Genomic DNA, 57671 nt, shown 5'->3' on the forward strand with positions numbered 1-57671 from the left:
CTTTTTTGCGCAAGCGCTGGGCAGCACCCCGCGCAAACGCGCCTTGCATCCCGCCCCGCGTTACCGCGCAAGGCGCTGGCGCATCTGCGCCGCTTGCCGACCGGTACCGATGTCGTGCTGTGCGTGCAGTACCGCCTGGGCCGGTAGCCCGTCAGGAGGCTGGCACCAAGCCTCGCCACACACGCCACGCGCCCATCTCTTGGAGAAAAGGGCGCGATCCATCTGTTGGCCCAAAAACCTGCCTGGCCAATGCCAGATGCACGGGTGCGGTAGTGGCTGAAGCCGATAACAGACATCGCCCATGACAGCCTCGCTCGGCCGACGTCCTAGTGCGCATATCCTAGCTACAAAGAACGGCCTGGAGCGGGTCGATCACGGCATCAGTGATGGGTCCCACATCCTTGGTGAGACAAGACGCAAGGCAGATGTTTCACACATCTCTGTTGAGGCCAAATGCAAGACCAGTGGCAGCACTAGGCGCGGTGAAGGTGTTCGATAAATCTCGGTGCGAAGCCAGCGATGTGTATCGCGGGGCGCCGCCCGAAGCCGTCGACTCGACAGCCCGCGAAGCGCACCGCGAAGGCGCGCCGTTGTCGCCAAGTTTGGGGGCGATGCTTTATGTCGTTGGGATACTCACTACGACTGACGGCTTGAAACGTTGCGCCCAACCAACAAAAAACCCCGCCTGAGCGGGGTTTTTTGTTGGTACTGCCGTTACATCTGGCTGCAATCGGGTCATGACGGACCGACCAGCGGGCGGACGCCGCTATCTGCTGGCCGCTATCAGTCACCCAACGTCAATAGCGAGGCGTTGCCGCCTGCCGCGGTGGTGTTGACGGTGACGACCTTCTCGGTTGCGAAGCGCAGCAAGTAATGCGGGCCGCCCGCCTTGGGACCGGTGCCGGACAGGCCCTGCCCGCCGAATGGTTGTACGCCGACCACGGCGCCGATCTGGTTGCGATTGACGTAGACGTTGCCTACCGCCACGCGCGAGGTGATGCGGTCGATCGTCTCATCGATACGCGAGTGGACACCCAACGTGAGGCCGTAACCGGTCGCGTTGATCTGCTCGATGACGGCATCGAGCTGGTCGGCTTTCCAGCGAATCACGTGCAGCACCGGCCCGAAAATCTCGCGCTGCAGCTGGGACAGCGATGTCAGCTCATAGGCGCGTGGAGCGAAAAAGCTGCCATGCGCGGTGCTGGCGTCCAGGTTGGTGCTGCCGATCAGACGCGCTTGGCGATCCATGCGTGCCGCATGATCGTCGAGAATCCTGAGTGCATCAGCATCGATGACGGGGCCAACGTCGGTCGAGAGCAGGCCCGGATCGCCGATCTTCAACTCGCCCATCGCGCCGGCCAGCATCGTCATGACCTTGTCGGCGATGTCGTCCTGGACGAACAGGACGCGCGCCGCGGAGCAGCGCTGCCCGGCCGAGATGAAGGCACTGGAAATGGCGTCTTTGACCACTGCTTCGGGCAGCGAGGACGAGTCGGCGATGAAGGCATTCTGGCCGCCGGTTTCGGCGATCAAGACGCCGATGGCAGCATCGCGTGCGGCCAGGGTGCGGTTGATGATGCGTGCGGTTTCGGTAGAGCCGGTGAAGGCTACGCCGGCAACGCGCGGGTCGTTGGTCAGCGCAGCGCCAACGGTAGCGCCATCGCCTGGCAGGAACTGCACGACCGCTTCCGGTACGCCGGCCTCATGCAGCAGCTTGACCGCTGCAAAGCCGATCAGGTTGGTCTGCTCGGCCGGCTTGGCGATGACCGTATTGCCGGCCGCCAGCGCTGCGGCGACCTGACCGAGGAAGATCGCCAACGGGAAGTTCCACGGGCTGATGCAGACAAAGACGCCGCGCCCGTGCAGCTGCAGCTCGTTGGATTCGCCGGTCGGTCCGGGCAGACGCTCCGGCGCACCGAACTGCGCACGCGCCTGGCCGGCGTAGTAGCGCAGGAAATCGACGGCCTCGCGGACTTCGGCCACTGCGTCGGGCAGCGTCTTGCCGGCTTCCTTGACGCAGATCGCCATGAAGTCGGGCATGCGCGTTTCGAGCAGATCGGCTGCATGTTCAAGGATGGTGGCGCGGCTCGCTGCAGGCGTGCGGTTCCAGGCCGGTTGCGCGGCCGCAGCGCTGACCAGCGACTTCTGGACGGTATCCGGATCGGCCGGGTGCCACTGTCCAACCGTCTCGCGACGATCTGCCGGATTCAACACCGCCTGGCCGGGCGTGCTGATCAGCGCACCGGGTACCAGGGGCGTGGCCTTCCACGGCTTGATCGCGGCGTTGAGTTGCTCGGCCAGCTGGCGCAGATCGTTGTCGTTGGCGAGATTGGCGCCCATGGAGTTTTTCCTGTTCTGGTTCTGGCTACGCAGCAAATCGGCTGGCAGCGGAATCTTGGGATGCGGGATGGAAGTAAATGACGTCACTGCCTCGACCGGGTCGCGGATGAGGTCCTCGATGGCGACATCCTCGTCGGTGATGCGATTGACGAAGCTGGAATTGGCGCCGTTTTCGAGCAGGCGACGTACCAGATACGGCAGCAGATCTTCGTGCGAGCCGACCGGTGCATAGACGCGGCACGGCAGATCGAGACGATCGGCAGGAATCACCTCGGCATACAGGTCGTCGCCCATGCCGTGCAGTTTCTGGTGCTCGTAGGTCTTGCCTGCCGCAATCGCACGTACCGCCGCAATGGTCTGCGCGTTGTGCGTGGCGAACATCGGATAGAGCGCGTCGCTGTGCGCGAACATGCGACGTGCGCATGCCAGGTACGACACGTCGGTGTTCTGCTTACGCGTAAACACCGGGTAGCCGGGATGCCCTTCGATCTGGGCGCGCTTGATCTCTGCGTCCCAGTACGCGCCTTTGACCAAGCGCACCGGAATGCGTCGCCCGACACGGCGCGCCAGATCGGCAAGAAAATCGATCGTGTACGGCGTGCGTTTTTGATAGGCCTGCACGGCCAGGCCATAGCCTTCCCAGCCATCCAATGACGGGTCGGAGAAGCTGGCCTCGATGATGTCCAGCGACAGTTCCAGCCGGTCGGCTTCTTCGGCGTCGACGGTGTAGCCGATGCCGTACGACTTGGCCAACTGCGCAAGTTCCAGCACGCCCGGCACCAGCTCTGCCATCACGCGGGCGCGCTTGGCGTGCTCGTAACGCGGGTACAGCGCCGACAACTTGATCGAGATGCTGGGCGCGGCAAATACATCGGTACCGACGAAGTTGCCGCTGCGGCCGATCGCATGAATCGCATCCCGATACGCCTGCAGATAGCGCTGCGCATCCTTCATGGTGAGCGCGCCTTCGCCCAGCATGTCGAACGAATAACGGTAGTTGGCGTTGTCGCCCTTGCGCGAACGCGACAGCGCTTCGCCGATGGTGCGGCCCATGACGAACTGATGGCCCATGATCTTCATGGCCTGGCGCACGGCCAGGCGAATCACCGGCTCGCCGACGCGGCCGATCAGGCGTTTGAAGGCGCCCGGCACATCGGCGCGGGTGAGGTCGTTGAGCTGCACCAGCTGACCGGTCAGCATCAGGCCCCAGGTGGAGGCGTTGACCAGCACCGAATCGCTGCCGCCCATATGCTTCTTCCAATCCGCATCGCCGAGCTTGTCGCGGATCAGCTTGTCGGCGGTGTCCTGGTCGGGAATGCGCAGCAGTGCCTCGGCCACGCACATCAGCAGCACGCCTTCTTCGCTGCCCAGGTCGTATTGGCGCATGAAGGCTTCGATGGCGCCCTGGTCCTGCGCGCGTGCCCGCACACGGGTAACCAGGTCGGCCGCGACCGCCTGCACCTTGGCTTGCTCAGCGGCGGGCAGGCGTGCCTGGTCGAGCAATTCGCGCACGTGTTCGGCTTCGTCCTTGAGCCAGGCCGCGGTGATGGCGGCACGCAATGCGCCAGGTGCGGCGGGCAGTTCGGGCGCCAACAGCGGGCGCGCAACTGAGGTGGAGGCAAGCGGGTCGAGCTGTGCGTTCATGCGAAAGGTGCCTTGGATTCCGTGCTCATTCTAGTGAGCCAGACGGCTTGCGCACTTGTGTGGAAGCGGCGGCTTTCCCGCCGTTTTGTGCATGCCGCCATCGCGCAGAGTGACGGCACGGCCATTGGCGAACAACGCGGAAGTGATTGATTTGTGCGCACTTTTAGCTGCACTGCAGCAAATTCTTGATCGCCGGAAATGCTTGCCGCATGCGTTGGCGCGGGTCTACCATCGGGCTATTCCCGCAGTGCGCTGCGTGCCGTTTATGATCGAAGTGCTGCCGTTGATGTCCGAAGGGGTTGGGACGCAGCTGCGGTTGCGGCCTCCGCGGGCACTGTCGGCCAGGCAATTCGTGCAGCTGTTCGCAGTGCTGGCGGGAACGATGTGGTTATTTGCAGGCCTGGGGTGGTGGACCGGCAATGCGTTCGCGCCGGTCTTTGCCCTGGTGCACAGTGGTGTGGTGGCGCTGGCGCTACGGCAGTTGTGGCGAAGTGGCGAGCGCGAAGAAGCGATCCGGGTGGGGGAAGCCGTTGTTGAGGTGTTTCCGTCCGGGCATGCGCCACCAGCGTTTCAGGCACATCCGCACTGGGTGCGGCTTTGCATAGAACGCGATGACAGGGTGTTGCTGGTCAGCAGCGGCAAGCAGATCGAGATCGGAAGTTTTCTCGGGCCGGCCGAACGTGTGGAACTGGCAACAACGCTCAAACGCTTGCTCGCGGCCGCCAATGGCCGTCACCGATGACGTAAGGGTCTAGGCAATGACGCAACGCAGCAGCTGGAAGTCGATCAACACCTGCAGACACGTGGGCCTGGCGATGGCGGCGCTGCTGAGCGCGCCGGTGGCCTGGGCGCAATCGGCCGATCCCAAGGAATGGCAGCTCAACATGGGGCGCGGGGTGACCCAGACCGCGAGGATGGCTTACGAGGCGCACATGGTGGCGCTGTGGGTGTGCGTGGTGATTGGCGCGCTGGTGTTCTCGGCGATGGGCTATGCGATGTTCAAGTTCCGCAAGTCCAAGGGCGCGGTGGCCGCACAATTCAGTCACAACACCACCGCGGAAGTGCTGTGGACGGTGATTCCGGTCCTGGTGCTGATTGCGATGGCGTGGCCGGCGACGGCAAAACTGATCGCGATGTACGACACCCGCGAATCGGAAATGACGGTCAAGGTGACCGGCTATCAGTGGATGTGGAAGTACGAATATCTGGGCCAGGGCGTGGAATTTACCAGCCGCCTGGCACGCGAATCCGATCGTATCCGCCAAAGCGGCGAGCGCCCCACCGCGGCCTCGCAGCCGCACTATCTGCTGGATGTCGATAACCGCCTGGTGCTGCCGGTCAACACCAAGATCCGCTTCGTGATTACCGCCGACGATGTGATCCACGCCTGGTGGGTGCCGGCGCTGGGATGGAAGCAAGATGCCATTCCCGGCATCGTCAACGAAGCCTGGACCAACATCGAACAACCGGGCGTGTATCGCGGGCAGTGCGCCGAGTTGTGCGGCAAGGATCATGGCTTCATGCCGATCGTGGTGGAGGCGCTGCCCAAGGCTGACTTCCAGCGCTGGCTGGCGTCGCGTCGTAGTGCGTCAGGCACTGCTCCAGCAGCGGCGCCAGCGGCCGCACCGACGCCGACCAGTGCACAGGCCGCTCCGCAAGGTGACGCCGTGCCTGCGGCGGCACCGGCCCAGGCCGCAACACCGACCGCCGCTCTTTAATCGCCCGCAACCGCTCGCTTCGCAGAGGTCGTTCCGTCATGGCGCATACCGCAGTCGATCACCACGGACACCACCAGCCCGGTTTCGTCGAGCGCTGGTTCTTTTCGACCAATCACAAGGATATCGGCACGTTGTATCTGCTGTTTTCCTTCGTGATGTTCATCATCGGCGCGGCGATGAGTGTGGTGATTCGCGCCGAATTGATGCAGCCCGGCTTGCAGTTCGTCAAACCGGAGTTCTTCAACCAGATGACCACCGTGCATGCACTGGTGATGATCTTCGGCGGCGTGATGCCGGCTTTCGTCGGCCTGGCCAACTGGATGATTCCGTTGCAGATCGGTGCGCCGGACATGGCGTTGCCGCGCATGAACAACTGGTCGTTCTGGTTGTTGCCGGTCGCCTTTACCCTGCTGCTGCTGACGCTGTTCCTGCCGGGCGGCGCGCCAGCAGGCGGCTGGACGCTGTACCCGCCGCTGTCGCTGCAGGGCGGCTACAACGTCGCCTTCAGCGTATTTGCGATCCATGTGGCCGGCGTCAGCTCGATCATGGGCGCGATCAACATCATCGCCACCGTGCTGAACATGCGCGCGCCAGGCATCGATCTGCTCAAGATGCCGATCTTCTGCTGGGCCTGGCTGATCACCGCCTTCCTGCTGATCGCGGTGATGCCGGTGCTGGCCGGCGCGGTGACCATGCTGCTGACCGACAAGTTCTTCGGTACCAGCTTCTTCAACGCGGCCGGCGGCGGCGACCCGGTGATGTACCAGCACATCTTCTGGTTCTTCGGGCACCCGGAGGTGTACATCATGATCCTGCCGGCGTTCGGCGTGGTCAGCGAGATCATCCCGACCTTCAGCCGCAAGCCGCTGTTCGGTTACCAGGCGATGGTCTACGCCATTGCCGCGATCGCCTTCCTGAGCTTTATCGTCTGGGCCCACCACATGTTCACCGTGGGCATGCCGCTGGGCGGCGAAATCTATTTCATGTTCGCCACCATGCTGATCTCCATCCCGACCGGGGTGAAGGTGTTCAACTGGGTCAGCACGATGTGGAAAGGCTCGCTGACCTTCGAATCGCCGATGTTGTGGGCGGTGGCGTTCGTGATCCTCTTCAGCATCGGTGGGTTCTCCGGCCTGATGCTGGCGATCGTGCCGGCGGACTTCCAGTACCACGACACCTACTTCGTGGTGGCGCACTTCCACTACGTGCTGGTGACCGGTGCGGTGTTCGCGCTGATCGCGGCGGTGTACTACTGGTGGCCCAAGTGGACCGGGCGGATGTACAACGAGACCTGGGCCAAGGTGCACTTCTGGTGGACGATGGTGTTCGTCAACCTGCTGTTCTTCCCGCAGCACTTCCTTGGCTTGGCCGGCATGCCGCGGCGCATTCCCGACTACAACGTGGTGTTTGCCGACTGGAATCTGGTCAGTTCGATCGGTGCGTTCGGCATGTTCGTCACGCCGTTCCTGATGGCCGCGATCCTGCTGTCCTCGCTGCGCAGTGGCGCGCGTGCACAGGCCCGCTCCTGGGAAGGTGCCAAGGGTCTGGAATGGACGGTGCCGTCACCTGCCCCGGCGCATACCTTCACCGTGCCGCCGGTGATCAAGCCTGGAGATCTTGCACATGAAGACATCGGCCACTGAGTCCGCCTCGGAGCCGGCGGTGACGCGTCTGTTATCTGCTGCGGAACGGCAGGCGCAGCAGCGCCGTGCGGTACGCCGCACCGCGATCACGGTCGGCATCATCGCGTTGCTGATCTATGCGGGCTTCATCGCCTCGGGAGTCATCGGGCGGTGAGTGCACGCGCGCCCGCACACGCACCCACAGCCGGCTTGTTCAAGCTGCTGGGCGTGGTGCTGGGCGTGTTCGTGCTGACGTTTTCCCTGGTGCCGCTCTACCGCATCGCCTGCGAGAAAGTGTTTGGCATCCGCATGGAGCGTGCGCCTGGGAGCAATCGCACAAACGCGGGCGCGCCGCCTGCCGCCGGCAAGCGCACGGTGCGCGTGGAGTTCGATGGAGGGGTCAATTCCAAACTGCCGTGGACCTTCCATCCGGAACAGATGACGATGGATGTGGTGCCGGGCGAGCTCAACGAGGCGCTGTATTTCGCGCGCAACGATGGTGCACGTGCGGTGGTGGGCAGTGCGGTGCCTTCGGTTGCACCTGCGCGTGCGTCGGGCTACTTCAATAAAACCGAGTGCTTCTGCTTTACCGCGCAGACCTTGCAGGCCGGCGAAACGCGCGACATGCCGCTGCGTTTCATCGTCGACCCGGCACTGCCGCCGGAAGTCACTACGATCACCCTGTCCTACACGTTCTATCGCAACGACGCGCTGACCTCCGAACTGCAGGGCGGAGGCGCAGCTGGCGCGCCACGCGCTGCGCCGTAACCTTCCATCCACCCGTACCACGACACGGAAGCAACGCCATGGCCGATCACAGTCCCAACGCCGATGCGTATTTCGTTCCGAGCCAGAGCAAATGGCCCTTTGTCGGGTCGATTGCGATGTTCGTGATGATGATCGGCGTGGCCAGCTGGCTCAACGACGCGGCATGGGGGCGCTGGACCTTCTTCGCCGGCGTGGCGATGCTGCTGGCGACGTTGTTCATGTGGTTTGGCGATGTCATCCGCGAATCCAATGCCGGGCATTACAACCGCCAGGTGGATGGCTCGTTCCGCATGGGGATGGTGTGGTTCATCTTCTCCGAGGTGATGTTTTTCTGCGCTTTCTTCGGTGCGCTGTTTTACACGCGTGTGCTGACGCTGCCCTGGCTGGGCGGGGAAGGCGACGGCGTGATGACCAACGAGCTGCTATGGAATGGTTATTCCGCTGCGTGGCCGACCAATGGCCCGGGCACCATCGGTGGGCAGTTCCAGACCATTCCGGCCTGGGGCCTGCCGCTGATCAACACGCTGATCCTGCTCAGTTCCGGCGTGACCTTGACCATCGCCCACCACGCGCTCAAGGGAGGGCGCCGCGGCGCGCTGCTGTTGTGGCTGGGGTTGACCGTGCTGCTGGGCTGCGTGTTCCTGTTCCTGCAGGCCGAGGAATATATCCACGCCTATACCGAGCTCAATCTCACCCTGGGCTCGGGCATCTATGGTTCGACCTTCTTCATGCTGACCGGCTTCCACGGCATGCATGTGCTGCTGGGCACCATCATGCTGGCGGTGATGTGGCTGCGCGCGGCGAAGGGGCATTTCAGCCGCGACAACCACTTCGCTTTCGAAGCGGCCGCGTGGTACTGGCACTTCGTCGACGTGGTGTGGCTGGCGCTGTTTTTGTTCGTGTATGTCCTTTGAGGCGGGGATTCGGGATTGGTGATTTGGGATTCGTAAAAGCGGAAGGCTTTAGTTTTCACGAATCCCCAATGCCGAATCCCCAATCCCGGCTCCTCAGCGGCCAAGCCCATGTGGCTTGATCCAGCCGGTGTAGATGCCGAGGATCACGATGGCGATCAACGCCACCGATAGACCGATGCGCCAGGTCAGGGCGTTGACGGTGCGCTTGGTCTGGCCACGGTCGGTCAGTAGGTAGTAGAGGCCGGCGCCCAGGTTCCATAGGATCACGATCAGGAAGGCGACAATCAGCAGCGTCTTGAGCGAATCGTTCACAACAGCCCCGGGTGCAGTCGGCGTGGTGATGGCATTGCACGCTTTTTTGCGCCGCTTGTCATGACGCGCAAGCACACGGCGGTCATCGGTTGGTGTCTGGCGCTGCTGGTGAGCGCGGGTTTCGCGGCGCTTGGGCATTGGCAGTTGCAGCGCATGCAGAGCAAGCAAGCCTTGCTGGACCGTGCCGCACATGTGCGCGACACCACGCTGCCCTTGGCACCGGCGCTGGCGACGAAGAATGAGTTGGCATGGGTACGCGGGCAAGTGCGTTTTTTGCCGCAGCTGGTCTTGCTGGACAATCAGCTGCATGACGGGCGTGCCGGTGTGCGCGTGTATCAACTGGCAGCGCCGGAAGGTGGATCGACAGACGTGCTGGTGGATCTGGGCTGGCTGCCATTACCGGCCGATCGGCAGTTGCCCGGCATCGTTGCGCTGAAAGGCGTGCAGACCGTGCAGGGGCTCTTGAGCGCTCCGCCGTCGGCGGGGCTGGCGATCGGACCGGCGCTGGCGCCGGGGGCTGCGGCGCAGACCTGGCTGGCCACGCGACTGGATCTGCAGGCCTTACGCAGCACGCTGGGCAGGCGCGACATTTCGTCGCAGGTCCTGCGCCTGGACCCCGCACTGCCGGTTGGCTACGCACGCGATCTGGACATGCTGCCAAACACGCTACCACCCGCGCGGCACTTGGGTTACGCGGTGCAATGGTTCGGGTTGGCCGTCGCGGTCCTGGCGACCGCAATGCTGCTGACATGGGGTGCGCGCCGCCGCGACCGCGGGCACTGACGCCTGCGGCATGAGAAAATCGCCGGCATGACCTCCTCCACATCGGCCACGCCGCATTCGGTCAAACGCGGCCGCAGGATGCTGATTGCCCTGGCGGTGCTGTTCTTCGGCTCGATGTTGCTGGCCGGCGTGCTGCGCTTCTCCGGATGGCAGCCGGCGTCGATGCGCAATCACGGCGAGCTGCTGAAGCCGCCCGCGGATCTGCGGGCGCTGGTGCCGGTCCGTGCGAACGGGCAACCGTATGCATGGGCCCCGAGCGAGCGCATCTGGCGCATTGCAGTGGCGCCGCCGGCCGATTGCACGCAGCAGTGCGTGGCGTTGGCCGCAGAGCTGGACAAGGTGTGGCAACTGCTCGGGCATCGTGCCGACAAGGTGGAGGTGCTGTGGATCGGTACGCCGCCGGCCGGGCTGCGGCCGATGCCCGCATTGCGCGTGCTACGCGACGATGCCCGCCTGCGCCAGGCATTGCCGCGCGGCACCGATGCGGCCGGCGTGCCGGTATATGTGATCGACCCTAATGGCTTTGTGATCCTGCGTTACGCCCCCGGTTTCGACCCGGCCGGCCTGCGGTCGGATCTGGTCAAGCTGCTGAAACTGATGTGAGCCCGTTTCGATGAACCTGTTTGCGCCACCGGCGTTGTTCCGTCACTTCCATCGCATGGCCTGGCTGGCCGCGTTGTTCACTGCGAGCACGATCCTGTTCGGGTCGTTCGTCCGTTTGTCCGATGCCGGCATGAGCTGCCCGGACTGGCCGACCTGCTACGGCCGCGTGACCTGGCCGCAGACCAGCGACGAAGCCAACACGCACGTGGCCAGCAAGATCCGCCCGCTGGAATCGCACAAGGCCTGGCGCGAACAGGTCCACCGCTTCCTGGCCGGTGCGTTGGGCGTGGAAGTGCTGGTGCTGTCGTTACTGGCGGTGCGTCGCCGTCGCATGGGCATTGCCCAGGTAGTGTCGGCCGCAGTGCTGGTGGCGTTGTCGATCCCGCTCTATATGTCCGGCTGGCACGCCATGGCCTTCGGCGTGGCGATCGCCGGCGAGGCCATCCTGCTGCTGGCGGCATTGCGCTGGAGCAACATCGATCTGGCGCGTGCAGCGGTGCTGACGCTGGCGGTGGTGATTTTCCAGGCGTTGCTGGGCATGTGGACGGTGACGTTGCTGCTCAAGCCGATCGTGGTGATGGGGCACCTGCTGGGCGGCATGCTGATGTTCTCGCTGCTGGTGTGGATGGCCTGGCGCGCGACGCATTTGCCGATCACCCTGGCCGATGCATCGCGCTTGAAGTGGCTGCTGCGCCTGGGCGTGGCGGTGCTGGGCCTGCAGATCGCGCTTGGTGGCTGGGTCAGCGCCAACTACGCCGCGCTGGCGTGTGGCGGCGGCAGCTGGTCGGCCGACAACTTCCCGCGCTGTGTCAGCCAGTGGTGGCCGCCGCACGATTTCCGTGAAGGTTTCACGCTGTGGCGCGGCATCGCAGTGGATTACGAAGGTGGCGTGCTGGACGGTGCGGCGCGTATCGCGATCCAGATGGCGCATCGGCTATGGGCAATTGCGACCGCGCTGTACTTGTGGTGGCTGGCCTGGCGCTTGTCGCGCTCGCCGGGCATGCGGGTGTGGGCCGGCGCATTGGCGCTGCTGGTGGCCGTGCAGGTGACCCTGGGCATGCTCAACGTGAAGCTGGCGCTGCCGCTGGAGGTCTCGGTCATGCATAACGGCGGGGCGGTGGCGTTGCTGTTCGTGCTGGTCTCGCTGCTGGCGCGGCTGCGCGCGCCGGAGTGAGCATGGCTGTCAGCGCACGCGATTATTGGGATCTGACCAAACCCAAGGTGGTGGCACTGATCGTGTTCACCGCGTTGGTGGGCATGTTCCTGGCCATTCCCGACATGCCGACCTGGCTGCAGGTACGCACCGGCGCGCTGGGCTTCCTGGGTATCTGGCTGGCGGCTTCAGCGGCGGCAGCGATCAACCAACTGCTCGACGCCAAGATCGACGCACAGATGGCGCGCACCTCATGGCGCCCGCTGGTGGTGGGCAAGGTGCGGCCCTGGCAGGTGCTGGTGTTCGCCGGCGCGCTGATCGTGATCTCCATGACCATTCTGGTGGTGTGGGTGAATGTCATCACCGCGGTGCTGACCTTCGCCTCGCTGATCGGGTACGCGGTGATTTACACCGTGTACCTGAAGCGTGCGACCTCGCAGAACATCGTGATTGGCGGCCTGGCCGGCGCCACCCCGCCGATGCTGGGCTGGGCCGCGGTGACCGGGCTGCCGACCAGCGCCGACTGGATCAATGCCTCGCTGCTGGTGCTGATCATCTTCATCTGGACGCCGCCGCATTTCTGGGCGCTGGCGATCTTCCGCCGTGCCGATTACGCCAAGGCCGCGATCCCGATGTTGCCGGTGACCCATGGCGTGCCGCATACGCGCAAGCAGATCCTGGTGTACACCGTATTGCTGGCGATCGTGACCTTGGCGCCGGTGGCGGTGGGCATGAGCGGGGTGTTCTATCTGGGCGGTGCGATCGTGCTCAATGCGGTGTTCCTCTGGTACGCGTGGCGCATGCTGAACCCGCCGGACGAACTGTTTTCGATGAAGATGTTCGGGTACTCCATCGTGTACCTGATGGCGTTGTTCGCCTTCCTGATGGTCGACCATCTGCTGCTGCCGTGGGTGCGCTAGTCGCCGAAGCGAGACGAGCGGCAATGCGGTAGCTCTGCCCCGATGACTTGCGTGGCAATCAGGCGGATGGATGGATCACGCCTGTAGCTTGCCTGCAGCGCCTGCAACGTGCGGCGAAAGGTGCCGGATGCGTGCCGCGTGCGCCGCGTCGAGGTCACCAGCGGCGTCCATGTCAGCAGACGCCGCGGTTTGCGGCTTGCCACGCTCTGATCATCATGCGTTGCCGGCACACGGCACTGTATCAACTCAACTCAGCCAACTGGCGCACTCGCTGGTAGCTTTGCTGTCGCAGCTGGACTGCATTTTCTGTTGCAGACGCGCCAGCACTGCGCTGCCTTCGCGGCGATGCTGCTTGCTCCAGGTCTTCAATGCGGTGCCGAGGGTGGCGAAGCGCTGACGGGTCCGTTGCCGGTAACCATCCGGTTGACCGGCCAACTCGCCGATCACCTGGGTGGCGGCGCCCTCGATGCCGGCGCTGTCGTCGGGGCTGAGCCGGATGAGCCCATCCACGTACATCACGCCCCACTGCACGCGTGTGGCGGGACCTTGCGCGCTGTCGTAGGCCCGTTTGAGCCACAACAGGGCGGTCTTCTTGTCGCCGCGTTGTTCGGCCAGATCCGCCAATTCTGGCATGTAGTAGTACGGCGTCTTGCTGCGCGACAACTCGGCCAGCAGCAATTGCTCTGCCGCGCTGCGATCGCCCGCCTCGCTCAGCAACGCGGCGGCCATGCTGATGGTGGATTGGCGCTCCTCGTCGGTCTTGGCGGTGTCGGTGGCCCACTGCACGCGCTGGTGCACCACCTCCACCACGTCTTTCGGCAACGGTGGTTGCGGGCCTTCGGCTTCGGTTTCGGTGGGCTGGCCTTGTGCCAGGCGTGCCAGCTGGATGCGCGCGTATGCGGTGCCAAGCCGGTCGGAGATCGGCAATGAAGGATCGGCGTAGACCTTGTCCAAGGCCTGATTCAGTGCGTCGGAGAGCGTGCTGCGCACGTCGGCCTCGTTGCTGGCGGCGGTGACCAGGCGTGCCGGCACATAGTTCAGCGTGCCGAGATTGGCGCGCACTTCTGCCGGGTCGGCCAACACCGCTTCCAACAGCGTGCGGTTGGCGCTGCTGGCAGCCGGTGGGTGTCTGGCGGCACTGATGGCGGCCAGGGCGAAGCTGCGTTGCAGTGCCGGCTGTGGCGCCGAGGTGGAGAGCCGGGTGAGCACGTCGGCGGCGGCATCGGGTTTGACCAGCGTATCGTCGGTGCCCCAGGCGTAGTTGCCGAGCACGGCCCAATCGTCCGCGCTGAGCTGTTGTGGTGTGTGCAGCGCCTTGTCGAGCAATTGCTGGGCGGTACTGGTGCTCTTGGCCGCAACCCGCAACACCTCGGCCAGGCGCGCGTTATCGGCATTGCCGGCCAGTCGGGTGATTTCGCTGCGGTCCGGGCGCAGCACGATGATGGTGGGATACGCCTTGACCCCGAAGCGCTCGCCCCAGGCCTGCGCGCCCTCCGAATCGCCGTCCAGGTGCACGGCGACGAACTGCTGGGTGCGCGCGATGAAGGCCGGATCCTTGAACAGCGTGGCCTTGAGGCGATTGCAGGGCGGGCACCAGGCTGCGCCCCAATACAACAGGATCGGCTTGCCGCTGTCCTTGGCTTCGGCAAAGGCATCTTCCACGTCGCCCTCGCGCCAGGCGATGCCGGCAACGGGTGCCGGCGTGGACGCCGTCTTGGGTGGTGCGGGCGCCGCAGGCGGTGCTGGCTTGTCGCAGGCAGTCAGCGCAGCCAGCACGGCCAGCAGCGCGATCAAGGAAGGGGAAGGGCGTGGCAGCGACAGCGTCATGGCAAATCACCGTGGGGCGGCAGAAGGTCGATCGCGCACTCTAGCGGCCGCTGGCGGACCTGGGCGGGCGTGCGTCATCACCGTTGTACATCTGCTTACAACCTGGATGTGCGGCGATGCGAACTGCTGTTACGCGATACGCAGCGGGCAGGTGCTGGCGTGGCGCAGCGTCAATGACGCTCGGCTGCGCCTTGCGGCTGGCCGGATGCACTGCGCGCATACCGTGCGGCCACAACGGCGCAGACGATCAGCTGCAACTGGTGATACAGCATGATCGGCAACACGATCGCGCCCAGCCCGCCGCCGGCAAACATCACCTTGGCCATCGGCACGCCGGTGGCCAAGCTCTTTTTCGAGCCGCAGAAGACGATGGCGATTTCATCGGCGCGGCTGAAGTGCAGGCGCCGGGCGATGAAGGTGATCGAAAGCATCGCCATGGCCAGCAACAATGCTGCAGCGCCGAGTACCGCCAGCAGTGCAGGCAGCGGCGTCTTCTGCCACAGCCCTTCGTTCACCGATGCACTGAAGGCGGTATAGACCACCAGCAGAATGGTGCCTTGATCGGTGTAACGCAGCACGGCGCGGTGACGTTCGACCCAGCCGCCGATCCACGGACGCATGAAATGGCCGGCCAGAAACGGCACCAGCAACTGCAGCAGGATCTTGCCGATCGCTTCGGCCGGATGCGCCATGGCGCCCTGACTGCCGACCAGTGCGCCCATCAGCAACGGGGTGAAAAACACGCCCAGCAGGCTGGAAAGCGAAGCGGCGCAGACTGCGGCCGGCACATTGCCGCGCGCCATCGAGGTGAAAGCGATCGAGGACTGCACCGTGGACGGCAACGCGCACAGGAACAGCACGCCGACATACAGCTCCGGCGTCAGTGCCAGATGCGCCAGTGGTTTGAACAACAGCCCCAATAGCGGGAACAGCACGAAGGTGCAGCCCAGAATCACCAGATGCAGGCGCCAGTGCAACGCGCCGGCCTTCACCGCTTCGCGCGACAGCCGCGCGCCGTGCAGGAAGAACAGCGCCGCGATCGCCACGTCGGTGACATCGTCCATGACCGCCGCAGCCGTGCCCGTGACCGGGAGAAACGAGGCCAGTGCAACTGTGCACAGCAGCGCGAGGGTGAAGGGGTCAATGCGCAACCGCGCCAGCAGCTTCTTCATCGAGGTCCAACGGTAGCGCGCGATCTTGCGCCTGGTATGGGCCATTCTACGATGCGTGCAGGCCTTGGCTGTGGCATCGACGTCACCGGTCAGGCCTGAAACGGCACGGCAGTGCGCGATGGCCTGCGCGGCCTTCGGCCAGGCAGCACTGCATCACAACGCTGCGAGCGCCTTGAGCAGTTCGCGCATTTCGTATTTGTCGGTGTCGTCCAGCCCTTGCGCGCGCTGTTTGGCCTGCAGCTCCTCCACGCGTTGACGCAGCAACTGCTTGTCGAGTTGCGCGACGACGTCATGCAGTTCAAGCGTCCAACTGTGCTCGTCGCCGGGAAGCTCCTGCGCCGCCAGCTTCTGCAAGGCAGCAAGCTCCTGGCGCTCGGCGAAGTGCTCCAGCAGCGCGCCGGTGCTGATTTCCGGGCGTTGCCGCACCAGGTCCAGTAACTCCATCAACAAGTCGATCCCGGGCAGGCGCAGCCCGGAAAAATCATGCACGCCCTCCAGGCTCATCGCCAAGGACGGCCGTTGCAGCAGGATGGCGATGGACGCACGCACCAGGCTGCGTTTCTGCGTGGGCGCACCCATGCGCGCGGGCGGCCGTGGCCTGGGTGCGGACTGCTGCGCAGACGCAGTGGCACCGACCCCGGTCAGGCGCGCCAGTTCCTGTTTCATCAGATCGCCGAACGCACCTTCGGGGATCTGCGCCAACAGCGGGCGCGCACGTTCGGCCAGGCGCGCCTTGCCGTCGAGCGTGTGCAGGTTGATCTCACGCGACATCTCGTCGAAGAAGAACTGCGACAGCGGCGTGGCCTGCTTCAGGCGCTGATCGAAGGCCTGCGCGCCTTCCTTGCGCACGATGGTGTCCGGGTCCTCGCCATCGGGCAGGAACAGGAAAAACGCCTGGCGGCCATCCTTCATGCGCGGCAGCACCGATTCGAGTGCGCGCCAGCCGGCCTTGCGCCCGGCGTTATCGCCATCGAAACAAAAATACACATCCGGCGCGTTGCGAAACAGCAGCTCGGCATGTTCGGGCGTGGTGGCGGTGCCCAGCGTGGCTACCGCCTGGGTCACGCCGAACTGGAACAGCGAGACCACATCCATGTAGCCCTCCACCACGATCAGCCGCTCGATCTTCTGATTGGCCTGGCGCACCTGCCACAGGCCATACAGCTCGCGGCCCTTGTGGAACAGCGCGGTTTCCGGCGAATTGAGGTACTTCGGACCCGGGTCGCGGCCATCGGCCGGCGCGCCCATGATGCGCCCGCCGAAGGCGATCACGCGGCCGCGGCGGTCGAAGATCGGGAACATCACCCGGTCGCGGAACTTGTCGTACACATGGCCGCGATCGTTCTTGGAAAACAGCCCGGCGCGTTCGAGCACGCTCATGCGGCGCGCATCGGTGCCCAGGGTGTCCTTCAGTGCGCTGTAGCCATCGGGCGCGTAACCGATCTGGAAGCGCGCGCGGTTGTCGGCATCCACGCCGCGACCGTCCAGATAGTCGCGGGCGCGTTCGCTGCCCTCGAGCTGGCGCTGGAAGAACTTGGTCGCCGCGTCCAGTGCCGAATACAGCTCGCGGCTGTCGTCCTGCTGTTGCGGGGTGCGTTGCTGGGTCTCGCGCGGGATGTCCATGCCGGCGCGCTTGGCCAGCTCGTCGACCGCATCGAGAAATTCGAGGCGGTCGTAATTCATCAGGAAACTGATGGCGGTACCGTGCGCACCGCAGCCGAAGCAGTGATAGAACTGCTTGGTCGGCGAGACCGTGAACGAGGCCGAGCGCTCGTCATGGAACGGGCAGCGCGCCGAATATTCCTTGCCCTGACGCTTGAGCGGCACACGACCGCCCACCACCTCGACGATGTCGGTGCGTGCTAGCAGTTCGTCGATGAATGCGTCGGGGATGCGGGCCATCCCGATAGGATATCCCAGCGGCCTGCCAGCACTTCGTCGCCCCCGCTGACGAGGCCGGCGAGGCAGGCTTTGCAGCAGTCCTCAGCCGCGTGGCAGCGCGTGCGAGTCAGACGTTGAAGATGCAGGCGCCGCATCGGCAGGCGGCACGATCACCGGCGGATGCTCCGGGTCCACGCCCGCCTCGCGCAGCTTGCGATGCGAGCGCACCCGCTCGTCGATCACCGCGGTGATCAAGGCGCCGACGAAGAACACCACCGAGGCGTAGTACATCCACACCAGCAAAATGACCAATGTCCCCATCGAACCATAGGCGCTACCCGGCGCTGCGGTGGCGATGTACACGCCGATGGCGTAGCGCCCCAGCGCGAACAACACCGCGGTGATGACGCCGCCCAAAAATGCCTGGCGCCAGTCGACGGTGCGATCGGGCAGGTAGCGATACAGGAACGCGAACGCCAGCGAGTACAGGGCCAGCGTGGTCACGTAGCCGACCGCCGGCAGGACCGAGGGCAGGCGCGCAAAGACCACCTGCAACGCGGTGGTGGCGATCATCGACACGATCAGCAAGAAGCCCAGCGCCAGGATCACCCCGAACGAGAACACCCGCTTCTGCAGCCAGGCCATCAAGCCGTCCAGGCGTTGCTTGTCGGTGCGGAAGATCAGGTTCAAGGCGTTCTGCAACTGCGCAAACACCGCCGTGGCGCCGATGAACAGCAGCAGCGTGCTCCACACGCCGGCCAGCGAGCCAACGCCAGGTTGATCGGTGGCATTGCGAATGATGGTCTGGGCGACTTCGGCCGCGCTGCCGCCGGCCAATTGCCCGATTTGCTGCACCAACGCTTCTTGCGCTGGCGGATAGAGCGAGGCGGTCAGCCACAACAGCAGCACCAGCAACGGGGCCAGCGACAGCAGCGCATAGAACGACAACGACGCTGCCTGCGTCATCACGTCGATCTCGATGAAGCGGTTCAGCAGCGCCATCGGCACGCTGCGCTGCAGACGGCTCAGATGCTTGTGCAGATAGGCGGATGAAAGCGTCGTCACCGGCGGGAGAATCCTTGGCGCATACCGTTGGCGCGCAGGCGACGTCAGGGCAAGGTCGGTATGCGGAAGGACCTTGCCCATGCCTGCGCTGGCGCACCCGTTCTAGCAGGGCCGGATCGAAGGACGGGTGAAAGCGCGCACGCGCTATGGGTAAAGCAGGAGGCGGCGCATCTGGTACGCGCAGTCTGTTGCTCGTCGGGAGCAAGGTGCGCGGTGTGTCTGTCAGCGCATTCAATGTGCGCCAGATGCCGATCTACCTGTATCAGACCGCGCCTGGCACTGCCGGCTGTCCACGCGATGACAAGAGCGCAGACTGTGCAGAGCGCTTGGTCCGCATGCTGGGCTAGACGCGTCTGAAGACGGCATTGCGCCTTGCCTGATGCGTTGCGCGTGGCAGATGTGCAACGGCCGTGGCGCTCCAGCGGCGTCTTGCACCATCACTGTTCGTTGGAAGGTCCGTCTTCCACTGAAAAAGCCGCTCGGTGATGCGGCAGGCAGTGCCGCAGCGCGCGCTGCGCACCGGTCGCAGCGCCCTGGCCGTGGCACAGGGCGCTGCGGCGATCCATCAGCCTGCCAGCTGCTGCTTGACCAGGGTCGAGACCAGGCCCATGTCGGCCTGACCGGCCAGCTTGGGCTTGAGTGCGCCCATCAGCTTGCCGATATCGGCCGGGCTGCTTGCCCCGGTCTCGGAGATCGCGGCCCGGATGGCGGCCACGATCTCGGCTTCGCCCATCTTGGCCGGCAGATAGCGCTCGATCACCACGATCTCCTCGCGCTCGATCTGCGCCAGGTCGTCGCGCGCGGCGGCTTGGAACTGGGTGACCGAGTCCTTGCGCTGCTTGACCATCTTGTCCAGCACGGCGATCACGGCGGCATCGTCCATCTCGATGCGCTCGTCCACTTCCTTCTGCTTGATGGCGGCGTTGATCAGCCGGATCACGCCCAGGCTGTGCTTGTCGCCGGACTTCATCGCGGCCTTCATGTCATCGGTGAGTTGCTGCTTCAGGGACATGCGGTAACTCCTGAGTGTAGGGATCGAGTGGTGGCCAAGGCGCCCAAGCGGGCTGGGTACCTCGGCCGAACGGAGGCAGGGCGTGCGTGGAGAGATGTCTTGCAGCGCCTCGCGCGCGGCGCAGACTGCCTGATGTCTCCAGCGCAATGCCTTGTGGCAGGCCAATACAAAAAGCCGGCGACGCTTGCGCGTGCCGGCTCTTGGGTTCGCTCCCGCCAGGTCGCGCCTTCAGCGCAGACCTACCGGCAAGGAACCGCGTTCGATCAGTACAAGCGCTGGCGCTTGGTGACGTCGCGCGAGGAACGACGCAGCTGACGCTTCACGGCAGCGGCAGCCTTACGCTTACGCTCCTGGGTCGGCTTTTCATAGAACTCGCGCTTGCGGGTTTCGGCCAGCACGCCGGCCTTTTCGCAGGTGCGCTTGAAACGACGGAGCGCAAATTCGAAGGGCTCGTTCTCGCGGACTTTAACGCTGGGCATGTGTTCTCCAGAAATGGGATTTCCGTCCGGGAGCCCCGGGCGGGTGCGAGCGGACTCGCGTGACGGAATTTCCGGGTTGCCCCGGCGAGCCGCGCATTATAACGACTTGCCGACGACCTGCAAGCCCCCGGCAGAATTTCCCGCCGCGACACTGATAAAGCGTGCGCCCGGGCCATATGCGGCCGGCACGGCAGGGCCGAGCAGCATCTGGGAATCGGCCGATCTGCGCAGTGCAAAAGCTGCGAAAATAGTGGCATCTCCCTGCATGCCGAGCTGCCGTGAAAGTCCTTGGGATCGAATCATCGTGCGATGAGACCGGTGTGGCGGTCTACGACACCGCATTGTCGGGCGTGCCGGCGCTGCGCGCCCACGCGGTGTACAGCCAGATTGCGCTGCATGCCGAATACGGCGGCGTAGTGCCCGAGCTGGCCAGCCGCGACCATGTGCGCAAACTGCTGCCGCTGATCCGCCAGACCCTGGGCGAAGCCGGGTTGAGGATCGACGAACTCGATGGCGTGGCCTACACCGCCGGTCCGGGCCTGGTCGGGGCCTTGCTGGTCGGTGCCGGGGTGGCGCGTTCGCTGGCCTGGGCACTGGATGTGCCGGCGATCGGCGTGCATCACATGGAAGGCCACCTGCTGGCGCCGTTGATGGAGGACGACCCACCGCAGGCGCCGTTCGTGGCCTTGCTGGTCTCCGGCGGGCATACCCAATTGGTGTCGGTGAAGGCGCTGGGCAGCTACGAAGTGCTGGGCGAGACGCTGGACGACGCGGCCGGGGAAGCCTTCGACAAGACCGCCAAGATGATGGGCCTGCCGTACCCGGGCGGCCCGCAGCTGGCGGCCTTGGCCGAAACCGGTACGCCGGGGCGCTATAAGTTCGCGCGTCCGATGACCGACCGGCCCGGCCTGGATTTCAGTTTCAGCGGGCTCAAGACCCAGGTGCTGCTGGCCTGGCGGTCCAGCGACCAGTCCGACACCACCCGCGCGGACATCGCGCGCGGCTTCGAAGACGCGGTGGTGGAAACCCTGGCCATCAAGTGCCTGCGCGCGCTGGACGCGGCCGGCTGCAACACCTTGGTGGTGGCCGGCGGCGTGGGCGCAAACAAGCGCTTGCGCGCGCGCCTGCAAGAGGCCGCCCAGCGCCGCGGCGGCCGGGTCTGCTTCCCGCGCCCGGCCTTGTGCACCGACAACGGCGCGATGATCGCTTTCGCCGGCGCGCTGCGGCTGCAGGCCGGCGAGCATGCGGATGCGGCGGTGCATGTGACGCCGCGGTGGGATATGGCGGGCTTGCCGCCGCTGGCGGCGGCGCGGGAACCGGGAGTGGGGAATCGGGAATAGTGAAGAGCTTTACGCCGATCCTGTCCGTACGTGCGCTGTTGCCTTTGCTCCTCCCCATTGCCTATTCCCGACTCCCGATTCCCCATGGATAAAGTGTTTATTGAAGGTCTCGACATCGATGCGCTGATCGGCATCTACGATTGGGAACGGCGCATCCGGCAGACCTTGCGGTTCGATCTGGAAATGGGGTTCGACAACCGCATTCCGGCGGCCAGCGACGACATCGCCGATACGCTGAACTACAAGGCGGTGAGCAAGCGCTTGATCGAGTTCGTGCAAACCTCGGACTTCGGGCTGGTGGAGACGCTGGCCGAGCGCTGCGCGGCGCTCGTGCTGGACGAATTCGGCGTGCACTGGCTGCGTTTGAAGCTGAGCAAGCCGGGGGCGGTGCGCGGCGCGCAGGCGGTGGGCGTGATCATCGAACGGGAACGAGCGGTCTGATCGCCGCCTGCGCACCCGCCTGCCGGCCATTCACTCCATGGCGGAAGCCGGGAGGGCTGGAGGCGCCTGGCGGAGAGGGCTGCGCCGCTGCGGCATTCTGGCGCGCACTGTGCGTTGCAACCGGCCTCTACAAATCACCAAATCCCACTCCCGGCCCTCGAAACTTGCCTGCGCGCAGGTGCGTCAGGCTAGAATTGACGGCCATGTAAACGTTTTCTCAAGGATCTCATGGCTGCTGATCGCATCGAAACCCTGATTGCCCGGATGACCGTCGAAGAGAAGGTCGGACAGTTGGGTGTGTTCGCCGACATGGTGCGGCCGTTCGCGCCGGACGTGAATCCCGAGGCCAACGTGCTCAATGCCGACGAGGTGCTGCAGCAGGTGCGCCTGGGTCGGGTCGGCTCGCTGTTCAACGGGGTGGGCGCCGCGCTGGGCGTGCAGATCCAGAAAGTCGCGGTGGAAGAGAGTCGCCTGGGGATCCCGGTGATCCTGGCCGCCGACGTGATCCACGGCATGCGCACGGTGTTCCCGATCCCGCTGGGCGAGGCGGCCAGTTTCGAGCCGGCGTTGGCCGAGCGCACCGCGCGCGCCACCGCGATCGAGGCCACCGCTGCCGGCCTGCACTGGACCTACGCGCCGGCCGTGGACATCGCCCGCGACCAGCGCTGGGGCCGTGGTGCCGAGGGTGCCGGCGAAGACGTGATGCTGGGCGCCGCCTTTGCCGCTGCCCGTGTGCGCGGGTTCCAGGGCAGCGACCTGACCGCCCACGATTGCCTGTTGGCCACGCCCAAGCATTTCGCCGCCTATGGCGCAGTGGCGGCGGGCATGGAATACAACACCGTCGACATCGCGCCGCAGACGCTGCGCGATGTGCACTTGCCGCCGTTCAAGGCCGCTTTCGAGGCCGGCGCGTTGACCGTGATGTCGTCCTTCAACGACATCAACGGCGTGCCGGCCAGCGCCAACCATGAGTTGCTGACCGAGATCCTGCGCGGGGAATGGCAATTCCCAGGCGTGGTGATTTCCGATTACACCGCCGACATGGAATTGATCGCCCATGGCTATGCCGCCGATGAGCGCGACGCGACCAAGAAAGCCTTCCTGGCCGGGTTGGACCTGAGCATGCAGAGCGGCTTTTATGCCGCGCATCTGCCTGCGCTGGTGGAAAGCGGCGAGGTGCCGATGGCCACGTTGGATGCCAGCGTGCGGCGCATCCTGCAGCTGAAGGACGCGATCGGGCTGTTCGACAATCCGTATCGCTCGCTGGACCCGGCGCGCGAAGCCGACACCACGCACCTGCCAGCGCACGATGCGCTGTCGCGCGATGCGGCGCGGCGTTCGATCGTGCTGTTGAAAAACGAAGGCGGCGTGTTGCCGCTGAAGAAGAGCGGCCAGCGCATCGCGTTGATCGGCCCGTTCGTGCAGGACCGCGAGAACATCGAGGGCTGCTGGACCTTGTTCGGCGACAAGGAACGCTACGTGACCCTGGAGCAGGGCGTGCGTGCGGTGGTCGGCACTGAAGATCTGAGCGTGGTGGCCGGTTGCGGACTGGAAGAGGCGCTGCCGGGTGGCATTTCCGCTGCGATCGATGCAGCGCAGGCGGCCGATGTGGTGGTGCTGGCGTTGGGCGAGCCGCAGCGTTTCAGTGGCGAGGCACAATCGCGCACCGAAATCACCTTGCCGCCGGCGCAACAGGCACTGGCCGAAGCGATTGCAGCGACCGGTACCCCGATGGTGGTGTTGTTGCGCAATGGCCGCGCGCTGGCCTTGAGTGGTGCGGTGCGCGATGCCGATGCGATTGCCGTGACCTGGTATCTGGGCACGCAAACCGGGACCGGCGTGGCCGATGTGCTGTTCGGCGACTACAACCCGTCGGCGCGTCTGCCGATCAGCTTCCCGCAGGTGACCGGGCAACAGCCGTATTTCTATAACCATCTGCGCACCGGGCGCCCGGAATTGCCGGCCCTGTCCGAGTACAAGGCGCGTTGGCGCGAGATGCCAAACGAACCGTTGTATCCGTTCGGACATGGATTGAGTTACACCACCTTTGCGTATGCGCAGCCGCAGTTGAGCGCGGCGCAACTGCGCTGGGATGAGACACTGACCATTACCACGCGCGTCACCAACACCGGCAAGGTCGCCGGCGAGGAAGTGGTGCAGTTGTATGTGCACGATCGCGTGGCCAGCCGCGTGCGCCCGGTGCGCGAACTCAAGGGATTTCGCAAGGTGTTGCTGCAGCCCGGCGAGAGCCAGGAGGTGGTGTTCACACTGGAGCGCGACGCGCTGGCATTCACCAACCACAAGGGCATCTTCGGTGCGGAGCCGGGTCTGTTCGATCTATGGGTGTGCGCGTCGGCCAAGAGCGGCGAGGCCGTCAGCTTCGAGCTGCTGGAACGCTGATAGCGGCGCGCTTGGCACCGACAGCCAGCGGCTATCGTGCGAACGGATGACCACGGCTACAACACGAAGCCCCCGCTGATGCGGTGCTCAGACGCGATGACGACTGTTCATGTCGTCATCGCGTCTGCCGGTGCGCTGCGTCAGCTACACCGGCTCATGCTGCGGAATCGATCAGGCGTCGTTCTCGACCGCGGCCTTGCTCTTGGGCGTCAGCTTCAGCAGACGTCCGGTGCTGCCACTGGCTTCGTCTTCCAGTAGCCAGAGCGCGCCGTCCGGACCTTGTTCCACTTCGCGGATGCGTGCGCCCATTTCGTAACGGGCCACTTCGCGCGGCTGGTCGCCCAGCGACACCTGCACCAGCGCCATCGACGACAGCCCACCGATGAAGCCATTGCCGCGCCACGCCGGGAACTGCTTGCCGCTGTAGATCACAAAGCCTGCCGGCGAAATCACCGGTGTCCAGCTGATCTTGGGCGCGGCGAACTCCGGGCGCGTGTAGTGGTCGGGGATCGGCGTGCCGTCATAGTTGTCGCCGTTGGAGACGATCGGGTAGCCATAGTTGGCGCCACGCTGGATCAGGTTCAACTCATCGCCGCCGAGCGGGCCCATTTCGTGTTCCCACAGGCGGCCCCTGCTGTCGAAGGCCAGGCCAAGAATATTGCGGTGACCCAACGACCACACCTGCGCAGCAACGCCGCCTTGCGCAACGAACGGGTTGTCGGTCGGTACGCTGCCGTCGTCGTTGAGCCGGATCAGCTTGCCGAGGTTGGCTTTCATGTCCTGGGCAGGAGTGAATTTCTGCCGTTCGCTGGAGCTGATCCACAGCTTGCCATCGGGCCCGAACGCGAGCCGATGCCCGAAGTGGCCATTGCCGGTGACCTTGGGATCCTGGCGCCAGATCACCTTCAGGTCCGACAGCGTGCCGCCTCCGGTTGCATCCAGCGTGAGCTTGGCGCGCGCCACTGCGGCGCCCCGCGTGTCGCCCTCGCCGGGCTCGGCATAACTCACGTAGACCAGCCCGTTCTTGGCGAAGCGCGGATGCGCCAGCACATCGCCGAAACCGCCCTGGCCGCCATAAGCAACGGCCGGAACACCGGTAATGGCGCTCTTGCGCTTGGTCTTGAGGTTCAGTCGCATCAAGGCGCCGCGCTTTTCGCTGACCAGCAAGCTGCCATCGGGCAGAAAGGTCATTGCCCACGGTTCGTCGAAATCGGCGACCGTGGTGGCCTGAAATGGCCACTGTGCCTTGGGAATGGAGGCCGCGGGGGCGGCTGCGGGCGCAGCAACTGCAGTGCCGGCAGTAAACAGGGTGGCCGAGCAGGCCAGGGCAAGCAGACGACGGACAGACATGGGGTCCTCCTGGGGATGGGCGCGGTACGTTGCAGCCCTCCCGCAACGTGTCCCGCGTCGGGTTTTCAAGTACCTTACACGACGTCGCCGGGGGCACCCTTGTTGCAGATCACTGTCTGCACGACGCCCGCGTCTCACATCGTTGTATGTCGTGCATCGTTTCACCATGGAAAGACGTTTCCATAGCCACGCAAAAAACCTCGCCTGCTTTTATCACTGCATCCTGGACCGCCTTGTTGCTAGGCAGTGCGGCATATCTGATCGAGTTGTGGAATGCCGAGAGGTTGCTCAACGAAAAGGGTTACTACTTCACGCTGCTACTGTTCGGTTTATTCGCATCGGTATCATTGCAGAAGAGCGTGCGTGACCGTGCCGATGGGATTCCGGTCACTGGCTTGTACTACGCCATTTGCTGGTTTTCGCTGATCGTCGCATTGGTGCTGCTGACCATCGGCCTGATCAATGCCACGCTGTTGCTGAGCGAAAAAAGCTTTTATGCCATGGCGTATGCGTTGAGCCTGTTCGGTGCGGTTGCGGTGCAGAACAATACCTGCGATGCGATGGAGATCACCGACGCGCCGCGCAGTGCGCGTAGCGTGCCGCCAGTACTCGACTGATCCATTGCAGATCGTAAGACGCAACAACGCCACCTTGACGGTGGCGTTGTCGTCTCAGCGCTTATGCGTATCGTCCCCGGTGACGAAATCGGCTGCGTTTTCCCAGGCGCGCTTGACGGCATGCCGCGCCTTGCTCCAACTCAGCGACGAGGTGCCGCGCTTGGCTTCCCAATCGCGATGCAATTCGGCTTCGACCTGGTCGTAGGCACGTGCGTTGTCGCGGATGCGCGCTTCATGCCCTGCAAGATAAGCGCCCTCATAATCTTCGTAGCGATCACCTTCGGTGTAATACGGCTCTTCGGTGAAGCGTTCGCGCCAATACGTCGATATGTTCTGACTGCGGTCTTCGTCCGGTGCCCGGCCCGGAATCTGATACGGCACGTTCATGCCTGTCTCCGTGGTGGATGTGCGAATTACCCTAGGCCGATTGCCGTTAATTTCATTGCCAGGGCAGGTGAGGAGTACATCAATGCAGCAGGCTCGAAGGGCGGCGTCGGCCACGCTTTTCAACGCGCGATCGCTGCAGCGTTGCGCGGCATGGCAGGCGCCTGGTCGATCGCTTCACGTGGTCGCTGAGGCCGCTTCATACGGCAATGGGGTGGCACCTGCCGCCACCAGGGCGGCCTCGGCGTCCTGGATCGCCGGCTGCTCTGCGTCGATGATCACCAGCACGCGCCCGGCCTGGATTTGATCTTCGAACTGACGACGCACCGGATCGGGCACCGTGGCGCCGATCAACGCCGACGACCAGCTGCCGACCAGCGCACCAGCCAGTGCCATGACGCCCGCGCCGGCCAAGGTCAGCCCGATCGGCGGTACTGCGATGGCGACCAGGCCAGCCACCAGGCCGGCGGCACCGCCGGTGGCGGCGCCGCGTGCGGCAGCGGGAAGGAAGTCGGTCTTGACGTCCTTACGTTCGTCCGGCACCTCCTGCAGCTCGATATCGGAGCGGGCAATCAACGAGAGCGCATCATTGTCGATGCCGGTACTGCGCGCGGCCTGCAGCACGCGCTGGGCGCTGTCGAGATCGGCGGTGCTGTAGACATGGCGCAGTTTCATCGCAAGCTCCCATGCAGGTAGAAGCGCAGCGTTGGTGCGCGCGGTTAGGTGTGCGTGAGCGCTGCGCGAGCATGCCGCGAAATCGCAGGTCATCGCCGGGCGCGCGGCTCACTGCCCGATGGACGGGAACGTGCAGCAAACATGCGTTCGTGCGCGCATGCCGCCTCGAAGGCTGCTCAACCGCAGTTCGTCGTGCCCTCAGCCGCTTTCGACCTGCTTGCGCGGAAACAGATAAAACACCCAGCCGACCAGAAGTGCGACGCCTGCTGCGGCCAGATTCTGCCAACTGGCGCTGGCCAGCAGGCCCAGCGACAGCACCAAGGCGGCAATGGGGATGGCCGGGCCGCCGGGCAGGCGCAACGTGTCGGTGCGCTGCCGGTACCTGCGCGCCAGCACGATCACTGCTGCGGCGGTGCCGATGTAGGCGAACAGGCGGGTGACCATCGACAGCAATGCCAGCTGCGTAAACGATCCCGACAACGCCAATGCAAGCGACAAAGCACCCTGCGTCAGCACCGCCGCGGCGGGCGTGTGGAAGCGCGGATGCACGCGTGCGAGAAACGCAGGGCCATAGCCATCGCGCGCAAGCGCAAACAGAAAGCGCGGGCCGAGCATCACGGTGTTGCTGGTGGTGCCGAGGATGGAAATGGTGGCACCCACGGTGAGGATCAGTGCCAACGCTTCGCCACCGAATCGGCTTGCGGCATCTGCCAGAGGCGTCGGCGAGGCCGCAAGGTTGGGCAGGGTGCCTTGCGCCACCACCTGCACGGCGGCGTAGATCAGGGTGACGGTGACGATCATGGTGATCAACGCAAATGGCACATCGCGCCGCGGGTTGCGGTATTCGCCAGCGGCCGCCGGAATGTTTTCGAAACCCGCGTAGGCGAACAGCAGCAGCAAGGCCGCTTCACCGAGATTGCCCAGGTCGCGCAGATCGGGAGCGGTGCCGGCAAAGGCCCACGACCAATCGACATAGAACAGGCCGATCGCCACGAACAGCAACAACGGCACCAGCTTGCCGATGACCAGCGCGATGCCGGTGCGCGCGGCCGACTTCACGCCGATCACGTTGATGGCGGTGAGCAGTCCCAGCGAGCCGACGACCACCAGCAAGCGCGCCCAGGGATCGGTGGAGGCGGTGGGCCAGAACCGCGCCACTGCGTCGGCCAGGCCATTGCTCAAGGCGGCGGCCGAGCTGATGCGGGTAAGCCAGATCATCCAGCCAATCTGAAAACCGACGAACGGGCCGAATGCTTCGCGCGTATAGAGATAGCTGCCGCCCGGCGTATCGAAGTAGCTGCCCGCCTGCGCGTAGCACAGCACCAGCAAGGCGACCGCGAGGCCGGCCAGCATCACGGCCCACAAGCTCATCGGCCCGAGCAGCGCCGCGGTCGCGGCAGGCAGCAGGTAGATGCCGCTGCCGATGACATCGTTGATCGACAGGCCGACGATCTGCCATCGGCTGACGACACGGACCAACCCCGTCGCGTCCGGCGCAGGTTGCGGCGTGCTCATGGCGCGTCCTCGGTCAGTGCAGGCAATTGCCATGCAGTGTGCAGGCGTGCGTATTCGGTGCGTGGCAGCAGCACGAACAACGGGCGATCTTCCGGCTTCAGCCAGGCGAGCAGGCGTTGCATGTCGGCCGCCGCCATCGCAGTGCAGCCGGCGGTGAACTGGCCCGGCGTGCGCCACAAGTGCGCGAAGATGCAGCTGCCGCGCCCGGGAATGGCCTTGGGGTTGTGCGCGATCACGAAACCCTCGCTGTAGCGCGCATCGCCTGGGTGGCGCAGATCCAGGCGCATCGGCTCGGTCGAGCCGGCGACGGCGGCCTCGCCCACTTGCGCGGCATCGACGATGCGGTTGTACAGCGGCGAGCTGGGCACATCCATGCAGTAATGGGTGGCGCTCATCGCCTGGTACGGCATCGCGGTGTCGATCTTCGAGGCATAGCCGAACGCCGGGCCGATGGCGAAGACGCCGGCAGGGCTGCGGCCATCGCCTTCGCGCTTCTGCGGGCCTTGCGTCTGCGCCGGATGCAGGCCCTCGCCCCAGGCACTGCCATGCCGCCCGAGCGCGACGGTAAAGCTCCGGGCAGCCGGTTGCCATTTGCCATCCACACGGGTGAAGGTGTGCAGACGCGCCTGGGTGCTGTTCCAGTCCGCGGTGGTCACCACGATCAATGTGCGTGCCTGATTCAACGCATCGACAGGGCTGGCCGCGATGGAGAGACTGCTACAGCTTGTCAGCGCCAACAGCACAAAGGATCGAAACACGGTGGCAAGGCGCATGCAGGCTCCGGGTGTTGGGTCGAGCGGGATGAATCTAGGGGCGACACACGTTGCTGAAGACGGGGGCCACGCTGGTGTCGCGTGATCGCACCGCCTTGTCGTTACTGTACTCAGCAATGCCGCCCGGTGGTGCATATGCGTGTCGCGCAGCAGGCAGGCGCGTCCGTTGCCCGGAATCGGCGAGTAACGCTGGTCATACCAACGTTTCAGCGCGGTCTGCTCCACTTGGGAGCCGTGCGCTGCACCGCGTCGGCCGCTTTCACGCCGGCAACAGCTCCAGCCCACGAATGCGGCGGATGCCCAGTCCCGGCGAATCGTCGATGTGGATCTGCGCCTCGTCGAAATGCGCGCCGCCCTCGGTGGGGTCGAACTGCCCGAGCGCAGGTGCATCCAGATCGGCCAGGGTGATGCTGTCGGCCTTGGCCACCGCCAGATGCACCGCGGCGGCCACACTGATGCTGGATTCGATCATGCAACCGATCATGCATGGCAACCCGTACACCCCGGCGATGTCGGCGATGCGGATGGCATTGGACAGCCCGCCGGTCTTCATCAGTTTGATGTTGATGATGTCGGCGGCGCGACGCTGAATCAGCTCGATCACCTGCGTGGGCGAGAAGACGCTCTCGTCGGCCATCACCGGCGTGTCGATGCGTGCGGTGACGAAGGCGAGCCCGTCGAGGTCGGCGGCCTTGACCGGCTGCTCCAGCAGCTCCAGCGCGATGCCGCCATCTTCCAGCGTGCGCATGGTGCGCACCGCTTGTTTGGGCGTCCAGCCTTGATTGGCATCCAGCCGCAGCGATGCGCGCCCGGCCACTGCCGCATGAATTGCCGTGACGCGTTCGACATCCGACTCGATGTCCTTGCCGACCTTGATCTTCAGTGCGCGATAGCCGCGTGCGAGCGCGGCCTGCGCCTGCGCCACCATGGTGTCGATCGCATCGGCACTGATGGTGATGTCGGTGGTGATACGCGGCGTGCCGCCACCGAGCAACTGGTACAGCGGCGCACCAAACGCCTGCGCCCACAGGTCGTACAGTGCGATTTCCACGGCGGCCTTGGCGCTGGTATTGCGTTCGATCGCGTGTTGAACGCGCCCGCATAGCCGGTTGAGATCGGCCACGTCCTGGTCGATCAGCTTGGGGCCGATGCAGTGTTCGATCGCGGCAATGATGCTGCCATGGGTGTCGCCGGTAATGGGCGCGGTGGCGGGCGCGGCGCCATACCCGATATGGCCGCTGTCGGTCTGCAACAGCACCACCACGTCCTCGATTGCCTGCACCGTGCGCACGGCGGTCTTGAATGGTGTTTTCAAGGGCACGCGCAGCATGCCAAGCCGAAAGCCGGTGATCTTCATAAGGTGGCCGTTGGAAAAACGCGTTGAATGCGGGTGATGTGGTCGATGAATGCAGTGCCATCGCTGGCAAGCAACGGCAGCAACGGGGTGACCGACACACCATTCAAACGCGCGCGCTGCACGCTGCCATCGACGACGCGGTAACTGGCCCCGGCCACATCATGGATCACCCATGGCGTGCCATCTGCATGCCCGATGACCAGCATCACATGGCCTGGAATGTAGATCAGATCGCCAACCTGCAGCTGTGCGAGCCGTTGCAGGCGTTGCGCCAACGGCGCGCCAGCGTCGAACGCAACACCGTGCAACACCGCGCTGCGCGCCTGGTCGCCGGTATTGCGAGGCAGCGCGAGACCGAGGCTGCGATAGACATCCAGCACGAAGCCGCTGCAATCGCGCGCATCGTAGTCGTTGCCCCAGCCATAGCGTTCGCCAAGGAATTTGAAGGCCTGCTGGAGCAGTGCGGCGTCGGTGGCGGGCAAGGCGCCGATGCGCACATCGGCACCGCGCGGCATCAATGCGGGCACCAGCTGCAGACGCCCATCGGCACTGCGCACCGGCAATTGCACCACGTGGGCCGCTAGCGGCAACTGTCCGTTGACTGGCTGCTGCGGCGGCCAGTCGCCGAGCAAGGGCAGGCTGGTGCCCATGTCCAGGGTCAGTGCAGAAATTGCCGGACGTTTGGGTGTGTAGACGGTCTGCGCGCGGGCTGCGGTGACGATCAGGCGCGGGCTGCGCTGTGCGTAATTCAGCACCTCGGTGCGGCTGCCTTCGGCAAGCTGCGTGCTTGCGATCCAGGCAGCGTAGTTGGCGGCGATCACGAACTTCCACGCGCCATCGGCACTGCTGTGCAGGACCGCCACCGGCGTGCCGGGGTATAGCGCCGATTCCTGGAAGCGGTCGATATCGCGGTCGTCGGTACTGGTGAACACACGCTGCGCAGTGGGGAAGGTGCGCAATGCGCCACGTGTGACGACCAGCGCAAAGCGCAGTGGCACCTGTGCGGGTATCGCATCCAATGCCAAGGCCGTGCGCAATGTCGCCAAGCGTGCGGTATCCAGACGCCGCCCGTCTGCGTCGTAGAGCGGACGCGTCGGTATTGCCGATAACGCGTCGATACGCGCTCTCACATCGGCTGCGGGCAGCGTCTGGGGAAGTTGCGCGATGTCATGCATCGATGCATCGTCGCGCAGCAGGCGTGTATTGACGTCGGCGATCTGCGCGGGGTCGATCCGCGGCATCTGCGCGTTGCGGCTGCGCCGGATCCAATACTCTGCGGTGAGCTGTGCATCGCTGACGACAAAGGGCGGTGCTTGCGCGGCCGGCGTGGCAGCAGGCGCTGGTGCGGCGCCGCTGGAACGGGCAAGCGCGATCAGCAGCAACATCAGCAGGTGGCGCGACAATGGCATGCAGGGCTCGGGAGGAAGGCAGCCGCTGGCGCGCTGCGAGGCAAGGCCGATAGTGGCATGCGGCGCAGAGCGTATCCACATGTCCTAACTGCGTGGCGACTCTTGCCGGCAGGGGACGTTTGGGGGCGCGTTGGTGCAGAGCGTGCGGGAAGCCCATGACCCTCCTTGCCGCAGCCGTAGATACGCGAGTGGCCGCTACTGCCGTCTCCGCAACGGCGATGCTTGCCAAGCTGGGAGACACCACCTGCGACTCACCGATGGCAGCGCGTAAGGCACCGCGCTGCCGACGGTCCCATCGGCAGACGGCCGCGCAAGCACGACTCGGCCGATAATGGTGCTGCGCAGGTCGTCCGGCCTTCCCAGGAGTAATCCGTGCTGCCCAGCTTTTCTCTCTCGTCATCGGCCTGGCTGCGTGCAGCTGTTTGCCTGGCCGCTCTGTCGCTGGGCGCCTGTGCCCACGCACCGCAGCGCAATCCGCTGGCGCAGTGGGTGCCATCGCCCAACTACGACACGCGGCGACCGATCCTGATCGTGTTGCATTTCACCGACCAGCAGTCAGTCCGGCAAAGCCTGAGTACCCTGCGCGGCCGCAACAGTGGCGGGCGCGTCAGTGCGCACTACCTGATCGGTGAAGACGGCCAGCGCTACCAATTGGTCAGCGATGGGCAGCGCGCCTGGCACGGCGGGGCCGGTCGCTGGGGCACCATCACCGACATCAATTCGGCCTCGATCGGCATCGAACTGGACAACGACGGTAGCGAGCCGTTCGCGCCGGCGCAGATCGACAGCCTGCTGGTGTTGCTGGACGATCTGTGTCAGCGCCTGCGTATCCCGCGCACGCAGATCGTCGGCCATGAAGACGTGGCCCCGACGCGCAAGAACGACCCCGGACCGTTGTTCCCCTGGAAGCGCCTGGCCGACGCCGGTTTCGGCCGCTGGCCCGCTGCCGACGCGCCCGCTGCCCCGGAAGGTTTCGATCCGTGGCAGGCGCTGGCCCTGATCGGCTACAGCATCGACGATCCGGCCGCCACCCTGCAGGCGTTTCACCACCACTATCGCGGCAACAGCGCCACCACCCTGGATGCCGAAGACCTGCGCATCTTGTCTGCGTTGACCCACCACGCGAGACCTTCCAGCCCGCGACCGGCGCTTGAGCCAACTGAAGGCGACGACCACTAGGCCCACAGGGATCGCGCCACGCTGTAGCCGGTGGCGAAAGACGCGCGGCTTGATCTACCGCGCAAACGCGGCCTCTTGCAAGGGAACCGAAATGACCGACAACCTGCTGTTCCGGAATGGGCGCTGCTGGCGTCAGTGCTTTGTTCAAGGCGCTTTGCTGATGAGCGCCGTGGCGCCATTTGCGCTGGTCGCCGGCCAGGTGCATATGTCCTCGGCAAGGACCGCGGCAGAGGCCGGCCTTGTGGACGTGCACGCCCTCGCGCCGGATATCGCATTGGACATGCGGTATGCGAGCAGCAACAACTTCACTGGGCGGATGGTACCGGGCTATGACGCGCCGCGGTGTTACCTGTTGCGGCCGGCTGCCGACGCATTGGCGCGGGTAGCGCAGACGCTCAAGGCCGAGGGCTATCGGCTACAGGTGTTCGATTGCTATCGGCCGGTGCGGTCGGTGAAGGCATTCGTCACCTGGGCTGCGGATCTGCAGGATCAATCGACCAAGGCGCAGTACTACCCGCGGGTGGACAAGCGCGCACTGCTGGGCGATTACATTGCGCCCACCTCCGGGCACAGCCGTGGCGCGACGCTGGACCTGGGCTTGCTGGAGTGCCGGCCGGGCGGGTGCCGTGCAGTGGACATGGGCACAGGATTCGACTTCTTCGATGCGCGGGCGCACACCCACGCGCCCGACATCAGCGCAGCGCAACGCGCGCACCGCCAGCGCCTGTTGCAGGCGATGGCGGCCGAAGGATTTTCCAACTATCCGATGGAATGGTGGCATTTCACGTTGCGTCCCGAACCCACGCCCGAGACGGCCTACGATGTTCCGGTGGACTGACAGCGACCAGGCAACACGCTCTTGGTCGCTGATCGATCTGGTCGTGCTCGCGATCGGTTGGCCGCTCGCGAGACCCGTGGAGGCAGGCATCGTGTCGACGCCGGCCGCACTTGCATGGTCGGGCGCGCGCTCGCCTCATGCAGATCGTGCTGGCATCGGTCGCCTCACCGGCACGGCGCAAGCACCAGCGCAGCGCCAGTCGTACACTCCGATGTCCGCCAGCAGCATCGGCCGGGGTCGCCCGCCACGTCCGGTCACTGGCTTCGATAGATCCAAGGAACCGTCATGTCCGACCCGGAACGCTTTGTCGATATCGCCTGCCCGTATTGCGGGGAGTGGATCACGCTGGCGCTGGACCTGACGGGCGGCGATCAGCATTACATCGAAGATTGCCAGGTCTGCTGCAAGCCGATTGCGGTAAGCGTGCGCTGGGACGAAGAAGGCGAAGCGCAGGTGACTGCGCGTGGTCAGGACGACGCCTGAGCCATTGTGCGGGCGGCCGCATCTGGCCCGCCTGTGATTGTGATACGCGACAGTAGCGTGCCCGGCGGCGTCCGGATGCCGGCAATCGCCTGTCATCTGCAGGTCGCCAAGGCAGCGCCATCGGCCTGGCAGCCTCCGGTTCGTTCAAGGGCACCCGCGTTGCAAGGCGCGCGGATCCAGGCGCTGCAGCCGCTAGACTGGTGCGCCTGCTGCCTGGATCGTCACAATGAATCTGCCCCTGCATTTCGGCCTGCTCGGTTCACTGGAGGCCGGGCTGATTGCGCTCGTCCTGGGCGTGGTGGTCTTTGCGGCAGTGGAGCGGGGCGGGCGGCGGTTGCAGTTCAACCATGGCCACACGCTGGGCATTGCGTGCCTGCTGGCCGTGGCCATCGGTGCCGGATACGACATCTGGCATCTCGTCTACACCAGCATCGTGCGGCTGGAATCGCCGTTGTATGCGCGCCTGGCGCTGGCCAAGATCCACGACCCCAACGAACTGGGCTCGCGCGTGGTGCTGGAAGTGGCTGGCGCGCTCGCTGGCGTGGTGCTGGGTTGGAAACTGTTCAGTTCCGGGAGCTGGGAAAACGACCCGCCAAGTGCCTGAGCATGCGGCATAAAGCGCGGGGCAGGTCGCAAAATTCCATGCATTGAATGAGGCGCTTCGGTTTGACTCACTTACGCCTAACAGGCGCTTAGCCGCAAATATTCAGGCGGTGGTTAAAAGCCTGTTTCGCGCGAAATTGCGCCGGGTTGGGCGTTCATTTGCGATGGGTAGGGTGGTGCCATGTGCGGCGACACCGCGCATTCCCAAGCATAAGGAGACCACCCCAATGAAGAATCGCAACCGCACCTCGCTGCTCGCCGCTACCGCCGCTCTTGCTGCCGCCCTGGCGCTGCCGGCGATGGCGCAAAGCACTTCTCAGGACGCAGCGGCGCAGTCCGGCAGTTCGGCCACGTCCGCACAATCGAGCGGTGCAAGCTCCGGTGGCGGCCAGACGTGGGCCAGCGTGGACACCGACAGCGATGGCGCCATCAGCAAGCAGGAAGCGCAGGTCAACGCCGGCCTCGCGCAGATCTTCGATCAGGCCGACGGCAACACCGATGGCAAGCTGACCCCGGATGAGTACAAGGCCTTCGTCGCCAAGCAGCAGGGTGGCGGTGCCACCGGTTCGCAGGGCAACTAAGAGCGGCTAACAGAACTACTGCGCAGCCGCCAGGCGGGCGCGGCCGGCGCCCGCCTGACAGCTGCTCGCTACGTTTTGTTAGCCGCTCTAATCCACGTTCAACATAGCGCTGAGGCGTTGAGGAAGTAAGGCAAGCAGCGCGCCGGCACAGAGTCCCGTCGGCGCTCAGCCACTAGCGTTGACCTGCAACTGCAACAGGATGGACACGCGGGAGCGATCTGCCAGGGTCGCTCCCGTTTTGTTGACGTCTGCCGGGTTAGGGTGAGCCGTTCCGTGTCGAGCGCTCATCGATCATGTTGCACTTACGTCTTGCCCTTCTGCTCGGGTTGGCGAACCCCTTGCTTGCGCTCGCCGCACCGCCGGTGTTGCCGCCCGCCACCCCGACGACGTCGGTGCCGGCAACCGCTGGCAGCACCACACCGGCGATGTCGCCGTTGCCGATCGATCCGCCGGCTCCGGCCACCACGCCCCTGCTGCCGACGGCACCCGGGCCCGCCAAGTCCACGAGCGGTGCCGAGGCGTCCGCTGCCGCCGCCGGCAGCCTGGCACCGCGCAGTTTCCGTAGCCTGGATACAGACGCCGACGGATCGCTGACGCTGGCCGAAGCAAGCGCCGACCCGGTGTTGCGCGAAAACTTCGCCAGCTTCGACAGCAATGGCGACGGGCGTCTGTCGCGCGAGGAATTCGCCAGCTATCAGCCTGGCCCGGGCGATGCTGCAGGCGATTGAGCACGGCGCCATACCGGTGCGCTGCTAAACTTGCCCGATGAGCTCACTTGCACAGCGCGACGGCCAGGCGATCCAACTGGTCGGCTTCGACGGCGACGATACCCTCTGGAAAAGCGAGGACTATTACCGCACTGCCGAAGCGGATTTCGAAGCGGTCCTGGCCGGGTACCTGGATCTGGGCGACAGCCGCATGCAGCAGCATTTGCTGGCGGTGGAGCGGCGCAACCTCAAGGTCTTCGGGTATGGCGCCAAGGGCATGACGCTGTCGATGATCGAAACCGCGATCGAACTGACCCAGGCGCGCATTGCCGCGCACGATATCCAGCGCATCGTCGAGATCGGCCGCGCCACGCTGCAGCATCCGGTGGAAGTGATTGCCGGGGTGCGCGAGGCAGTCAGTGCGATTGCCGCCGAGTACCAAGTGGTGCTGATCACCAAGGGCGACCTGTTTCACCAGGAGCAGAAGATCGAGCAATCTGGCCTGGCCGATCTGTTCCCGCGGGTGGAAGTGGTGTCCGAAAAGGATCCCCGGACTTATGCGCGCGTGCTCGGCGAATTCGGTTTGCCGGCGCAGCAGTTTGCAATGATCGGCAATTCGTTGCGTTCGGATGTGGAACCGGTACTGGCCATCGGTGGTTGGGGCATCTACACCCCGTACGCGGTGACCTGGGCGCACGAACAAGAGCACGGGGTCGCGGCCGACGAACCGCGCATGCGCGAAGTGCCCGACGCTGCCGGCTGGCCGGCAGCGGTGCAGGCGCTGGATGCGTTGGCGCGGCGGCAGAGCTAAGCTGGGATGGGGCGCCGTTGTTGCGGCAATGCTGGTTTGGTAAGTTGATGCGTCAACGCGCGGGCGCCTCACGCGCCCAACGACAGGATGTTTACGGCTGTGCATGCGTGCGCGGCCGGAGCTTGGAGGGAGTGCCGATGACCATGGTGTCCGTTGCCCAGCGCGCCGGTTTGGCCTTGTTGCTCGGGCTGCTGATCGGTGCCGCACCGCTGGCTGCCGCCGAGCTGGAAGAGGAAATCATCAACCCGAGCGAAGTCACCTTTCGCGACGGGCAGCCTTACTACGACGACGGCGGCGATTACGTACGCCTGCAAACGCGCCGTGTGGGCGGTGAGCTGGTGTATTTCCGTAAGGTGCGCTTCGATCGCGAGCAGGGCCATGTGGATGCGCACGGCGAGAGTGTCGCCAGGTTGCAGGCTCGAGCGAGCGAGCGCGATCGCAGCGACGGGTTTGTCGGCGCCGGGTACGACGACCGGGATGTGGGCGATGGCGGATATCGGGCCGTTGGTGGCCCACTTCGCCTTGGTGCCTCGCGCAACCGCCCCTACGGCCAGATGTATTATGGCAATGGTCTGTATGGTCCGGATCCGTACAGCAGTCCGCACAATCGCGACGCACGCCAGCGTTACATCGGCCCCGGCTACATCGGCTCCTGCGATCTGAGCGGTTGCCGCGAGGTTCACCAGTTCGGGTTTTACGAGCTGCGCTAGGAGTCAGGGCGCGGCCAACGCCATCCATTGGACGTACCGTGTCATTGCCGCGCAGATCGCCGTGGCCGATCTTTCGCCGGACCTTGGACTGCGCGCCGCGGCTGACGACCACTGCAATGGCTGGTTGAAATCAGTGCGCACGGGGCCGCTGCGGCCGACGCGCTGATCTATGCCCGATAGCGCACCTGGGGCACTGCGCTGCGCTTTCTCGCCAGGCGTGGTCTGTTGATACGCGGGTGTGCCTGGCGCCCAGCAGCGGCGCTTGACCCGGCGCCCGCCTGACAGCACCGCACGCATGCGGCATCATCGCTGCATGCCTGTCTCTTGCTCATCCGTGTTGCGCTCCGTGCCATTGCTGGTGGCCTCGCTGTGGCCGGCGCTGGGCGCAGCGCAGGCATCGCCGGCATCGGCGACCGCAGCTGCAACGGAAGAAGCGGCGCCAGCGGTGACGCCAGGCACCGGCGACGTCTGGGTGGATCAGCACCTGGCCGATATGGGCAGTTATGCGCAGCGCTATCCGGCCAGCTTCATCGACGAGGTGGCGCGCTATACCGGCACGCCGCGCGCGTATGTGCAGGCGCTGCTGCAAGTGCACGGCTGGCATGCCGGCGACATCTATTTCGCGTGCTTCTGGGCGCAGACCGTGCAGCTGTCGTGCCGGGACACGGTACGCGCTTACAGCCGCGACCATCGCGATGGCTGGGAGGGTGTGGTCACGCGGCTGTCGGTGGCACCGGACAACCTGCACATGCGCGCACTGCGGCATGCCATCGTGGCCAGCTACGACCGCTGGGAACGTCCGATCACCCTGGACGCATTGCTGCGGCGCCAGCTCGGCGATCATGCGCAGCGCCTGGAAGCGGCGCGCCAGGCGAGCGAAGCGGCCGAAGCGGCGGTGCAGGCCGGGCTCTGACGCGGTCGCTGCGTCGTCGCGCCATGCACTTGCCGGCATGGCGCGGCTGTCTGCGCAACAACACGTCGCCTGCGATGCTGCCGTGCCGCTGGTCGACCCAGGCCGCGGTCGGCGAGAATGCGCTACCGCTGGCGTTCGGCCGGCACCTGCCCAAGACCAGCCCATGCGCGATACCGCCTTTGTCTCTCCCGATCAGATCCGCAGCTGGTTCGCCCAGGCGATGTCGGACATGTATCGCACCGAGGTGCCGTTGTATGGCGACCTGATGTCGCTGGTGGCGCAGGTCAACGCGCAGACGCTGCAAGCCAATCCGGCGCTGGCGCAGCGGCTGCAGCGCAACGACGAGCGCGCGCGGCTGGATCTGGAACGGCACGGCGCCATCCGCGTCGGCACGGCGGCCGAACTGGCGACCTTGCGTCGGTTGTTCGCAGTGATGGGCATGCAGCCAGTGGGCTATTACGACCTGTCGGTGGCCGGCGTGCCGGTGCATTCCACCGCATTCCGCCCGATCGACGAGGCGGCGCTGTCGGCAAATCCGTTTCGCGTGTTCACCTCGCTGCTGCGGCTGGAACTGATCGAAGACGCCGCCCTGCGCGCACAGGCCGAGCAGATCCTGCAGCAGCGCCAGATCTTTACCGCTGGTGCCTTGCAGTTGATCGAGCGCTACGAACAGCAGGGCGGGCTGGATGCCGATCAGGCACGGCAGTTCGTGGCCGAAGCGCTGGAAACCTTCCGCTGGCATGGCGATGCCACGGTGTCGTTGCCGACCTATCGCGCGCTGAGCCAGGCGCATAAGTTGATTGCCGATGTGGTGAGCTTCCACGGCCCGCACATCAATCACCTCACGCCACGCACGCTGGATATCGATGCCGCGCAGGAACAGATGCAGCGCGCCGGTATCGATGCCAAGGCGGTGATCGAGGGGCCGCCGCGTCGGCGCGTACCGATCCTGTTGCGGCAGACCAGTTTCAAGGCGCTGGAAGAGCCGGTGCGTTTTGTCGGCGATGGCGGGCAAGCGGAACACGGCACGCATACCGCACGCTTCGGCGAGATCGAGCAGCGCGGCCTTGCCCTCACGCCAAAGGGTCGCGCGCTGTACGACGCGCTGCTGGCGCAGGCGCGCGATGCCGATGGCGCCGGCAGCACCGGAACCGATTACGCCACCCGGCTGCAGACCGCCTTCGTGGCCTTCCCCGACGACGAGGCGTTGCTGCGGCAGGAAGGGCTGGGCTATTTCCGCTATGCGCTCACCGATGCCGGCCGCGCCGACCCCGCGCAGGTGGCCGCCATGCCGGCAGAAACCGCGATCGCGCTCGGCCTGGTCAGTGCCGACCCGATCATTTACGAAGATTTTTTGCCGGTCAGCGCGGCCGGCATCTTCCAATCCAACCTCGGTGGTGCCGAGCAACGCGCCTATGCCGCCCATTCGAGCAAGCGCAGTTTCGAGCAGGCGCTCGGTGCGCAGGTGCACGACGAATTCGCGCTGTATGCGCAGCTGGAGCGGGAGTCCTTGCAGGGGTTGCTTGCGTAGCATCGCGGCATGCCGCATGCCGCATGCGTCGGCGGTATCAAGCCGGGCTCAGCGCATGCGTCCGTGCTTGCTTTGCGCAGGTGTCCTCGCCCCACGGCATGGGTCCACACGCAGACGAGCGCCTGCGTGTTTTCCGGTTGCTTCGCACCGAGGCTGCGCTGCCGGGCCGGGCGGGTCAGTCGACGCGAAACCTCAATGCGCCGGGGTGGCCGGGCGACGCGCTGCCGCGCGTTCTGAACGGCGTGCGCGCGCACGGGCGCGACGCGCCTTCCAGCGCTCGCTCAGGCACGAGAAGATCACGTACAGCGCCGGGGTGCTGAGCAGGGTCAGGCTCTGTGAGAACACCAGCCCGCCGATCATCGCGATGCCCAGCGGACGACGCAGCTCCGAGCCTTCACCCAGGCCCACCGCCAGCGGCACGGCGGCCAGGATCGCCACCATCGTGGTCATCATGATCGGGCGGAAGCGCACGATCGAGGCCTCGCGTGCGGCTGCGCGCGCATCCATGCCGTGCACGCGCTGCGCCACCAGCGCGAAGTCGATCATCATGATGGCGTTCTTCTTGACGATGCCGATCAGCAGCACCAGCGCAATCATCGAGATGACCGACAATTCGGTGTTGGTGATGAACAACGCCAGCAGCGCGCCCACGCCGGCGGCCGGCAAGGTGGACAGGATGGTCACCGGATGGATCAGGCTCTCGTAGAGCATGCCCAGCACGATGTAGACCGTGAGGACCGCGGCCAGCAGCAGGATGCCCATCGAATTGGGACTGAGCTGCACGTTGAAGCTGTCGTCGCCACTGAGGCGGATGCCGTCGGGCATGCGCAGGCCCTCCACGGTGGATTTGATGATCAGATCCGCCTCGCCCGTGCTGACGCCCGGCGCCAGGTTGTAGCTCAGGTCCATCGTGGTGTACTGGTTTTCGTGGATGATCTGCGGCGGCGCCAGGCCCGGTACCTGGGTGGCGACCGCGGTGATCGGCACCATCTGGCCGGCACGGTTGGGCACGAAGATCTGATCCAGCGCCTTGGGGGTGGCCGTCTGCGACGGCAATGCATTGACCACCACGCTGTACTGATTGAGGTCGGAATAGATGGTGGAAATGGAGCGCTGGCCGAACGCGCCATACAGCGCACCATCGATGGCGCCCACCGAGATGCCCAGGCGCGCCGCCTTGGCACGGTCGATCACGATGTTCTGGCGCAGGCCGGCGGTATCCACGTCGGTACCGACATCGCGCAGGTGCGGGTTCTTTTTCAGCGCGGCCTGCAGTTTGGGAAGCCATTCCTGCAGCTGCGCCAGGTCGTTGCCCTGCAGCGACACGCGGTATTGCGCGCCCTGGCTGGTGCCGCCGCCGCCGTCGCTGGGCAGGTCCTGGATCGCACGCAGGCGCAGGTCCAGGTCCGGGTAACGGTCGGCCTTGGCGCTCAGGCGCGCGACCACTTCGGCGGTGGTGTCGCGACGGCCCTCATCGCGCTTTTTGAGCTCGATATTGAACGATGCGCTGGAGCCCTGACGGCCGGAGCCCAGGCGTGCGCCGACGGTTTTCACCGCCGGGTCTGCCATCAGCATGTCGGTGATGCGGCGCTGGCGGCTGACCATATCGGCGAAGGACACCGTGGCGCTGGAATTGGCGCGGCCCCAGATCAGGCCGGTGTCCTGCGCGGGAAACGAGCCCTTCTTGACCGCACTGCCCAGGAAGAGGGTGGCGGCAATCAGCAACAACGGCGTCAACGACAGCAGGAGTGCATGGCGCAGCGAGAAATCCAGCGCCACCGTGTACACGCGCAGCATGCGTTCGTGCATGCGGTCCAGCCAGGCGCCGAAACGGCCGGGTTTTTCAGGCTCGGCGTGCGGCGACAGGAAACGGCTGCACAGCGCCGGCGTCAAGGTCAGCGACACCAGCATCGACACCACGATCGCCGCCACCAACGTCACGGTGAACTCGCGGAAGAACGCACCGATCATGCCGCTGGCGAACAGCATCGGGATGAACACCGCCACCAGCGAGGCGGTGATCGACACGATGGTGAACCCGATCTCGCGCGCACCGGCCAACGCCGCGTCCAGGCGCGACATGCCTTCGTCCAGATGCCGCATGACGTTTTCGATCACCACGATCGCATCGTCGACGACGAAGCCAATCGCAATGACCAACGCCAGCAGGCTGAGGTTGTTCAAGGTGAAGCCGAGCACGTACATCACCAGCGCCGAGCCGGCCAGCGACAGCGGCACGGTGACTGCGGCGATTAGGGTGGGCGCCAGCCGGCGCAGGAACAGCGCCATGGTCAGGATCACCATCGCCAGGCTGATCATCAGCGTGGCCTGCACCTCGTGCAGCGAGGCGCGAATGGTGGGCGTGCGGTCGAAATAGGGCGTGAGCGTGGTGCCGGGCTGCAGATAGCTGCGCAGTTCGGGAATCTGCGCCTTCACCTGGTCGACGGTTTCGACGATGTTGGCGCCGGCGCGGGTGAAGGCGTACATCACCACCGCCGGTTTGCCGTCGAACCAGGCGGCTTGATAGGCATCCTGCTGGCCGTCGTAAACGGTGGCCACATCGCCCAGCCGCACGATGCGTCCGTTGGACTGGGTGGAGATGGCCAGCTGCGCAAAATCGGCGGCCTTGGACACCGAATCGTTGGAGATGATGGCCATGGTGGTGTTGCCGTTGGACAGGAATCCGGTCGGCGAGGTCACATTGGCCGCGCGCACCGCATTGCGCAGATCGTCCGGTGTCAGGCCCAGCGCATTGAGTGCGCGCAGGTCCACGTCCACGCGGACTGCCGGGGTGGACGCACCGGCGATGTCCACCGAGCTGATGCCGGTGATCTGGCGCAGCCGCTGCGCCAGCAGCGAATCGGCCACGTTGTAGAGCTCATCGGCCGATTGCGTCTCCGAGGTCAACGCGATGGCGATCACCGGGTCGTCGTTCGGGTTGGCCTTGGAGTACATCGGCGTCCCGAGCCCGGAAGGCAGGTCCGATTGCGATGCGTTGATGGCGGTCTGGATGTCCTGCGCGGCCGAATCGATGTTGCGGCTGCTCTGGAACACCAGCACGACCAGGCTGCTGCTCTCCGAACTGGACGAGCGCATGCGGTCGATCCCGGGCAATTGGCCCAGGTGACGTTCCAGCGGCGCGGTGACGGTGGAGGCCATGGTGCTGGCGTCGGCACCGGATTGGGTGGCGTGCACGAAGATGATCGGAATCTGGATGTTCGGCAGCGCCGCCACGCCCAGCCGCAGGTAGCACATCAATCCGATCACGAACAAACCGATCGCCAGCAGCGAGGTGCCGATCGGGCGCTTGATGAAGGGCGCGGAGATGTTCATCGGGTGACTGCCGGGAATCGGGATTCGGGATTCGGGAATCGGTAAAGGCAACAGCCAGCGCGGCCTCCACGCGTGCGTGTGCGCAGGCGATGCGGTGGGCAGGCAGAGCGATCAGCGAAGACGTCAGCAGTCGTCATGCCGATCGCTCCGAGGTAGATGCCGGGGTTGCGCCGTCATGGCGCGCTGCGCGGCGCGCGCGCCAGGCGCGCAGCCGCTCGCCGGCGCGTTCCATGTACAGGTAGATCACCGGGGTGGTGTACAGCGTGACCAGCTGCGACAGCAGCAGCCCGCCGACGATCGCGATGCCCAGCGGGCGGCGCAGTTCCGAGCCGATGCCGGTGCCCAGCGCCAGCGGCAACGCGCCCAGCATGGCGGCAGCGGTGGTCATCATGATCGGGCGGAAGCGCAGCAGGCAGGCGCGCCGGATCGCATCGTGCGCGCTCGCCCCTTCGCGGCGTGCGTCGATGGCGAAGTCGATCATCATGATGGCGTTCTTCTTGACGATGCCGATCAGCAGCACGATGCCGACGATACCGTCCACCGACAGGCTCAGCCCGCACAGCATCAGCGCCAGCAACGCACCGACACCGGCCGGCGGCAGCGTGGAGATGATGGTCAACGGGTGGATGTAGCTTTCGTACAACACGCCCAGCACGATGTAGATCACCACGATCGAGGCCAGCAGCAGCCACACGATATCGGTCTGGCTGCCGGTGAATTCGGCGGCCTTGCCGACGAACTGCGCATGCACCTGGGTCGGAATCTTGAGTTCTTCGCGCGCCTTCTCGATTGCCGCCACCGCCTGCGACAACGAATGCCCCGGCGCCAGGTTGAACGAGATGGTGACGGCCGGCAGCTGCTGCTGGTGGCTCACCACCAACGGTGTATTGGTGACCTTGGCTTCGGCCAGCGCGGCCAGCGGAATGATGCTGCCGGCACCGACCACGATGCCGGTGTTCTGCGCGCCCACGCCGGTGGCGGTGGACGAGTTGGACGAGGTGACCTGGCCGAAGCTGGTGGCGTTGGTGCCGGTGAGCGCGCCGCTGCCGTTGCTGGCCACGGCCAGCTGGTTCATCAGGGCCGTGCTGGTGCGGAATTCCGGCGCCACTTCCAGCACGACGCGGTACTGGTTGAGCTCGGTGAAGATGGTGGAGATCTGGCGCTGGCCGAAGGAGTCGTACAGCGTGTCGTCGATGGTCTGCATCGGCACGCCGAGCATGCTGGCCTTGTCGCGGTCGATGCTCAGTTCCAGCGCACGTCCCTGGTTGGCCAGGTTGTTGTCCACATCCGCCAGCTCGGGCAGCTTGCGCATTGCCTCGGTCATGCGCCCGGCCCAGGTGGCCAGCTCGCTGCTGTCCACGTCCGAGATCGAATACTGGTATTCGGTGGCGGCTACGCGCGTGTCCAGGGTGACGTCCTGCACCGGCTTGAGGAACAAGGCCACGCCCGGAATGCCGGCCACGGCGTTCTGCAGCCGCGGCAGTACCTCGTCCAGGCCTTCGCGGTCGCCGCGCGTCTTCAGCACGATCGACAGCTGGCCCTGGTTGAGCGTGGGGTTCATGGTGCCGGCGCCGATGAAGGCTGCCACGCCGGTCACCGCCGGGTCCTTGCGCAACGCGGCGGCCACCGCCTGGGTGCGTTGCTCCATCTGCGGGAACGCCACGTTCTGGTCGGCCTGCACCACCCCGGTGATCAGGCCAGTGTCCTGCTCGGGCAGCAAGCCCTTGGGAATGGCCACATACAGCACCACCGTCAACGCCACCGCAGCGATCGCCACGCCCAGGGTCAGCGGTTGATGGGCAAGCACCCAGTCCAGGCTGCGCTCATAGGCGCCCACGGTGCGCGTCCACAGGTTGGTCTTGCCGGCGGCGGTTGCGCGCTCGTGCGCGTCTTCGCCTTCGGGCAAGGCATCGGGCTTGAGCAGGTAGGCGCACATCATCGGCGTCAGCGTCAGCGACACCAGCATCGAGATGACCACCGCGATCGACAGCACCCAGGCAAACTCGTGGAATAACCGCCCGGTGACGCCCGGCATCAGCAGCAGCGGCAGGAACACCGCCACCAGCGACACGGTCAGCGACAACACGGTGAAGCCGATCTGTTTGGCGCCGATCTCGGCCGCTTCCGGCCCGCTCTTGCCCTGCTCGATGTAGCGCACGATGTTTTCGATCATCACGATCGCATCGTCGACCACGAACCCGGTGGCCACCACCAGCGCCATCAACGAGAGGTTGTCCAGCGACATGCCGGCGAAGGCCATCACCCCGAAGGTGCCGGCCAGCGACAACGGCACCGCCACCGAGGGAATGATGGTGGCCCACAACCGGCGCAGGAACACGAAGATCACCGCCACCACCAGGGCGATGGTCAGCACCAGGGTGAACTTCACCTCATGCACCGAGGCGCGGATGGTTTCGGTGCGGTCGGAGAACACCTCCAGATGCACATCGGCCGGCAACACCGACCGCAGTTGCGGCAGGATGTTGCGGATCTGCTCCACCGTCTGCACGATGTTGGCGCCGGGCTGGCGGCGGATCTCCAGCAGCACCGCCTGTTTGCCGTCGGCCCAGGCGGCCAGCTGATCGTTCTCCACCCCATCGACCACGTTGGCCACGTCGGCAAGCCGCACCGGGCGGCCGTCCTTGTAGCTGATGATGGTCTCGCGGTACTGCGCCGCGTCGGTGAGCTGGTCGTTGGTGCCGATGCTGTAGGACTGGGTCTTGCCGTTGAGCGAGCCCTTGGGCGCACTGACGTTGGTCTGGGTCAGCGCGCTGCGCAGCGACTCCATGGTCAGGCCCATGTTCGACAGCTGCGCCGGGTTGACCTGGATGCGCACGGCAGGGCGCACGTTGCCGGCGATCGACACCAGGCCCACGCCGGGCACCTGCGACAGGCGCTGGGCCAGGATCGCATCCGCGTAGCGGTTGACCTCGCGCAGCGGCAGCGAATCGGAGGTGAGCTTGAGCGTGAGAATGGCCGCATCGGCCGGATTGACCCGGTTATAGACCGGCTGGTACGGCAGCGAGGAGGGCAGGGTGGCCTGACGGATCGCCGCCTGTACGTCCTGCGAGGCGATATCGATATCGCGCTCCATCGAGAACTGCAGAATGATCGTGGACAGGCCCGCCGACGAATCGGAGGTCATCATCTGCAGGCCGGAAATCTGCCCGAACTGGCGCTCCAGCGGCGTGGTCACCAGCGAGGCCATGGTGGTCGCATTGGCGCCGGGGTACTGGGTGGTGACGACCAGGCTGGGCGCGTCGATTTCCGGCAACGCCGAGACCGGCAATTGACGGTAGCCCAGGATGCCCAGCAGCAGGACGCCGGCCATCAACAACGAAGTGGCGATCGGGCGGCGGATGAAGATGGTCGAAAAGCCCACGGGGGGTGTCCTTGCTGAAGACGTCAAGCGAAGCCGGCGCATGCAGCGCCGGCGCACATCGGCGACGGAGGTTCCGTCGCCGGTGGTCGAGGATTAGCGCGGACCGCCGCCACGACGGCCGCCTGGGCCACCGCCACGGCTCTGTTTGTCCTTCGCGGCCTTGAGTTCGGCCTCGGTCGGTTCCGGCGGCGTCTCGCCCGGCTTGAGCGCGCTGACCTTGCTGCCCGGTTTCAGGCGGAACTGGCCTTCGGTCACCACGCGCTCGCCGGGCTTGAGGCCCTTGGTGATCTGCACATGGCTGTCGTCCACCTCCACGCCCTGCACCACGGTGCGCATCTGTGCGGTGTTGTCGCTGCCCACCACGTACACGTAATCGCCGTCGGGGCCGCGCTGCACCGACTGGGACGGCACCACGGTGCCGCCGGCGATGGTGCGCAGCTGCAGGCGCACATTGACGAACTGGCCCGGCCACAGCGCGTTGTCGGTGTTGTTGAAGATCGCGCGTGCGCCGAACGTGCCGCTGTCGGCGGAGATGCGGTTGTCGATCACATCCAGCTTGCCGTCGCTGCTGATCACATGCGCATCGCCACGATCCAATGCCGCCACGGCCAGTGGCGCCGCCGTCTGACCGGTACGCACTGCCTGCAACTCACGCTCGGGCAGGTTGAAAGACACGTAGATCGGGCGGATCTGGGTCAGGGTGACGATCGTGGAGCTGCTGGTGACGATGTTGCCCACGTCCACGCCACGGATGCCGGCGATGCCGTCGATCGGCGCAGTGACGCGAGTGAACTGCAATTGCACCTGCGCCGAGCGCATCTGCGCATCGTTGGCCGCAACCGCGGCCTCGTACTGGGCAACCTGGTTGCGTTGGGTGTCCAGGTCTGTGCGCGAGACGTACTGCTTGTAGGCCGGGTCGTTGGAACGCTGGTAATTCACCCGCGAGGTCGCCAGCAGCGCCTGGTTCTGGCGTTTGGCCGCCAGCGCCTGGTCGTAGCTGGCCTGCAGCGTGCGCGGATCGATCTGCGCGAGCAGATCGCCCTTCTTCACTTCCTGGCCTTCCTTGAAGTTCAGGCTCATCAGCTGGCCGCCCACCTGCGGGCTGACGGTGACCGTATTGAGCGCGGTGACCGTACCCAGCGCGCTGGCATAGACCGGAACATCCTGCGTGGTGGCCGCCACCACCGTCACCGGTACCGGGCCGCTGTTGTCCGGGTCATTGCCGTCCGGTGCGCCCGCGCGCTTGCCGTGATTGCCCCCACCCATCATCCGCATTGCGACGAACACCACGACAAGCACCGCGACAACCAGCAGTGTGATCTTCCAAAAACGCGACATGCGACAACTCCTGAGGGCGGGCCGGGCGCGTGGATGCGACCGTGGGGGCGGCGGTGCAAAGCATATCGTTGCGCTCTGCCAATTGAGCGTTACTGAAGTAACGGCTCGGCTGGCGAAACGACCGCAACGGTCACACGTGCACTGCAGCGGCAACGCGCCACGGCTACCGCGGTTGACCGCCGGGCTGAATCGGGCCCCACTGCAGCCCATCCGGCGCGCGCCTGCACTACATTAAGCAACCATCTATCGAGGATTGCCGATGCGCCCCTCCCGCCTGCTGACCAATGCGCTGCTGCTCGCCCTGCCCACGCTCGCCACCGCGCAGACCGCGCAGCGGCCCGAAGTTCAGGCCGCTGCCGCCCCGCTGCAGGCCAAGGTGGTGCAATGGCGCCGCGACTTCCACCAGCATCCGGAGTTGTCCAACCGCGAGGAGCGCACTGCCGCCGCCGTGGCCGCGCAGCTGCGCAAGCTGGGCCTCAAGCCGCGCACCGGCATCGCCCATCACGGCGTGGTGGCCATCATCAAGGGCGGCAGGCCGGGGCCGAAGATCGCGCTGCGTGCCGACATGGACGCGCTGCCGGTGAAAGAACAGACCGGGCTGCCGTTCGCTTCCAAGGCCACCGCCGAATACCGCGGCGAGCAGGTCGGGGTGATGCACGCCTGCGGCCACGATGCGCATACCGCGATCTTGCTCGGCGTGGCCGAAGCGCTGGTGGGCATGCGCGAGCAGTTGCCCGGCGAAGTGATGCTGATCTTCCAGCCCTCCGAAGAAGGCGCGCCCGGCAACGAAGAGGGCGGCGCCTCGCTGATGCTCAAGGAAGGCCTGTTTGCCGATTTCAAGCCGCAGGCGGTGTTTGGCCTGCATGTGTTCTCCAGCGTGCAGGCCGGCAAGATCGCGGTGCGCAGCGGCCCACTGATGGCGGCCTCGGACCGCTTCGCGATCAAGATGATCGGCCGCCAGACCCACGGCTCGGCGCCGTGGAACGGCATCGACCCGATCGTGGCCAGCGCCGACATGATCTCCACCGCGCAGACGGTGATCAGCCGCCGCGCCAACCTCTCCAAGCAGCCGGCGGTGCTCAGCTTCGGCGCGATCAAGGGCGGCATCCGCTACAACATCATCCCCGATGATGTGGAAATGGTGGGCACCATCCGCACCTTCGACGAGGGCATGCGGCAGCAGATCTTTGCCGATCTCAAGAACGTGGCCGAACACACCGCCGCCGCGCACGGGGCCAAGGTCCAGGCGCAGGTGCCGGATCAGCCAGGCAACCCGGCTACCGTCAACGACCCTGCATTGACTGCGAAGATGCTGCCCAGCCTGCAGGCCGTGGTGGGTGCCGACAATGTGTACGAGCCGCCGTTGCAGATGGGCGCGGAAGATTTCTCGTTCTACGCCCAGCAGGTGCCGTCGATGTTCTTCTTCGTCGGCTCCACCGCCAAGGGTATCGATCCGGCCACCGCACCCAGCAACCATTCGCCGCAGTTCCTGCTGGACGAGTCGTCGCTGGATGTGGGCTTGCGCGCGCTGTTGCAGGTGTCGCTGGATTATCTGCAGCAGGGGTGAATCGGGAATCGGGAATCGTCTGCGGCTGGGCGATTCTCGCTTCCGGCGGCGGTGCGGGGTGATTGGGCACGAGCGATGCTCTGCGAGTGCTCCCTTGGCCCGTGATACGCCTCGCCATACACCTCACGGCCAGCCCGTGCGGCCTAAAATGGCGGCATGAATACCCCAGAAGATTCCACCCTCGGTCGTGAGGTCGCCTATCCGAGCGGCTACGACCCGTCGTTGCTGTTTCCGATTCCGCGTGCGGCCGGGCGCCAGGCCATCGGGCTGACCGGCGACCTGCCGTTTATCGGCCGCGATCGCTGGCACGCCTACGAACTCAGCTGGCTCGATGCACAAGGCAAGCCCTGCGTGGCCACCGCCACCTTGCATGTGCCCTGCGATTCGCCTTCGCTGATCGAATCCAAGTCGCTCAAGCTGTATCTCAACTCGCTCAACGCCACCCGCTTCAACAGCGCCGAAGCGGTACGCACGCGCATTGCCACCGACCTGTCCACGCGCGCCGGCGCCGATGTGGCGGTGGAGTTCGGCCTGCCGCCGATCGATGCGGTCGGCGAGGGCGAATCGATCGATGCGCTGGATGTCAGCATCGACGATTACGGCCCGCCGAACGCGGCCTATCTCTGCGCACGCGCGCAGCCAGCGGTGGAAGAAGTGCTGACCTCGGCCTTGCTCAAATCCAATTGCCCGGTGACTGGTCAGCCGGATTGGGCCAGCGTCACCTTGCATTACCGCGGCGCACCGATCGATCGCGAGGGATTGCTGCGTTATTTGGTGAGTTTCCGCGACCACGCCGAGTTTCATGAGCAATGCGTCGAGCGCATTTTCAACGACGTGCTGACCCAGTGCGCGCCGCAGTGGCTGGTGGTGGAAGCGCGCTACACACGTCGTGGCGGCCTGGACATCAACCCGCTGCGCAGTTCGGCCAGCGTGCCGACGCCGCTGTCGATCTTCCGCGACCTGCGCCAATAGATCGCGCTCATGCGGGATCGCGCGGGCTTCACGGCGGCGCGATCCACGCTTAACAGCGCCCCGCGCACCCTGCTGACACCGCGATGCACAGGGATTGCAGCAATGAGTGTCGACAAGAAAGCAGATTTCTCCAACGTCACCTCATCGGTCGATAGCACCGCTGACGTGACGCCTGCGCCGGATTTTTCCAACGTGCGCACCAGTGTGCAAAGCACCGCGCAGCTTGTTGAAGAATCGGTCACCGTCCAGGCCGGCGACAGCCTCTCCAGTATTGCCAAGCGCCATCTGGGCGACGGCAATCTGTGGCCACGTATTTTCGAAGCCAACCGCGAGACGCTGCAGGATCCGGACAAGATCTTTCCCGGGCAGGTACTGCGCTTGCCTGCAAAGTCGTAATCGCAGGTCGGCGTCCAGTCTCGCTGGCGGCGGCACGATTCAACACACCTAGACACCCACTCGAGCACTGCGACTGCAGATGTTCTGGCTACCGGAGAATCGATTTATGCGTATCACCTCTGTTTCGAGCAGCTTGGCCCTTGCCCTGGCCAGCGTTCTCGCAGTGTCCGGCTGCAGCAAGAAAGCCGACGACGACAGCGTTTCCAAGGACCCCACGTCCGGTGCCGCAACCGACGCGATGCCGGGCCCGGCTGCCACCCCGCCGGCGAGCGATCAGGCCGCCCAGGGTAGCTCCACCGGTGCGGCCAGCACCGATGGCGGTGCCGCGATGGGTAGCGCAGTGACGGTGTCCAGCGTGGCGGTCGGCACTCAGGCCGCGGCGGACAAGACGGTGACGCCGGCCACCAGTGTCGGCAGCAAGGACACCATCATCGTCTCGGTCAAGACCGACGGCAGCGCCAGCAACGTGGCCGTGTCGGCGAAGCTGACCTACCAGGATGGCCAGGTGGCCGGCGAACAGAATGCGACGTTGAATACCACCGGTGCGGAAACCACCAACCTGAGCTTCAGCAAGCCCGATGGCTGGCCGGCCGGCACCTACATCGCGCAGGTGATGGTGGACGGCAAGCCTGCAGGTAATCCGCAGACCATCACCGTCAAGTAAGGATGGGTGATGGAGTGGGATGTGCAGCCTTGGCCGCGCGTCGCCACTGCTTCAGTCAACGGGTGGCTCGACGTTGCACCAAGCCACCCAAGCAGGGCGCGACCGATGACGTCGCGCCTTTTTGTTGCATCGCATTTGTTACAGCTGCATCCATGTCGATTGCCCTGGTGACGGGACGAAGCATCCGCCTGTGGTCGCTTTACCCGGGCGCGGCTCAGACGCGACAATGCCGTGCTGATCCATCGCCGCATCCAACGCGCTGGTTAACCGGTGTGCATCAACGACCCCGTCGCGCGCACCACTGCCATCGTCCGTGAATGCCGGCGCTCCTCCCGACCACAAGAGCCATCGCACCTCATGTCGAAGACACCGAAGATCCTGTACACGCTCACCGACGAAGCACCCTACCTGGCCACGCAGTCGCTGCTGCCGATCATCGATGCCTACACCGATACTGCCGGCATCGTGGTCGAAACGCGCGACATCTCGCTGGCCGGCCGCATTCTGGCGCTGTTTCCCGAGCATTTGAGCGACACGCAGAAGATCGCCGACGACCTGGCCGAACTGGGTGAGCTGGCCACCACGCCGGAAGCCAACATCATCAAGCTGCCCAACATCAGCGCCTCGGTGCCGCAGCTCAAGGCCGCGATCAAGGAACTGCAGGGCCAGGGCTATGCATTGCCGGCGTATCCGGATGAACCCAAGGATGCCGCGGAAAAAGACATCAAGGCGCGCTACGACAAGGTCAAGGGCAGCGCGGTGAATCCGGTGCTGCGCGAGGGCAATTCCGATCGTCGTGCACCGCTGTCGGTAAAAAACTACGCGCGCAAGCATCCGCACCGCATGGGCAAGTGGAGCAGCGATTCCAAGTCGCACGTGTCGCACATGGAGTCTGGCGATTTCTTCGGTAGCGAACAGTCCACCACGCTGGCCGACGCCGGCACGCTGAAGATCGAGTTCGTGGGCAACGATGGCAGCAGCACCGTGCTGAAAGACAAGGTGGCGGTGAAGGCGGGCGAAATCGTCGACGCTGCCGTATTGAGCAAGCGTGCGCTGGCCAGCTTCATCGACGCGCAGATTGCCGATGCCAAGGCCCGCGACGTGCTGTTCTCGGTGCATCTGAAGGCCACCATGATGAAGGTCTCCGACCCGGTGCTGTTCGGCGTGGTGGTCGGCGAGTTCTACAAGGACACGCTGAGCAAGCATGCCGATGCGCTCAAGTCGGTCGGCTTCGATCCCAACAACGGCATCGGCGATCTGTACGCACGTATCACGTCGCTGCCGGAAGCGAAGCAAACCGAAATCAAGGCCGATATCCAGGCCGAATACGCGCAGCGCCCGGGCCTGGCGATGGTCAATTCGGACAAGGGCATCACCAACCTGCATGTGCCCAGCGACGTGATCGTCGATGCTTCCATGCCGGCGATGATTCGCGACTCCGGCCAGATGTGGAATGCCCAAGGCAAGTTGCAGGACACCAAGGCGGTGATTCCGGACCGCTGCTATGCCGGCGTATACCAGGCGGTGATCGACGACTGCAAGGCGCATGGTGCGTTCGATCCGGCCACGATGGGTTCGGTGCCCAACGTGGGGCTGATGGCGCAGAAGGCCGAAGAATACGGCTCGCACGACAAGACCTTCCAGATGGCCGCTGCCGGCACCGTCAAGGTCACCGATGGCAACGGCAAGACGGTGTTCGAGCACGCCGTGGAAGCCGGCGATCTGTGGCGCATGTGCCAGGTCAAGGACGCGCCGATCCAGGACTGGGTGAAGCTGGCCGTGGAGCGCGCCCGCCTGAGCGAGACGCCGGCCGTGTTCTGGCTGGACAAGGCGCGTGCACACGATGCGCAGGTGATCGCCAAGGTCGAGCAGTATCTGAAGGATCACGACACCAACGGCCTGGATATCCGCATCCTGCCGCCGGTGGAAGCGACCACGTTCTCGCTGGAGCGCATCCGCAAGGGCCAGGACACCATCTCGGTCACCGGCAACGTGCTGCGCGACTACCTCACCGATTTGTTCCCGATCATGGAGCTGGGCACCAGCGCCAAGATGCTCTCCATCGTGCCGCTGATGGCCGGTGGCGGTTTGTTCGAAACCGGTGCCGGTGGTTCGGCGCCCAAGCATGTGCAGCAGTTCGTCGAAGAGAACTGCCTGCGCTGGGATTCGCTGGGTGAATTCCTGGCCCTGGCCGCGTCGCTCGAGCATCTGGGCAACCGTTACGACAATCCGTCGGCCACGGTGCTGGCCAAGGCGCTGGATGTCGCCAATGGACAGTTCCTGGACAACAACAAGTCGCCCGCGCGCAAGGTCGGCGAGCTCGACAACCGCGGCAGCCACTTCTATCTGGCCATGTACTGGGCGCAGGCCCTGGCCGCGCAGACTGAAGACATGGCATTGCAGGCCAAGTTCGCGCCGCTGGCCAAGGCCCTGACCGAGAACGAAGCCACCATCGTGGGCGAACTCAACGGCGCGCAGGGCAGGCCGGTGGAAATTGGCGGTTACTACCATCCCGACCTGGCCAAGGTCAGCGAGGCGATGCGCCCGAGCAAGACCTTCAACGACATCCTGGCCACGCTGAAGGCCTGAGTCGCCGAACCGCCTGCGGTTTCCGCATGGTGTGTTCAAGGCCCGTCTCGCAAGAGGCGGGCCTTGTCGTTTCAGCGAAACGGCGACAATGCCGTCACGCCACGCAGCAGGCGCCGGCTGAGCCGCGCCATGCGTCGCTCGCGCCGGCGTTGCGAAGGCGGATCGGTCATTGTCTGAACGTCTTGCCGTGGCTCCGCGGGAGATTCCGGCGATTCCATCGAGGTGTGCGCTTGCATCGCCTCCACTGCCGTGTCCGGTTCCGCCAGGCGCTGGGCCAGCGCCACATCGGCAATGTGGCCGTGCTGAAACAACAGTTCGCTAAAGATGCGCATGACCCACCTCCACTTGAGTGGAATCCACGGTAGGCGCAGGCTAGGGGACGTAAAAGCGAGACTTTTACAAGTGAGTCTTGAAATCCATTCAAGGGTTGGCCATGTCGCGTCCGCCGCTTCACGCATTGCAAGGCTTCGTCAGCGCGGTACGCCTGGGCAACCTGTCGCGCGCTGCTGGCGCGATGCATCTGACCGTCAGCGCACTTAGTCACCAGATGCGCGCGCTCGAACAACGGCTGGGGTATCCGCTGCTGCAACGGCATGCGCGCGGCGTCACCGCCACGCCGCAGGGCCAGCAACTGCTCGACCGCATCGCACCGCACCTGGACGCCATCGCCGAGGCATTCGAGCCATTCGGTGCGCGTCGCGAAGACACCCTGACCCTGAGTCTCACGCCGTCGATGGCATCGGCCTGGCTGGTGCCACGCCTGGGCGAATTTCTGGCCATTCATCCCACCATCGAAATCAACCTGTTGTCGAGCGAGCGGCTGGTGGATTTCGAGCGCCAGCAGCAAGTGGATGCCGCCATGCGCATCGGCGCCGGGCAATGGCCTGGCGTCATCGCCGAGCCCTTGTTCGACGAATGGCTGGTGCCGATGGCAAGCCCGGCCCTGATCGCCCGCATGGGCGGCGTGGAGGCGCCACCGTTGCATCAGTGGCCATTGCTGGGCGACCCGGATGACGCCTGGTTGCGCTGGTTTGCCGCGTTCGGCGGCGATGTGCCGCGACGCTATGTCGCCGTACTCGACGAATCAGAGGCACACCACCGTGCCGCCCTGGATGGCGTCGGCGTCGCACTGGGCCGCGTGACGCGCGCACGTCTGTTGCTGGCGTCCGGCCAGCTGGTGGCGTTGTCCACGCAACGGCTCAAGACCAGTTGGTCGCATTACCTGGTGTATCCGCCACGTTCCAGCACGCATGGCGGATTTCTCGCGTTTCGCACCTGGCTGCAGGGCCAGGCGCGCGAACACGCCGCGCATGCGCAACAGGCGACGGCCATACCACTTGCCGCGCGCCGCAAGCGCTCCGGGACACTGCCGCCATGAGCCATCCACCCTTGCCACCACAATCCGAGCGCCGCGCGCTGGCGATCGCCCAGGCCGTGTACGAAGCGTTCGAGGACTATCACGCGCGCTTTTCAGAAATCACCGCACGCGCCAAGCAGCGGTTCGAAACACGCGACTGGAGCGGCGCGCGCGAAGACGCGGTAGCGCGCATCGCGCTGTACGACCAATACATCGCCGAATGCATGTTGCGCCTGCGTGCAGTACTGCTGGGCCAGGCGCACGATCGCGCGCTGTGGATGCGTGCGCGCGATCATTACGCCGCCTTGCTGAGCGGGTTGATCGACCAGGAGTTGTACAAGACGTTCTACAACACCCTGACCCGGCGCTACTTCGGTACCCACGGCGTCGATGCCGATATCGAATTCATCGCCCTGGATATCGAACCGACCGACGCCATCACCGTGCCTGTTGCGCGCCACACCTATGCGGTCTCGCCCGGCCGCCTGACCGACATGCTGGTGCGGGTGCTCGGCGACTACGCGTTCGCCGTACCGTATGCGCACCGCACCCGCTGCGCGGCCGCCATCGCGGTGCGTCTGCTCGACGACCTTGCGCATTGGGGCGAGCATCCGGTGCGCAGCGTGGAATTACTGGAGACGGTGTTCTATCGCGAGCGGCGCGCGTATCTGGTCGGACGCGTGTTCGGCGAACATCGCTTTTCGCCGTGCGTGATCGCGCTGATCAACGACGAGGCAGGCCTGCGCGCCGAAGCGGTGTTGACCCGGCGCAGCGATGTCGCGCAATTGTTCAGTAACTCGCGTAGCTATTTTCAAGCCGACCTGTCCACTGTCGGCGACGCGGTGGTGTTCCTGCGCAGCCTGCTCACCCACAAGCCGGTCGATGAGCTATACACGATGCTGGGTCGCGCCAAGCAGGGCAAGACCGAGCGTTACCGCACGTTTTTCAGCCATTTTCAGGCGCATCCGTCCGAACAGCTGGTGCACGCCGACGGCACTCCCGGCATGGTCATGGTGGTGTTTACGCTGCCCAGTTATCCGCTGGTCTTCAAACTCATTCGCGACCGCTTTGCGTATCCCAAAACCATGAGCCGCGCGCAGGTAGAGGGCAAATACGAGCTGGTCTTCCAGCTCGACCGCATCGGCCGCCTGCTCGACGCGCAGCCGTATCGCTTCCTGCGCTTCCCCAAGGCGCGCTTTTCACCGGCATTGCTGCAGGAACTGCAGACCAGCTGCGCGATGAG

50 protein-coding genes (1 of these 50 running past the window's edge) are annotated in these 57671 nt (G+C 65.2%); 31 read left to right on the forward strand and 19 right to left on the reverse strand.

Translation table 11 applies throughout. The features are described 5' to 3' along the window. Positions 1-783: 783 nt before the first annotated feature. Positions 784-3984 (reverse strand): bifunctional proline dehydrogenase/L-glutamate gamma-semialdehyde dehydrogenase PutA, encoded by a 3201-nt coding sequence (gene putA / locus J7396_RS16220; RefSeq protein ID WP_209261730.1) that lies wholly within the window; start codon positions 3982-3984, stop codon positions 784-786. 265 nt (positions 3985-4249) lie between these two features. Between putA and J7396_RS16225 the strand changes: the two genes are divergently transcribed. Genes J7396_RS16225 through J7396_RS16250 form a run of 6 tightly spaced genes read left to right on the forward strand, consistent with a single transcriptional unit; the run spans position 4250 to position 9006 of the window. Then, positions 4250-4726, forward strand: coding sequence for a DUF2244 domain-containing protein (locus tag J7396_RS16225; RefSeq protein ID WP_017157717.1), 477 nt, complete (start codon positions 4250-4252; stop codon positions 4724-4726). A gap of 16 nt (positions 4727-4742) precedes the next feature. Continuing rightward, a complete protein-coding gene (coxB, locus tag J7396_RS16230; RefSeq protein WP_008577457.1) occupies positions 4743-5702 on the forward strand; it encodes a cytochrome c oxidase subunit II in 960 nt (319 codons plus the stop codon). Between the two features lie 38 nt (positions 5703-5740). Beyond that, positions 5741-7345, forward strand: coding sequence for a cytochrome c oxidase subunit I (ctaD, locus tag J7396_RS16235; protein WP_005911527.1), 1605 nt, complete (start codon positions 5741-5743; stop codon positions 7343-7345). Continuing rightward, positions 7326-7499: a hypothetical protein gene (locus tag J7396_RS16240; protein ID WP_003484652.1), complete on the forward strand. Its 174-nt coding sequence runs from the start codon at positions 7326-7328 to the stop codon at positions 7497-7499. Before ctaD ends, J7396_RS16240 begins: the two co-directional genes overlap by 20 nt. Then, positions 7496-8092 carry a cytochrome c oxidase assembly protein gene (locus J7396_RS16245; RefSeq protein ID WP_008577454.1) on the forward strand — a complete coding sequence of 199 codons (597 nt, stop codon included), beginning with the start codon at positions 7496-7498 and terminating at the stop codon, positions 8090-8092. The genes J7396_RS16240 and J7396_RS16245 overlap by 4 nt, the downstream gene beginning before the upstream one ends. A gap of 38 nt (positions 8093-8130) precedes the next feature. Continuing rightward, the gene (locus tag J7396_RS16250; RefSeq protein WP_005911522.1) at positions 8131-9006 is read left to right on the forward strand and encodes a cytochrome c oxidase subunit 3; all 876 of its coding nucleotides are present in this window, start codon (positions 8131-8133) and stop codon (positions 9004-9006) included. Positions 9007-9099: 93 nt separating this feature from the next. On the opposite strand, the gene J7396_RS16255 is transcribed toward J7396_RS16250, so the two are convergent. Continuing rightward, positions 9100-9318, reverse strand: coding sequence for a twin transmembrane helix small protein (locus J7396_RS16255; RefSeq protein ID WP_003484642.1), 219 nt, complete (start codon positions 9316-9318; stop codon positions 9100-9102). 60 nt (positions 9319-9378) lie between these two features. Here J7396_RS16255 and J7396_RS16260 point away from each other — a divergent pair, with 60 nt between their 5' ends. The 4 genes from J7396_RS16260 to cyoE are packed head-to-tail and all read left to right on the forward strand — an operon-like array spanning position 9379 to position 12777. Continuing rightward, the gene (locus J7396_RS16260) at positions 9379-10101 is read left to right on the forward strand and encodes an SURF1 family protein (RefSeq protein ID WP_029820533.1); all 723 of its coding nucleotides are present in this window, start codon (positions 9379-9381) and stop codon (positions 10099-10101) included. A gap of 27 nt (positions 10102-10128) precedes the next feature. Continuing rightward, positions 10129-10704 carry a hypothetical protein gene (locus J7396_RS16265; RefSeq protein WP_209261731.1) on the forward strand — a complete coding sequence of 192 codons (576 nt, stop codon included), beginning with the start codon at positions 10129-10131 and terminating at the stop codon, positions 10702-10704. Between the two features lie 10 nt (positions 10705-10714). Then, positions 10715-11878 carry a COX15/CtaA family protein gene (locus tag J7396_RS16270; protein ID WP_209261732.1) on the forward strand — a complete coding sequence of 388 codons (1164 nt, stop codon included), beginning with the start codon at positions 10715-10717 and terminating at the stop codon, positions 11876-11878. A 2-nt stretch (positions 11879-11880) separates the two neighbouring features. Further along, positions 11881-12777 carry a heme o synthase gene (gene cyoE / locus J7396_RS16275; protein WP_011348837.1) on the forward strand — a complete coding sequence of 299 codons (897 nt, stop codon included), beginning with the start codon at positions 11881-11883 and terminating at the stop codon, positions 12775-12777. 246 nt (positions 12778-13023) lie between these two features. Here the strand turns inward: cyoE and J7396_RS16280 are convergent, their stop codons facing one another. The 6 genes from J7396_RS16280 to rpsU form a co-directional block, all read right to left on the reverse strand. Continuing rightward, complete coding sequence (locus J7396_RS16280) at positions 13024-14604, reverse strand: thioredoxin family protein (protein ID WP_209261733.1); 1581 nt, start codon at positions 14602-14604, stop codon at positions 13024-13026. Between the two features lie 170 nt (positions 14605-14774). Further along, positions 14775-15821, reverse strand: a complete 1047-nt coding sequence (locus J7396_RS16285) for a bile acid:sodium symporter family protein (protein ID WP_057680838.1) — start codon at positions 15819-15821, stop codon at positions 14775-14777. 108 nt (positions 15822-15929) lie between these two features. Then, the gene (gene dnaG / locus J7396_RS16290) at positions 15930-17678 is read right to left on the reverse strand and encodes a DNA primase (RefSeq protein ID WP_008577436.1); all 1749 of its coding nucleotides are present in this window, start codon (positions 17676-17678) and stop codon (positions 15930-15932) included. An 81-nt stretch (positions 17679-17759) separates the two neighbouring features. Further along, on the reverse strand, positions 17760-18803 hold the full coding sequence (locus J7396_RS16295; RefSeq protein ID WP_008577434.1) for a YihY/virulence factor BrkB family protein: 1044 nt from the start codon (positions 18801-18803) through the stop codon (positions 17760-17762). Positions 18804-19287: 484 nt separating this feature from the next. Beyond that, positions 19288-19734: a GatB/YqeY domain-containing protein gene (locus J7396_RS16300; protein WP_011348832.1), complete on the reverse strand. Its 447-nt coding sequence runs from the start codon at positions 19732-19734 to the stop codon at positions 19288-19290. A gap of 263 nt (positions 19735-19997) precedes the next feature. Next, positions 19998-20213 (reverse strand): 30S ribosomal protein S21, encoded by a 216-nt coding sequence (gene rpsU, locus J7396_RS16305; protein WP_002808376.1) that lies wholly within the window; start codon positions 20211-20213, stop codon positions 19998-20000. 278 nt (positions 20214-20491) lie between these two features. On the opposite strand from rpsU, the gene tsaD reads away from it, so the two are divergent. The 3 genes from tsaD to J7396_RS16320 all read left to right on the forward strand — a co-directional run bounded on the left by tsaD (position 20492) and on the right by J7396_RS16320 (position 24394). Beyond that, positions 20492-21553, forward strand: a complete 1062-nt coding sequence (gene tsaD / locus J7396_RS16310) for a tRNA (adenosine(37)-N6)-threonylcarbamoyltransferase complex transferase subunit TsaD (RefSeq protein WP_014091265.1) — start codon at positions 20492-20494, stop codon at positions 21551-21553. 84 nt (positions 21554-21637) lie between these two features. Then, positions 21638-21994, forward strand: a complete 357-nt coding sequence (gene folB / locus J7396_RS16315) for a dihydroneopterin aldolase (RefSeq protein WP_008577426.1) — start codon at positions 21638-21640, stop codon at positions 21992-21994. Between the two features lie 228 nt (positions 21995-22222). Further along, complete coding sequence (locus J7396_RS16320; RefSeq protein WP_071117261.1) at positions 22223-24394, forward strand: glycoside hydrolase family 3 N-terminal domain-containing protein; 2172 nt, start codon at positions 22223-22225, stop codon at positions 24392-24394. A 171-nt stretch (positions 24395-24565) separates the two neighbouring features. On the opposite strand, the gene J7396_RS16325 is transcribed toward J7396_RS16320, so the two are convergent. After that, positions 24566-25744 (reverse strand): PQQ-dependent sugar dehydrogenase, encoded by a 1179-nt coding sequence (locus J7396_RS16325; RefSeq protein WP_209261734.1) that lies wholly within the window; start codon positions 25742-25744, stop codon positions 24566-24568. Between the two features lie 182 nt (positions 25745-25926). Here J7396_RS16325 and yiaA point away from each other — a divergent pair, with 182 nt between their 5' ends. Next, the gene (gene yiaA, locus J7396_RS16330) at positions 25927-26361 is read left to right on the forward strand and encodes an inner membrane protein YiaA (RefSeq protein WP_206212856.1); all 435 of its coding nucleotides are present in this window, start codon (positions 25927-25929) and stop codon (positions 26359-26361) included. Positions 26362-26415: 54 nt separating this feature from the next. Here the strand turns inward: yiaA and J7396_RS16335 are convergent, their stop codons facing one another. The 6 genes from J7396_RS16335 to J7396_RS16360 all read right to left on the reverse strand — a co-directional run bounded on the left by J7396_RS16335 (position 26416) and on the right by J7396_RS16360 (position 32474). After that, positions 26416-26748, reverse strand: coding sequence for a hypothetical protein (locus J7396_RS16335; protein WP_014091261.1), 333 nt, complete (start codon positions 26746-26748; stop codon positions 26416-26418). Positions 26749-26922: 174 nt separating this feature from the next. Then, positions 26923-27420, reverse strand: a complete 498-nt coding sequence (locus J7396_RS16340) for a hypothetical protein (protein WP_122272244.1) — start codon at positions 27418-27420, stop codon at positions 26923-26925. Positions 27421-27618: 198 nt separating this feature from the next. Next, positions 27619-28935 carry an amino acid permease gene (locus tag J7396_RS16345; protein ID WP_014091259.1) on the reverse strand — a complete coding sequence of 439 codons (1317 nt, stop codon included), beginning with the start codon at positions 28933-28935 and terminating at the stop codon, positions 27619-27621. Next, positions 28932-29708 carry a L,D-transpeptidase family protein gene (locus tag J7396_RS16350; protein ID WP_209261735.1) on the reverse strand — a complete coding sequence of 259 codons (777 nt, stop codon included), beginning with the start codon at positions 29706-29708 and terminating at the stop codon, positions 28932-28934. Before J7396_RS16350 ends, J7396_RS16345 begins: the two co-directional genes overlap by 4 nt. Before the next feature lie 259 nt (positions 29709-29967). Beyond that, positions 29968-31065, reverse strand: coding sequence for a dipeptide epimerase (locus J7396_RS16355; protein ID WP_057680841.1), 1098 nt, complete (start codon positions 31063-31065; stop codon positions 29968-29970). Beyond that, the gene (locus J7396_RS16360; protein WP_209261736.1) at positions 31062-32474 is read right to left on the reverse strand and encodes an SH3 domain-containing protein; all 1413 of its coding nucleotides are present in this window, start codon (positions 32472-32474) and stop codon (positions 31062-31064) included. Before J7396_RS16360 ends, J7396_RS16355 begins: the two co-directional genes overlap by 4 nt. A gap of 372 nt (positions 32475-32846) precedes the next feature. On the opposite strand from J7396_RS16360, the gene J7396_RS16365 reads away from it, so the two are divergent. The 10 genes from J7396_RS16365 to J7396_RS16410 all read left to right on the forward strand — a co-directional run bounded on the left by J7396_RS16365 (position 32847) and on the right by J7396_RS16410 (position 40830). Next, positions 32847-33653 carry an N-acetylmuramoyl-L-alanine amidase gene (locus J7396_RS16365; RefSeq protein WP_011348821.1) on the forward strand — a complete coding sequence of 269 codons (807 nt, stop codon included), beginning with the start codon at positions 32847-32849 and terminating at the stop codon, positions 33651-33653. A 91-nt stretch (positions 33654-33744) separates the two neighbouring features. Further along, positions 33745-34491 carry a M15 family metallopeptidase gene (locus tag J7396_RS16370; RefSeq protein WP_031425132.1) on the forward strand — a complete coding sequence of 249 codons (747 nt, stop codon included), beginning with the start codon at positions 33745-33747 and terminating at the stop codon, positions 34489-34491. A 285-nt stretch (positions 34492-34776) separates the two neighbouring features. Then, positions 34777-34974, forward strand: coding sequence for a CPXCG motif-containing cysteine-rich protein (locus tag J7396_RS16375; protein WP_008577403.1), 198 nt, complete (start codon positions 34777-34779; stop codon positions 34972-34974). A 226-nt stretch (positions 34975-35200) separates the two neighbouring features. Next, on the forward strand, positions 35201-35578 hold the full coding sequence (locus tag J7396_RS16380) for a hypothetical protein (RefSeq protein ID WP_031425131.1): 378 nt from the start codon (positions 35201-35203) through the stop codon (positions 35576-35578). Positions 35579-35804: 226 nt separating this feature from the next. Next, on the forward strand, positions 35805-36158 hold the full coding sequence (locus J7396_RS16385; protein WP_005911460.1) for a hypothetical protein: 354 nt from the start codon (positions 35805-35807) through the stop codon (positions 36156-36158). Positions 36159-36484: 326 nt separating this feature from the next. Further along, positions 36485-36886, forward strand: a complete 402-nt coding sequence (locus tag J7396_RS16390) for an EF-hand domain-containing protein (protein ID WP_209261762.1) — start codon at positions 36485-36487, stop codon at positions 36884-36886. A 37-nt stretch (positions 36887-36923) separates the two neighbouring features. Beyond that, positions 36924-37676, forward strand: a complete 753-nt coding sequence (locus J7396_RS16395; protein WP_209261737.1) for an HAD family hydrolase — start codon at positions 36924-36926, stop codon at positions 37674-37676. 137 nt (positions 37677-37813) lie between these two features. After that, entirely contained in the window at positions 37814-38386 is a 573-nt protein-coding gene (locus J7396_RS16400) for a hypothetical protein (RefSeq protein WP_209261738.1), read from the forward strand. A gap of 295 nt (positions 38387-38681) precedes the next feature. Then, positions 38682-39299 carry a hypothetical protein gene (locus J7396_RS16405; RefSeq protein ID WP_136733303.1) on the forward strand — a complete coding sequence of 206 codons (618 nt, stop codon included), beginning with the start codon at positions 38682-38684 and terminating at the stop codon, positions 39297-39299. Between the two features lie 163 nt (positions 39300-39462). Continuing rightward, positions 39463-40830, forward strand: coding sequence for a VOC family protein (locus J7396_RS16410; RefSeq protein WP_008577389.1), 1368 nt, complete (start codon positions 39463-39465; stop codon positions 40828-40830). A gap of 192 nt (positions 40831-41022) precedes the next feature. On the opposite strand, the gene J7396_RS16415 is transcribed toward J7396_RS16410, so the two are convergent. The 3 genes from J7396_RS16415 to J7396_RS16425 form a co-directional block, all read right to left on the reverse strand. Continuing rightward, positions 41023-44163: an efflux RND transporter permease subunit gene (locus J7396_RS16415; RefSeq protein ID WP_136733301.1), complete on the reverse strand. Its 3141-nt coding sequence runs from the start codon at positions 44161-44163 to the stop codon at positions 41023-41025. Between the two features lie 133 nt (positions 44164-44296). Next, a complete protein-coding gene (locus J7396_RS16420) occupies positions 44297-47545 on the reverse strand; it encodes an efflux RND transporter permease subunit (RefSeq protein ID WP_014091248.1) in 3249 nt (1082 codons plus the stop codon). A gap of 93 nt (positions 47546-47638) precedes the next feature. Continuing rightward, positions 47639-48883 carry an efflux RND transporter periplasmic adaptor subunit gene (locus tag J7396_RS16425; protein ID WP_008577384.1) on the reverse strand — a complete coding sequence of 415 codons (1245 nt, stop codon included), beginning with the start codon at positions 48881-48883 and terminating at the stop codon, positions 47639-47641. A gap of 259 nt (positions 48884-49142) precedes the next feature. Here J7396_RS16425 and J7396_RS16430 point away from each other — a divergent pair, with 259 nt between their 5' ends. The 5 genes from J7396_RS16430 (at position 49143) to J7396_RS16450 (ending at position 55071) form a co-directional block, all read left to right on the forward strand. Further along, positions 49143-50450: a M20 family metallopeptidase gene (locus J7396_RS16430; RefSeq protein ID WP_209261739.1), complete on the forward strand. Its 1308-nt coding sequence runs from the start codon at positions 49143-49145 to the stop codon at positions 50448-50450. 156 nt (positions 50451-50606) lie between these two features. Beyond that, positions 50607-51422 carry an NADPH-dependent 7-cyano-7-deazaguanine reductase QueF gene (gene queF, locus J7396_RS16435; protein WP_209261740.1) on the forward strand — a complete coding sequence of 272 codons (816 nt, stop codon included), beginning with the start codon at positions 50607-50609 and terminating at the stop codon, positions 51420-51422. A gap of 102 nt (positions 51423-51524) precedes the next feature. Next, on the forward strand, positions 51525-51818 hold the full coding sequence (locus J7396_RS16440) for a LysM peptidoglycan-binding domain-containing protein (RefSeq protein ID WP_209261763.1): 294 nt from the start codon (positions 51525-51527) through the stop codon (positions 51816-51818). 106 nt (positions 51819-51924) lie between these two features. Further along, a complete protein-coding gene (locus J7396_RS16445; RefSeq protein ID WP_209261741.1) occupies positions 51925-52482 on the forward strand; it encodes a hypothetical protein in 558 nt (185 codons plus the stop codon). A 357-nt stretch (positions 52483-52839) separates the two neighbouring features. Next, positions 52840-55071 carry an NADP-dependent isocitrate dehydrogenase gene (locus J7396_RS16450; RefSeq protein ID WP_209261742.1) on the forward strand — a complete coding sequence of 744 codons (2232 nt, stop codon included), beginning with the start codon at positions 52840-52842 and terminating at the stop codon, positions 55069-55071. Positions 55072-55142: 71 nt separating this feature from the next. Here the strand turns inward: J7396_RS16450 and J7396_RS16455 are convergent, their stop codons facing one another. Beyond that, on the reverse strand, positions 55143-55403 hold the full coding sequence (locus J7396_RS16455; RefSeq protein ID WP_014091244.1) for a hypothetical protein: 261 nt from the start codon (positions 55401-55403) through the stop codon (positions 55143-55145). Between the two features lie 101 nt (positions 55404-55504). Here J7396_RS16455 and J7396_RS16460 point away from each other — a divergent pair, with 101 nt between their 5' ends. Then, positions 55505-56449: a LysR substrate-binding domain-containing protein gene (locus J7396_RS16460; RefSeq protein WP_014091243.1), complete on the forward strand. Its 945-nt coding sequence runs from the start codon at positions 55505-55507 to the stop codon at positions 56447-56449. After that, positions 56446-57671, forward strand: the 5' portion of a protein-coding gene (aceK, locus tag J7396_RS16465; protein ID WP_209261743.1) for a bifunctional isocitrate dehydrogenase kinase/phosphatase. 514 nt of this gene lie beyond the right edge of the window; 1226 of the gene's 1740 nt are visible here — the first part of the coding sequence; it begins with the start codon at positions 56446-56448; the stop codon falls past the right edge of the window. The genes J7396_RS16460 and aceK overlap by 4 nt, the downstream gene beginning before the upstream one ends.

This window comes from Xanthomonas sp. A1809 (assembly GCF_017746015.1).
In the GTDB taxonomy this organism is placed as follows: Bacteria; Pseudomonadota; Gammaproteobacteria; order Xanthomonadales; family Xanthomonadaceae; genus Xanthomonas; species Xanthomonas euvesicatoria.

What these genes read in the sequence shown, in the direction of transcription:
- putA (WP_209261730.1), bottom strand. Translation starts at nt 3,984, where the DNA reads ATGAACGCACAGCTCGACCCGCTTGCCTCCACCTCAGTTGCGCGCCCG.
- J7396_RS16225 (WP_017157717.1), top strand. Translation starts at nt 4,250, where the DNA reads ATGATCGAAGTGCTGCCGTTGATGTCCGAAGGGGTTGGGACGCAGCTG.
- coxB (WP_008577457.1), top strand. Translation starts at nt 4,743, where the DNA reads ATGACGCAACGCAGCAGCTGGAAGTCGATCAACACCTGCAGACACGTG.
- ctaD (WP_005911527.1), top strand. Translation starts at nt 5,741, where the DNA reads ATGGCGCATACCGCAGTCGATCACCACGGACACCACCAGCCCGGTTTC.
- J7396_RS16240 (WP_003484652.1), top strand. Translation starts at nt 7,326, where the DNA reads ATGAAGACATCGGCCACTGAGTCCGCCTCGGAGCCGGCGGTGACGCGT.
- J7396_RS16250 (WP_005911522.1), top strand. Translation starts at nt 8,131, where the DNA reads ATGGCCGATCACAGTCCCAACGCCGATGCGTATTTCGTTCCGAGCCAG.
- J7396_RS16260 (WP_029820533.1), top strand. Translation starts at nt 9,379, where the DNA reads ATGACGCGCAAGCACACGGCGGTCATCGGTTGGTGTCTGGCGCTGCTG.
- J7396_RS16265 (WP_209261731.1), top strand. Translation starts at nt 10,129, where the DNA reads ATGACCTCCTCCACATCGGCCACGCCGCATTCGGTCAAACGCGGCCGC.
- J7396_RS16270 (WP_209261732.1), top strand. Translation starts at nt 10,715, where the DNA reads ATGAACCTGTTTGCGCCACCGGCGTTGTTCCGTCACTTCCATCGCATG.
- cyoE (WP_011348837.1), top strand. Translation starts at nt 11,881, where the DNA reads ATGGCTGTCAGCGCACGCGATTATTGGGATCTGACCAAACCCAAGGTG.
- J7396_RS16280 (WP_209261733.1), bottom strand. Translation starts at nt 14,604, where the DNA reads ATGACGCTGTCGCTGCCACGCCCTTCCCCTTCCTTGATCGCGCTGCTG.
- J7396_RS16285 (WP_057680838.1), bottom strand. Translation starts at nt 15,821, where the DNA reads ATGGCCCATACCAGGCGCAAGATCGCGCGCTACCGTTGGACCTCGATG.
- dnaG (WP_008577436.1), bottom strand. Translation starts at nt 17,678, where the DNA reads ATGGCCCGCATCCCCGACGCATTCATCGACGAACTGCTAGCACGCACC.
- J7396_RS16295 (WP_008577434.1), bottom strand. Translation starts at nt 18,803, where the DNA reads ATGGGCAAGGTCCTTCCGCATACCGACCTTGCCCTGACGTCGCCTGCG.
- J7396_RS16300 (WP_011348832.1), bottom strand. Translation starts at nt 19,734, where the DNA reads ATGTCCCTGAAGCAGCAACTCACCGATGACATGAAGGCCGCGATGAAG.
- rpsU (WP_002808376.1), bottom strand. Translation starts at nt 20,213, where the DNA reads ATGCCCAGCGTTAAAGTCCGCGAGAACGAGCCCTTCGAATTTGCGCTC.
- folB (WP_008577426.1), top strand. Translation starts at nt 21,638, where the DNA reads ATGGATAAAGTGTTTATTGAAGGTCTCGACATCGATGCGCTGATCGGC.
- J7396_RS16320 (WP_071117261.1), top strand. Translation starts at nt 22,223, where the DNA reads ATGGCTGCTGATCGCATCGAAACCCTGATTGCCCGGATGACCGTCGAA.
- J7396_RS16325 (WP_209261734.1), bottom strand. Translation starts at nt 25,744, where the DNA reads ATGTCTGTCCGTCGTCTGCTTGCCCTGGCCTGCTCGGCCACCCTGTTT.
- J7396_RS16335 (WP_014091261.1), bottom strand. Translation starts at nt 26,748, where the DNA reads ATGAACGTGCCGTATCAGATTCCGGGCCGGGCACCGGACGAAGACCGC.
- J7396_RS16340 (WP_122272244.1), bottom strand. Translation starts at nt 27,420, where the DNA reads ATGAAACTGCGCCATGTCTACAGCACCGCCGATCTCGACAGCGCCCAG.
- J7396_RS16345 (WP_014091259.1), bottom strand. Translation starts at nt 28,935, where the DNA reads ATGAGCACGCCGCAACCTGCGCCGGACGCGACGGGGTTGGTCCGTGTC.
- J7396_RS16350 (WP_209261735.1), bottom strand. Translation starts at nt 29,708, where the DNA reads ATGCGCCTTGCCACCGTGTTTCGATCCTTTGTGCTGTTGGCGCTGACA.
- J7396_RS16355 (WP_057680841.1), bottom strand. Translation starts at nt 31,065, where the DNA reads ATGAAGATCACCGGCTTTCGGCTTGGCATGCTGCGCGTGCCCTTGAAA.
- J7396_RS16360 (WP_209261736.1), bottom strand. Translation starts at nt 32,474, where the DNA reads ATGCCATTGTCGCGCCACCTGCTGATGTTGCTGCTGATCGCGCTTGCC.
- J7396_RS16370 (WP_031425132.1), top strand. Translation starts at nt 33,745, where the DNA reads ATGACCGACAACCTGCTGTTCCGGAATGGGCGCTGCTGGCGTCAGTGC.
- J7396_RS16375 (WP_008577403.1), top strand. Translation starts at nt 34,777, where the DNA reads ATGTCCGACCCGGAACGCTTTGTCGATATCGCCTGCCCGTATTGCGGG.
- J7396_RS16380 (WP_031425131.1), top strand. Translation starts at nt 35,201, where the DNA reads ATGAATCTGCCCCTGCATTTCGGCCTGCTCGGTTCACTGGAGGCCGGG.
- J7396_RS16385 (WP_005911460.1), top strand. Translation starts at nt 35,805, where the DNA reads ATGAAGAATCGCAACCGCACCTCGCTGCTCGCCGCTACCGCCGCTCTT.
- J7396_RS16395 (WP_209261737.1), top strand. Translation starts at nt 36,924, where the DNA reads ATGAGCTCACTTGCACAGCGCGACGGCCAGGCGATCCAACTGGTCGGC.
- J7396_RS16400 (WP_209261738.1), top strand. Translation starts at nt 37,814, where the DNA reads ATGACCATGGTGTCCGTTGCCCAGCGCGCCGGTTTGGCCTTGTTGCTC.
- J7396_RS16405 (WP_136733303.1), top strand. Translation starts at nt 38,682, where the DNA reads ATGCGGCATCATCGCTGCATGCCTGTCTCTTGCTCATCCGTGTTGCGC.
- J7396_RS16410 (WP_008577389.1), top strand. Translation starts at nt 39,463, where the DNA reads ATGCGCGATACCGCCTTTGTCTCTCCCGATCAGATCCGCAGCTGGTTC.
- J7396_RS16415 (WP_136733301.1), bottom strand. Translation starts at nt 44,163, where the DNA reads ATGAACATCTCCGCGCCCTTCATCAAGCGCCCGATCGGCACCTCGCTG.
- J7396_RS16425 (WP_008577384.1), bottom strand. Translation starts at nt 48,883, where the DNA reads ATGTCGCGTTTTTGGAAGATCACACTGCTGGTTGTCGCGGTGCTTGTC.
- J7396_RS16430 (WP_209261739.1), top strand. Translation starts at nt 49,143, where the DNA reads ATGCGCCCCTCCCGCCTGCTGACCAATGCGCTGCTGCTCGCCCTGCCC.
- queF (WP_209261740.1), top strand. Translation starts at nt 50,607, where the DNA reads ATGAATACCCCAGAAGATTCCACCCTCGGTCGTGAGGTCGCCTATCCG.
- J7396_RS16440 (WP_209261763.1), top strand. Translation starts at nt 51,525, where the DNA reads ATGAGTGTCGACAAGAAAGCAGATTTCTCCAACGTCACCTCATCGGTC.
- J7396_RS16445 (WP_209261741.1), top strand. Translation starts at nt 51,925, where the DNA reads ATGCGTATCACCTCTGTTTCGAGCAGCTTGGCCCTTGCCCTGGCCAGC.
- J7396_RS16450 (WP_209261742.1), top strand. Translation starts at nt 52,840, where the DNA reads ATGTCGAAGACACCGAAGATCCTGTACACGCTCACCGACGAAGCACCC.
- J7396_RS16455 (WP_014091244.1), bottom strand. Translation starts at nt 55,403, where the DNA reads ATGCGCATCTTTAGCGAACTGTTGTTTCAGCACGGCCACATTGCCGAT.
- J7396_RS16460 (WP_014091243.1), top strand. Translation starts at nt 55,505, where the DNA reads ATGTCGCGTCCGCCGCTTCACGCATTGCAAGGCTTCGTCAGCGCGGTA.